43 protein-coding genes and 4 tRNA genes (2 of these 47 only partly in view) are annotated in these 57,671 nt (G+C 55.4%); 33 read left to right on the forward strand and 14 right to left on the reverse strand.

All coding sequences use genetic code 11. The features are described from left to right. The 3 genes in view from FD737_RS09485 to FD737_RS09495 are tightly spaced (at most 9 nt apart) and all read left to right on the forward strand, a layout consistent with a single transcriptional unit that may run on beyond the window. On the forward strand, positions 1–2,214 hold the 3' portion of the coding sequence (locus FD737_RS09485) for a cellulose biosynthesis protein BcsC (protein ID WP_160833355.1). The gene continues 1,590 nt to the left of window position 1, outside the view; 2,214 of the gene's 3,804 nt are visible here — the last part of the coding sequence; its start codon lies beyond the left edge, outside the window; its stop codon occupies positions 2,212–2,214. Further along, the gene (gene bcsD, locus FD737_RS09490; RefSeq protein WP_160833356.1) at positions 2,215–2,661 is read left to right on the forward strand and encodes a cellulose biosynthesis protein BcsD; all 447 of its coding nucleotides are present in this window, start codon (positions 2,215–2,217) and stop codon (positions 2,659–2,661) included. A gap of 9 nt (positions 2,662–2,670) precedes the next feature. Next, on the forward strand, positions 2,671–3,675 hold the full coding sequence (locus tag FD737_RS09495; RefSeq protein WP_160833357.1) for a glycosyl hydrolase family 8: 1,005 nt from the start codon (positions 2,671–2,673) through the stop codon (positions 3,673–3,675). Between the two features lie 107 nt (positions 3,676–3,782). Here the strand turns inward: FD737_RS09495 and bcsC are convergent, their stop codons facing one another. Genes bcsC through bcsR form a run of 5 tightly spaced genes read right to left on the reverse strand, consistent with a single transcriptional unit; the run spans position 3,783 to position 13,099 of the window. Then, positions 3,783–7,256 carry a cellulose synthase complex outer membrane protein BcsC gene (gene bcsC / locus FD737_RS09500; RefSeq protein ID WP_160833358.1) on the reverse strand — a complete coding sequence of 1,158 codons (3,474 nt, stop codon included), beginning with the start codon at positions 7,254–7,256 and terminating at the stop codon, positions 3,783–3,785. Further along, on the reverse strand, positions 7,249–9,552 hold the full coding sequence (bcsB, locus tag FD737_RS09505; protein WP_160833359.1) for a cellulose biosynthesis cyclic di-GMP-binding regulatory protein BcsB: 2,304 nt from the start codon (positions 9,550–9,552) through the stop codon (positions 7,249–7,251). Before bcsB ends, bcsC begins: the two co-directional genes overlap by 8 nt. 9 nt (positions 9,553–9,561) lie before the next feature. Next, complete coding sequence (gene bcsA / locus FD737_RS09510; RefSeq protein ID WP_160833360.1) at positions 9,562–12,177, reverse strand: UDP-forming cellulose synthase catalytic subunit; 2,616 nt, start codon at positions 12,175–12,177, stop codon at positions 9,562–9,564. Next, positions 12,174–12,905, reverse strand: a complete 732-nt coding sequence (gene bcsQ / locus FD737_RS09515; RefSeq protein ID WP_160833361.1) for a cellulose biosynthesis protein BcsQ — start codon at positions 12,903–12,905, stop codon at positions 12,174–12,176. Before bcsQ ends, bcsA begins: the two co-directional genes overlap by 4 nt. Beyond that, positions 12,905–13,099: a cellulose biosynthesis protein BcsR gene (bcsR, locus tag FD737_RS09520; RefSeq protein ID WP_160833362.1), complete on the reverse strand. Its 195-nt coding sequence runs from the start codon at positions 13,097–13,099 to the stop codon at positions 12,905–12,907. Before bcsR ends, bcsQ begins: the two co-directional genes overlap by 1 nt. A gap of 193 nt (positions 13,100–13,292) precedes the next feature. On the opposite strand from bcsR, the gene bcsE reads away from it, so the two are divergent. The 6 genes from bcsE to FD737_RS09550 all read left to right on the forward strand — a co-directional run bounded on the left by bcsE (position 13,293) and on the right by FD737_RS09550 (position 22,260). Then, positions 13,293–14,840 carry a cellulose biosynthesis protein BcsE gene (gene bcsE / locus FD737_RS09525; RefSeq protein ID WP_160833363.1) on the forward strand — a complete coding sequence of 516 codons (1,548 nt, stop codon included), beginning with the start codon at positions 13,293–13,295 and terminating at the stop codon, positions 14,838–14,840. Further along, positions 14,840–15,028, forward strand: coding sequence for a cellulose biosynthesis protein BcsF (bcsF, locus tag FD737_RS09530; protein WP_038643825.1), 189 nt, complete (start codon positions 14,840–14,842; stop codon positions 15,026–15,028). Before bcsE ends, bcsF begins: the two co-directional genes overlap by 1 nt. Next, positions 15,028–16,668, forward strand: coding sequence for a cellulose biosynthesis protein BcsG (gene bcsG, locus FD737_RS09535; RefSeq protein ID WP_097118499.1), 1,641 nt, complete (start codon positions 15,028–15,030; stop codon positions 16,666–16,668). The genes bcsF and bcsG overlap by 1 nt, the downstream gene beginning before the upstream one ends. A 308-nt stretch (positions 16,669–16,976) precedes the next feature. Next, positions 16,977–18,989, forward strand: coding sequence for a biofilm formation regulator HmsP (gene hmsP, locus FD737_RS09540; protein ID WP_182057602.1), 2,013 nt, complete (start codon positions 16,977–16,979; stop codon positions 18,987–18,989). 230 nt (positions 18,990–19,219) lie between these two features. Beyond that, the gene (locus tag FD737_RS09545) at positions 19,220–20,500 is read left to right on the forward strand and encodes a dicarboxylate/amino acid:cation symporter (RefSeq protein ID WP_034827821.1); all 1,281 of its coding nucleotides are present in this window, start codon (positions 19,220–19,222) and stop codon (positions 20,498–20,500) included. Between the two features lie 245 nt (positions 20,501–20,745). Further along, positions 20,746–22,260, forward strand: coding sequence for a pitrilysin family protein (locus FD737_RS09550; protein ID WP_160833364.1), 1,515 nt, complete (start codon positions 20,746–20,748; stop codon positions 22,258–22,260). A 279-nt stretch (positions 22,261–22,539) separates the two neighbouring features. Here FD737_RS09550 and FD737_RS09555 read toward each other — a convergent pair whose 3' ends face one another. Beyond that, positions 22,540–23,412 carry an alpha/beta hydrolase gene (locus FD737_RS09555; RefSeq protein ID WP_034827823.1) on the reverse strand — a complete coding sequence of 291 codons (873 nt, stop codon included), beginning with the start codon at positions 23,410–23,412 and terminating at the stop codon, positions 22,540–22,542. 434 nt (positions 23,413–23,846) lie between these two features. Next, a complete protein-coding gene (locus tag FD737_RS09560) occupies positions 23,847–24,779 on the reverse strand; it encodes a sugar kinase (RefSeq protein ID WP_097118503.1) in 933 nt (310 codons plus the stop codon). Between the two features lie 284 nt (positions 24,780–25,063). On the opposite strand from FD737_RS09560, the gene pdeH reads away from it, so the two are divergent. Continuing rightward, complete coding sequence (gene pdeH / locus FD737_RS09565; protein WP_038643818.1) at positions 25,064–25,837, forward strand: cyclic-guanylate-specific phosphodiesterase; 774 nt, start codon at positions 25,064–25,066, stop codon at positions 25,835–25,837. A gap of 61 nt (positions 25,838–25,898) precedes the next feature. Beyond that, a complete protein-coding gene (locus FD737_RS09570) occupies positions 25,899–27,959 on the forward strand; it encodes an AsmA family protein (protein WP_160833365.1) in 2,061 nt (686 codons plus the stop codon). Here the strand turns inward: FD737_RS09570 and ppiC are convergent, their stop codons facing one another. Beyond that, complete coding sequence (gene ppiC / locus FD737_RS09575; RefSeq protein ID WP_160833366.1) at positions 27,960–28,241, reverse strand: peptidylprolyl isomerase PpiC; 282 nt, start codon at positions 28,239–28,241, stop codon at positions 27,960–27,962. A gap of 196 nt (positions 28,242–28,437) precedes the next feature. Here ppiC and rep point away from each other — a divergent pair, with 196 nt between their 5' ends. Continuing rightward, the gene (rep, locus tag FD737_RS09580) at positions 28,438–30,459 is read left to right on the forward strand and encodes a DNA helicase Rep (protein WP_160833367.1); all 2,022 of its coding nucleotides are present in this window, start codon (positions 28,438–28,440) and stop codon (positions 30,457–30,459) included. 158 nt (positions 30,460–30,617) lie between these two features. On the opposite strand, the gene gppA is transcribed toward rep, so the two are convergent. Both gppA and rhlB read right to left on the reverse strand, forming a co-directional pair. Next, entirely contained in the window at positions 30,618–32,102 is a 1,485-nt protein-coding gene (gene gppA / locus FD737_RS09585; protein ID WP_097118507.1) for a guanosine-5'-triphosphate,3'-diphosphate diphosphatase, read from the reverse strand. A 7-nt stretch (positions 32,103–32,109) separates the two neighbouring features. Further along, on the reverse strand, positions 32,110–33,405 hold the full coding sequence (gene rhlB / locus FD737_RS09590) for an ATP-dependent RNA helicase RhlB (RefSeq protein ID WP_038643814.1): 1,296 nt from the start codon (positions 33,403–33,405) through the stop codon (positions 32,110–32,112). A gap of 116 nt (positions 33,406–33,521) precedes the next feature. Here rhlB and trxA point away from each other — a divergent pair, with 116 nt between their 5' ends. From trxA to FD737_RS09680, 18 genes are all read left to right on the forward strand, one after another. Continuing rightward, positions 33,522–33,854 (forward strand): thioredoxin TrxA, encoded by a 333-nt coding sequence (gene trxA, locus FD737_RS09595; protein ID WP_003851963.1) that lies wholly within the window; start codon positions 33,522–33,524, stop codon positions 33,852–33,854. Positions 33,855–34,197: 343 nt separating this feature from the next. After that, positions 34,198–35,457 (forward strand): transcription termination factor Rho, encoded by a 1,260-nt coding sequence (gene rho / locus FD737_RS09600; protein WP_034827837.1) that lies wholly within the window; start codon positions 34,198–34,200, stop codon positions 35,455–35,457. Positions 35,458–35,735: 278 nt separating this feature from the next. Continuing rightward, entirely contained in the window at positions 35,736–36,812 is a 1,077-nt protein-coding gene (gene wecA, locus FD737_RS09605; RefSeq protein WP_097118545.1) for a UDP-N-acetylglucosamine--undecaprenyl-phosphate N-acetylglucosaminephosphotransferase, read from the forward strand. A 36-nt stretch (positions 36,813–36,848) separates the two neighbouring features. Continuing rightward, positions 36,849–37,898, forward strand: coding sequence for an ECA polysaccharide chain length modulation protein (gene wzzE, locus FD737_RS09610; RefSeq protein ID WP_160833368.1), 1,050 nt, complete (start codon positions 36,849–36,851; stop codon positions 37,896–37,898). 10 nt (positions 37,899–37,908) lie between these two features. Beyond that, positions 37,909–39,033 (forward strand): non-hydrolyzing UDP-N-acetylglucosamine 2-epimerase, encoded by a 1,125-nt coding sequence (gene wecB / locus FD737_RS09615; protein WP_034827841.1) that lies wholly within the window; start codon positions 37,909–37,911, stop codon positions 39,031–39,033. A gap of 2 nt (positions 39,034–39,035) precedes the next feature. Further along, the gene (gene wecC, locus FD737_RS09620; RefSeq protein WP_097118509.1) at positions 39,036–40,295 is read left to right on the forward strand and encodes a UDP-N-acetyl-D-mannosamine dehydrogenase; all 1,260 of its coding nucleotides are present in this window, start codon (positions 39,036–39,038) and stop codon (positions 40,293–40,295) included. After that, on the forward strand, positions 40,292–41,368 hold the full coding sequence (gene rffG, locus FD737_RS09625) for a dTDP-glucose 4,6-dehydratase (protein ID WP_097118510.1): 1,077 nt from the start codon (positions 40,292–40,294) through the stop codon (positions 41,366–41,368). Before wecC ends, rffG begins: the two co-directional genes overlap by 4 nt. Positions 41,369–41,391: 23 nt before the next feature. After that, a complete protein-coding gene (rfbA, locus tag FD737_RS09630) occupies positions 41,392–42,273 on the forward strand; it encodes a glucose-1-phosphate thymidylyltransferase RfbA (protein ID WP_097118511.1) in 882 nt (293 codons plus the stop codon). Further along, a complete protein-coding gene (rffC, locus tag FD737_RS09635; RefSeq protein WP_160833369.1) occupies positions 42,251–42,949 on the forward strand; it encodes a dTDP-4-amino-4,6-dideoxy-D-galactose acyltransferase in 699 nt (232 codons plus the stop codon). Before rfbA ends, rffC begins: the two co-directional genes overlap by 23 nt. After that, on the forward strand, positions 42,946–44,076 hold the full coding sequence (gene rffA, locus FD737_RS09640) for a dTDP-4-amino-4,6-dideoxygalactose transaminase (RefSeq protein WP_160833370.1): 1,131 nt from the start codon (positions 42,946–42,948) through the stop codon (positions 44,074–44,076). Before rffC ends, rffA begins: the two co-directional genes overlap by 4 nt. Beyond that, positions 44,076–45,329, forward strand: coding sequence for a lipid III flippase WzxE (wzxE, locus tag FD737_RS09645; protein ID WP_160833371.1), 1,254 nt, complete (start codon positions 44,076–44,078; stop codon positions 45,327–45,329). The genes rffA and wzxE overlap by 1 nt, the downstream gene beginning before the upstream one ends. Continuing rightward, positions 45,326–46,396 carry a TDP-N-acetylfucosamine:lipid II N-acetylfucosaminyltransferase gene (locus FD737_RS09650; protein WP_160833372.1) on the forward strand — a complete coding sequence of 357 codons (1,071 nt, stop codon included), beginning with the start codon at positions 45,326–45,328 and terminating at the stop codon, positions 46,394–46,396. The genes wzxE and FD737_RS09650 overlap by 4 nt, the downstream gene beginning before the upstream one ends. After that, positions 46,393–47,736 (forward strand): ECA oligosaccharide polymerase, encoded by a 1,344-nt coding sequence (gene wzyE / locus FD737_RS09655; RefSeq protein WP_160833373.1) that lies wholly within the window; start codon positions 46,393–46,395, stop codon positions 47,734–47,736. Before FD737_RS09650 ends, wzyE begins: the two co-directional genes overlap by 4 nt. A gap of 18 nt (positions 47,737–47,754) precedes the next feature. Next, entirely contained in the window at positions 47,755–48,489 is a 735-nt protein-coding gene (wecG, locus tag FD737_RS09660) for a lipopolysaccharide N-acetylmannosaminouronosyltransferase (RefSeq protein ID WP_160833374.1), read from the forward strand. Positions 48,490–48,647: 158 nt separating this feature from the next. Beyond that, positions 48,648–48,724: transfer RNA gene (locus FD737_RS09665), tRNA-Arg, on the forward strand. A gap of 91 nt (positions 48,725–48,815) precedes the next feature. After that, positions 48,816–48,891: transfer RNA gene (locus FD737_RS09670), tRNA-His, on the forward strand. Between the two features lie 15 nt (positions 48,892–48,906). Next, a tRNA-Leu gene (locus tag FD737_RS09675) sits at positions 48,907–48,993 on the forward strand. Between the two features lie 45 nt (positions 48,994–49,038). Then, positions 49,039–49,115, forward strand: a tRNA-Pro gene (locus FD737_RS09680). A gap of 689 nt (positions 49,116–49,804) precedes the next feature. On the opposite strand, the gene hemY is transcribed toward FD737_RS09680, so the two are convergent. Genes hemY through hemC form a run of 4 tightly spaced genes read right to left on the reverse strand, consistent with a single transcriptional unit; the run spans position 49,805 to position 53,848 of the window. Next, a complete protein-coding gene (gene hemY, locus FD737_RS09685; protein WP_160833375.1) occupies positions 49,805–51,001 on the reverse strand; it encodes a protoheme IX biogenesis protein HemY in 1,197 nt (398 codons plus the stop codon). 2 nt (positions 51,002–51,003) lie between these two features. Further along, entirely contained in the window at positions 51,004–52,134 is a 1,131-nt protein-coding gene (hemX, locus tag FD737_RS09690) for a uroporphyrinogen-III C-methyltransferase (RefSeq protein ID WP_034827857.1), read from the reverse strand. Positions 52,135–52,157: 23 nt separating this feature from the next. Continuing rightward, positions 52,158–52,898 carry a uroporphyrinogen-III synthase gene (hemD, locus tag FD737_RS09695; protein ID WP_160833376.1) on the reverse strand — a complete coding sequence of 247 codons (741 nt, stop codon included), beginning with the start codon at positions 52,896–52,898 and terminating at the stop codon, positions 52,158–52,160. Then, a complete protein-coding gene (hemC, locus tag FD737_RS09700) occupies positions 52,895–53,848 on the reverse strand; it encodes a hydroxymethylbilane synthase (protein ID WP_160833377.1) in 954 nt (317 codons plus the stop codon). The genes hemD and hemC overlap by 4 nt, the downstream gene beginning before the upstream one ends. Positions 53,849–54,148: 300 nt before the next feature. Between hemC and FD737_RS09705 the strand changes: the two genes are divergently transcribed. The 3 genes from FD737_RS09705 to dapF all read left to right on the forward strand — a co-directional run. Then, a complete protein-coding gene (locus FD737_RS09705; RefSeq protein ID WP_160833378.1) occupies positions 54,149–56,710 on the forward strand; it encodes a class I adenylate cyclase in 2,562 nt (853 codons plus the stop codon). Between the two features lie 135 nt (positions 56,711–56,845). After that, positions 56,846–57,049, forward strand: a complete 204-nt coding sequence (locus FD737_RS09710; protein ID WP_097118519.1) for a lipoprotein — start codon at positions 56,846–56,848, stop codon at positions 57,047–57,049. Between the two features lie 29 nt (positions 57,050–57,078). After that, positions 57,079–57,671: the 5' portion of a diaminopimelate epimerase gene (gene dapF / locus FD737_RS09715; RefSeq protein WP_058960398.1), read on the forward strand. 232 nt of this gene lie beyond the right edge of the window; only the first 593 of its 825 coding nucleotides appear in the window; the start codon lies at positions 57,079–57,081; the stop codon falls past the right edge of the window.

Here is a 57,671-nt window from a genome sequence, read left to right on the forward strand (position 1 = left end):
AACGCCAGCGAGAGCGGTGCCTGGCAGCAGGCGAGTTTACTGCTGTCACGCATACCGAACGGCAGCAAGAGCAGCGATATGCGCGAGCTGGCGCAGCGTGTGAACTTCAACCTGCAGATGACCACCGCCGATCAGTATCTGGCGCAGGGCTCGAATGCTGCAGCGGCGAATACCCTGCGTGCGCTGGCCTCGTCACCTCCGTCCAACCCGGTGGATGCCGGTAACCTGGCACAGAAGCTGGCGAAAGCGGGCGATCTCACCACCGCTGTCTCTGTGGTGCGCAGCAATATGCAGCGCGGCATTCAGGGGAATGCCGGTGATTACGCTGCACAGGTCGCGGTGCTCAACCAGGCAGGTCTGAATACCGAAGCGCAGAGCTTCCTCAGCAGCCCGGAGTTGCAGGCGCGCAGTACACCAACGCAGCTGGCGGGTATTCGCAACGGTTACGTGATCAACGAAGTGGATCGTCTGCGTGAGCAGAAGCAGTACGCTGCGGCTTACGACAAGCTGGTGGGCGCACTGCAGCACGATCCACAGAACCGCGATCTGATGTTCGCCATGGCGCGACTGTATCAGTCCGGCAAGATGAACAAAGAAGCGGGTGTGGTGTATGACTACCTGATGACCCAGGATACGCCAACGCAAGATGCGCGTACCGGTGCCATCAACGTGGCACTGGCGAACAATGACGTCAATAAAGCCAATACCCTGACACGCGGCCTGAACAATGAGCAGTCACCGGATCGCCAGCTGTTACTGGCGCGCGTGGCTGAAGCCAACGGCAATCACAGCCAGGCCATGAGCTATCTGCGCAGCGCGCGCGGGCAGTTGATTGGTCTGCAGGGTGCCACCAACGGTGATACGCCAAGCGTGGGTGGTCTGGCATTGGCGGATAACCCGTTCATCAACCGGGGGACTTCGCCGGTGGGACGTTCTCCGTCTGCTTATGGCGCGGTGATGCCATGGCAATCGGCACCGGATGTCACCAGCAGCGCAACGGGGACCACGCTGGCCAGCAATACACCGGCAATCCAGCAGAGCCAGACGCTGCGCCAGATCGACAGTATGATGGACGATCTACAAGAGAAAACCGGCACCTGGATTCAGGGTGGCATGCAGGTACGTGGTCGTGACGGCGAATCGGGTCTGAGCAAACTGACCGAAGCCAAAGCGCCACTGACTTTCTCCACCGTCCCGTTTGGCGAATCGCGCTTTGACTTTACTATGACACCTGTCTCGCTCACGGCGGGCAGTGCGGCGGGCGACGCGTGGCGTCGTTTCGGCACCAATGCCCTGGTGCAGGGTAATGTGGTGGCGTCTGGCGATGCCAAAATTGACGATGTCCCGTCTTCATCCACTGATTCGCAGAAAGCCACCGGTGTTGAGCTGAACCTGGCATTGAAAGGCGACAGCTACAAGATCGACCTCGGCAGTACGCCACTGGGACAGGATTTGAGTACCTTGGTGGGGGGCGTGCAGTGGTCACCGAAACTCACTGACTTCCTGACGCTGATCCTCACCGGTGAACGTCGTGCGATGACCGACAGCCTGCTCTCCTATGTGGGCGTGGAAGATAAAACCAGCGGTAAGCGCTGGGGTCGCGTGACCAAAAACGGCGGTAATGCGTTGCTGAGCTACGATAACGGCGATGCCGGTTTCTACGTCGGCGGCGGCGCTTACAGCTACATTGGTGAAAACGTGGCGAGTAACAACAGCGTGCAGGCGACTGCCGGTGCGTATGTGCGTCCGTTCCACTACGACGATCGCGAGCTGAAGGTGGGCATGAGCCTGTCGTGGATGGATTACTCGAAAAACCTGAGTTACTTCAGCTACGGCCAGGGCGGTTACTTCAGCCCGCAGAACTATGCATCGGTCTCGTTCCCGATTGAGTTCTCCCGCAAGTTCGACGATCTGAAAGTGAACGTGGGCGGTTCGGTGGGTTATCAATCCTACAGCCAGGATAAGAGCGCTTACTTCCCGAACGATCCGACTTACCAGGCACAAATGCAGAGTCTGGCCGATCAGGGTTACGTGAAAAGCGCTTACTACAGCGGCGAGAGCAAGAACGGTATTGGCTACAACTTGCACGCCGGTGCGGATTACAAGATCAACAAAGATGTCACTGTGGGTGGGCAATTAGGCTACGACACCTTTGGCGATTACAACGAGAGCACAGCGAATCTGTACTTCCGTTATCTGTTCGGAGACAACTAAATGAGTGAGCAGGCAACCGCGCGCGTCAGCCATCCGCATCAGCCGGGTTGGTTTGATCTGGTCAGCGTGATGATTGAAGGGATGCTGGACAAAGCGGGCGAGGAAGCCGAAGGCTTCCTCAACAATGTGGGCGGATCGCTGGCAGCGCGCTATCCTTTAGCGGAAGCGCGCACCGTGCAGGATCTGGAACGCGAGATGAATCTGCAACTGGCGCGCTTTAGTTGGGGGTTCACCCAGCTTCAGCCGCTGGAAAATGCCATTCTGATTCAGCATCATGCGCTGCCGCAGGGCGACAGCAAGGTGGGTGCAGAGCGCTGGCAGCTGGCGATGAGCGCCGTGCTGGCCGGTGTTTATTCACAGTGGCTGCAGGCACAGGGCGGCAGCGCTGCGGTGCCGGTTACCTTCGAAAAGAATGACGGCAACACGCTGCATTACCGATATCAATAGGATTGTTTGATGAGAGTCATGCGCTTCTGGCGTCAATGGATGCTGTGTTTCATGGTGATGTTTTTCAGCGCCCAGGCTGCTGCAGATGGCTGGAGCACCTTCAAAGGCCGCTTTATGAGCGGCGATGGACGTATCAGTGATACGGCCAACAATAATGTCAGCCATACCGAAGGTCAGGGTTATGGCATGCTGCTGGCCGTCGCGAACGACGACCGCACCACGTTTGATCTGCTGTGGAAGTGGACGCGCACTCATCTGCGTAATCCGCAAAACGATCTGTTCTACTGGCGTTACACGCCGGGTGCTTCAGACCCGATTGCCGACAAGAACAATGCCTCTGATGGCGATGTGCTGATTGCGTGGGCACTGCAGCGCGCAGGCCAAAAGTGGGGCGGTGATTATCAGTCAACTTCTGACCGTATTCAGCGCGCCATCGTCAAACAAAACGTGATCACGTTTGGCGGCCACACGTTGATGTTGCCAGGCGCACAGGGCTTCAATAAAAACAGCTATGTGGTGCTGAATCCCTCGTATTTCCTGTTTGCCGCCTGGCAGGAGTTTGCTGACCGCAGTCACCTGCGCGTGTGGAATAACCTGATCGATGACGGCATGGAACTGCTCGGTGATATGCATTTTGGCAAAACCGGTCTGCCGCTCGATTGGGTGGCGCTGAATGCCGATGGTTCAGTGGCACCGGCAGTGGGTTACTCCAATCGCTTTAGCTACGATGCGATTCGTATTCCGCTCAATATCTGGTGGTATGATCCGCAAAGCCTGCGTCTGGTGCCGTTCCAGCGCGTCTGGCAGGGCTATGGTCGCCAGACGACACCGGCCTGGTTTGATGTGCTCGCCAACACCCCTGCGCCATACAATATGGACGGCGGCTTGCTGGCGATTCGCGATCTGACCCTGAATCAAACCGGTTATCTCAGCGATCGTTTAGCGCCGGATCAGAACTACTTCTCCGCCAGCTTGCAGTTACTGACCTGGCTGGCGTATCAGGAAAAGCGTTAGATATTTCGCGATACATCGCGTTGTCAGCTCATAGCGCAGTTTTTGTAGCAGTGCTACGTACTACGCAATTGAAAGGGCCGCACTTCATCAGCGAAGTGCGGCTTTTTTTATTTGAAGTCCGCATACGGCTCAAGCGGTTGTGGTGGCATATCCATATCGCCATTCCAGCCGCCCATTGAATAACGCATGTAGATCAAGCCGTGACTCGGGGTGTAATCCTTGGCTTGCTGAATATCCATCGCGAGACCGACTGACCAGTGCGGCGTGATGCGTCGTTCTACCACTGCTTGCAGGGTGTAACCAAAACCGTTGCCGGAACTGCTGTCGGAGGTCGGGTTGGAAGCCAGCGTAAAGCCAGGATTGACCGGATAACGCTGCTGACCGTCGGTTTGCGATTGTGACCAGGAGACCGAGCCGCTCAGATCAAACGACCAGTTATCGGTGCGTTGACGATAAGTGACCGGCACCGCCAGCGAGAAGTACTGCTGCGGACTGTAATAGCCGCCCTGGCCAAAGGTGTAATCGCTCAGGTCTTTCTGGTAATGCCACAGCATGCTGTTAAGGCCCACGGTGGCGCGGCGATTGTCTTCGTTGATCAGCTTGTAGTAGTAACCGGCCATCAGGCGTTCACGGCTGTTGTCCGCCACGTTCTCACCGGTGATTTGATGGGCGCTGATATCGGCCCATACGCCATTCGCGCCGCCCTGATCATAACTCAGTCCCACCGAACCACCGGTTGCCACCACGCCGCCCCAGGTTTTACCGCCGTTGGCCGACGGATCGCGTGCACCGGCATAGGCCAGCAGCGAGCTGGAGATCGGTCGGCGTGAAGCGGTGAACGTCACGCCAATATCTTCCACGTCGGTTTTCCAGCTCAGACCGCCCACCCAGTTAGTGACTTCAAAGCCGAGCGGTGTGGTGCCGATATCGCCAGACCAGCGATCGTTATGCCAGCCAACGCCTATCGCCGTGCCTTCATCACGCTGGGTAAAGTCGCGGCTACAGCCACCGGAGTTATCATCATTACAGCTACCAAAGCGTTCGCTGTGGCTGCCATTGCTGGTAGAGAAAGTGCCCGTTGATACCAGAACATGATCGACGCGTAAAAAGCTGCGCCCGTCGGCCAGCGGTGTCTCCGCCTGCATCATGGTGGTATGCGCGGTGAAATCGGAGATACCGCCGGTGCCTTTATCGCGCGAATAATCCTGTTCGAGCGTGAAGGTGGTGTCCTGCTGACGATAGAGATCAGCGGCATCGCTGCGAATACCGCGCTTCAACCAGTCATCACTGGCGTCATTACGCGTCAGGCGGGTATAGCTGTCGTTATCCTGCGGCACGTCGCGGGTGATGCCGCTGGCGGCCATCGCCAGGCGATAATCCTGCTGCGCTGCATCCGGCTGTTGCTGCTGAGTTTCCAGACGTGCCGCATCGCGATAGACCAATGCTTTGCTTTGCGACGGGGCTTCTTTGGCGGCGCGCATTTTTAAATCATTGAACAGCTGCTGCGCATGCGCCGTATCGCCGCTGTTTTGCCATGCCAGCGCCACGCGGCGTCCGCTGTTGATATTTTGCTGCGCCACGCTGGCGGGTAAAGCCTGCAGCGCTGTGCGTGCTTCGTCTTTGCGCTTCAGGGCGATAAGGGCTTCGATACGGCCCAGTGCTGCATCATTGTTGGTTGCATCCTGCTGCAGTACGTGTTGGTAACTCGCCAGCGCCGATTTCGCGTCGCCGCGTTCCAGAGCCCAATCCGCCAGGGTGATATCACGTCGCGTCGAGGCCGGTTGCTGCTGCAACAGTGCCAGCGCGGCAGATTCATTGCCGTTGGCGCGCAGCTCACTGGCGCGGGCGTAGACTTTATCCTGCGTTAAGCGGCCCGCCAGCTCGTGCATATTGCTGTCCCAACGCGTTTCCGGCAGGCGATGCAGTGCCGCCAGTGCCGCATCATCCTGATCGCCGGACGAGAGCCACAGCGCCCAGGCATAGAGCGCGGCGGGTTCCTGCGCGTGCTGACGCACCATGGCATCCATCACCTGGGCGCCTTGTGCTTCTTCGCCACTGCTGCGTAGCGCACCGGCTAAACGATATGAGAGCCAGATATCGTTGGGGTTATCCTGCGCGGCCTGGCGATATTTCACCACCGCCTGATGCCATTGACCTTGCTGCGCCAGCGCATCCGCTTCAGCCCGCAGGCTGTCGCTGCGCAGTGAACGCAACGTCTCCGCCAGCGACCGCTGTTGCGCGGTGGGCAGGGCATTGATAAACGCCATCGCGCGAGCCGGTGACTGCTGCTGATACAGCGCTGCCAGTCGGCGCACGGCGGTGGTATTGCTGCGATCCAGGCGCAGCGCCTGTTGCCAGTACTGTTCTGCCTGCGCGTCGTTTTTGCGCGCCTGCGCGACATCACCGAGGCCAATCAATGCCCAGCTGTCACGGTTATCAATGGCCTGCGCACTGCGATACTGGTGTTCCGCACCGGCCACATCGCCTTTTTTTAGCGCGTCGTCACCGTTGTTGATCGCCAGCCAGTAGCGGTTGGTTTGCAACAGTGATTGCCACTTGCCAATCTGGGTGCTGGCCTGTCCGGCCTGAATCGCTTTCTGCAGCCAGCCGATCGCCGCTGCGCGGTTATTGGCTCGCGCCTGCGCCTGACCCATCGCGCCCATCAGTTCGGCATCATTCGGGTTGGCTTTCAGCGCGGCGCTGAGTGACGCGATGGCACCTGCGCCTCCACCAGCATCGACCAGCGCCAGCCCGCGCATGCGTTGACGATAAGCGGGATCGGCCAGCAGCTTCTGCTGTCGGGCCAGTTCTTCCTCGCCGCGCTGTTGCGCATCACCGGAAGTGAATACCTGCAGATACTGCTTCAGACTGGCAACCGTGCTGTCTGACACCGGCTGATTTTGAATCTGTTGCAGCCAGAGTTCGGAGGCGGCATCACGCCCGCCGTCACGATTGGCCAGACGACGCAGCTGCACCAGCGCCTCGCCTGGCTGATTGTTATCAAACGCCATGCGCGCCAGTTGCAGTTCAACCCCAATATTGCCGGGATAACGCGCTTCCAGCGCCTGCAACTGGCGATAAGCGGTGGGCTGCTGACCGGGTAAACGTGCCACCAGTCGCCAGTATTCCAGTTCAGTATTCACATCCGGGAACACGCCGTGGAACAAGGCATCCCAGGCCGTTTTCGCTTCTTCAACGCGACCCGCGGTGGCCAGCAAACGCGCCTGCTGCAGTTGCTGGCGCCCTTCAGCGCTCATCAGACGCAGGCCGGTTTCCGATTCACGCGTCGCCACGTCATTGGGCGCGACCTTCTTCAGTTCATCCAGCAGCGTCTGTGCTTTTGCCTGATCGCCCTGACGCAGTGCCATGCGAATTTGCGCTGCCAGCACCTGCGGATTATCAGGGTCGATTTTTTCCAGGCGATAAAGCGACTGCTGCACCAAATCATACTTGTTGGTGGATTCACCGGTGCGAATCTGCATCAGCAGCCAGGCCACTGGTGACACCTGAGGGCCCTCGGCAGCCATGCCGGAGCCCGCCAGGATAGTGGCAATCAGCAGACCGAGTGGCAGTTTATTCATCGTTTTCCAGCTCGGCCAGGCGGCGACGGCTCACCATGCGCATCAGGCGCCATGCCATCAGTGCAAACAGTATCACCACCACCACGGCACAAATCGCCAGCCACACCGGATGCGTTGCCAGCAGATTCCACAGGCGCTCCCACCATGGAAGATGGCCGACGAAGTAGGTATCGCCGACGCGCACGCTGGTGACGCCCGATTCTCGCACAACGGTGGCAGAACCGAACACGGCAGCGCGCTTGCCGCTATCGAGCAGGGCATTATTCAGCAGATCCCAGCCGCGCGGGCTGTCGGCCAGCAGCGCAACCACGCTGCGCTGATCGTTAAACGGCGACTGGAAGCTGACGATGGCACCCATCGGGCCGCGTGAGCGGATACCGGTCTGGCTCTCTACCGCACGATCGCTGGCGGACACCGGTACGTTCTGCGCGGTAATCGGGCGTGATGGCATGTTGATCCAGCTACGCGCCGCATCCGCCAGCAGGTTGATCTTTTTGTCATCCTGCAGATCCTGCGGAATGCCGCCGATCATGAGCAGGTCTGCGTCTTTATCTTTTGCCTGGTTCCAGTCATCGCTCATCTGCACGCGCAACGCCGGATAGCCGGTCTGGGCACCGATGGCGCCCAGTGCGTTCAGCATCGTGCTCACTTCACCGTTCACGGGCTTCGGCTGTACTAACACCAGCGTCTGCGCCAAATCGGCATAACGGCTGTAAGGGAAACCGGCGTTGGCGTATGCACCCAGTGAAGGCATTTCGATGTAGTGGCGATAGCCGGAGAAGTCGATGCTGGAGTTGTCATCGATCACCACATGGTGGCCCACCGCGGTGACGGTTTCGCAACGGCCGTCGGCGGTGCCACCAATAAAGGTGTTGGCGTAATCAAAGCTGAAGCGCAGTTGGTTGACCACGCCGAGGCGCAGCGCCGGGATGGTCAACTGGCGGTTGCTGTCCTGCAGGCCTTGCATCAGCGGAATGCGCATGATCTGCTGGCCTGCCGTGTCTTTCGGCGTCAGCGGGTAATCCTGCATGAATTGATTGTTCAGATGCACCGCCAGGCGCGAGCCATCTTGCTGGATCGGCGAGGTGTAGCGGTAAATCAGATCCATGTCGATGCCGCGTGCGCGGACCAGGAACAGGTCCGGCGGCAGGTTCAGCGTCAGACTGATCGGGTTCGGTTGCAAACCATCGGCCTGCAGCTGGTTCTGATACTGCGTCAGCTCGGCAAACGTGGTGCGGCGATCGGTGCGCACCCAGTTTGGCGCATCATAGGCCTGACGCGGTGCCAGCATTTTCACACTGTCGATGGTTGAGGTATCCCCGCGCAGCAGCAGTTCGCCTTGCGCAATACCTTCGACGGCGGTCAGCAAATCGTTGTCATCGCGGCCGAGAATCAGCAGCATTTTTTCGTAGGGATTGTCCGGCTGGCTCACCATTTCCACCGTGGGTTTCTCCACCGGTGGCAGATCTTTCAGGAAGTCCGGGCGATGATCGTTGGTGGCAAACACCACCGCATGCTGTTCTTTTGGTAACTGGTTATACAGGACCGGGAAGGATTGACCACGCCACTGTGCTTTGCTGCCGAACCACGAAGCCAGAATCCCTGCGGCACGCTGCTGCAGCAGGTTAGGCTGATTGCTGAACACCATCGGCAATTGCAGTGGGCGGCTGTCGCGGGCATCAAAGAACGGTTCCGGGAAGTGCGACAGGTCGTTCTTCAACGGCAGTTTTTGCAGCGTCAGGTCGAGTTTGCTCTCTTTACCGATATCCATCCAGATGGTGCTGTTGGCCGGGTTTTCACACACGTTGGCGTAGTGGCCCACCAGTTCAAGGCGCACGCGGTTAAAATCGCCAATAAAACGCGGATCGATCGGCAACTGAGTTTGATTTTCTTTGCCCAACTGATCGGCGGTCACGGTGACCAGTCCCACCAGCTCATCGTTGAGATAGACCTTGAGCTGCGACAGCGTCGGAATCAGCGCCGGTGAAGGGCGATAGCTGAGCGTCAGCATGGCGCGTGTCACCACTTCATCACTGCGCACGCCGAACTCAATCTGGCTGGTGGGCTCGGTGCCGCGCAGCGTCATGCTGCCCGGCGGCGGCGCGACCTGATTAAACAGCAGTTGGCTGTCGCGCAGCGGGGCATTGGCATCCAGCGGCTGGCTGACGACCGGCAGCGGTATCTGTGCACTGGCGCGCGGTGCTTCAGGGGCAGAAGGCTGCGGTGCGGCCTGTGCCAGCGTTGCAGTGCCCAGCAGCAGGGCAGTAAACCAGCTCAGTTTTCTCGTCATGGTCATATCATCAACTTATGAAAAATCGGTTTTGATTGCCGCAGGTGCGCGGCTAATGCCCTGCGGCAGCAGTGTTGCCAGCCAGCTCACCAGGGAAGTCAGTGCACGGAAAAGACGGCGCAGCGGAGCAGGGCCATACTCCGCCAGACGCAGGTAACCTTTGAAACCCAGCACCATAATATCGGCCAGACTTTGCACCGGTTTATCTTCAGGGAAGCCGTCTTGCCACAGTGCCCAGGTATCGGCGCGGGCGAAGGTGCACTGAATAAATTCAATATGCTGTTGGGTAGTGAGCTGATGCAGGCGAATACCGGCGCGTCGGCCAAATACGCGTTGTACCTGGCACGGGAAGCTGAATTCCTGCTGGCCACGGCGCAGCAGCAGCCACACGGGCTCATCCTCTTTTAGCGCATCCGCTTCACGCAGTTCGACGCCGACACCGCCATCGGAATAGTCGCGCAGGGTGCACGGCACCATATGGCCATCCTCACGCGCAATGGCGGCGGGCATGGCGATCTCCACACGGTGCGCTTCACGAATCTGGCGCGCTTCCACCGAAACCGCCACGGCACCGCCGAGAATAATCATGTTGTACACCACCCACACCAGGCTGACCCAGATGGTGAGCATCTCGTTGGCCGGGCCATACGCCATGCGCCAGAACGCCATGCCGATACCCGCGATATTCAACAGCACCAGCATCATATACGGCTTGGTGATCACCCAATCGAGATGGCGCTCTTCGACCAGGCCACCTTTGGCTGTGACGTTGAACTTGCCTTTGTGCGGGTTAAACAGCGCAACGGTGGTGGGGCGCGCGATATACCACGCCAGCACGGTTTCATACACTTCACTCCAGAACGAGTGACGCCAGCGTCCCTGAATGCGCGAGTTAGTCAGGCTGGTGTGCAGCATGTGCGGTAGCACATAGATGGCGATCGCCAGCGCCGGCGCGTAGATGATGTAGGCGTGGCATAGCAGAAACGCCAGCGGTGCCAGCAGGAAGATCAGACGTGGAATCCCGGCGAGGAAGTGCAGCATAGCGTTGGCGTAGCACAGGCGTTGCACCAGCTTTAAGCCTTTACCCATCAACGGGTTATCGAGACGGAAAATCTGCACCATGCCGCGTGCCCAGCGAATACGCTGGCCAATGTGCGCCGACAAACTTTCGGTGGCGAGGCCCGCCGCCTGCGGAATACGAATATAGGCAGAGGTGTAACCCTGACGATGCAGACGCAGCGAGGTGTGCGCATCTTCGGTTACGGTTTCCACCGCTATGCCGCCAATCTCATCCAGCGCGGCGCGGCGCAATACGGCGCAAGAGCCGCAGAAGAACGCCGCATCCCAGGTATCGTTACCGTCCTGCACCAGGCCGTAGAACAGCGAGCCTTCATTGGGTGTCTGGCGGAAGCGACCGAGGTTACGCTCGAACGGATCGGGCGAGAAGAAGTGGTGCGGCGTTTGTAGCATCGCAAGGCGGTGATCCTTCAGGAACCAGCCCATGGTCATCTGCAGGAAAGAGCGCGTCGGTACGTGGTCACAGTCAAAAATCGCCACGTAATCGCTGCGGCAGGCCACTTTCAATGCGTGATTGATGTTGCCGGCTTTGGCATGTTCATGGGTAGGGCGCATCACGTAATTGATGCCCACGCTGGCGGCAAATTCGCGAAACTCCTCGCGGCTGCCGTCATCCAGAAGATAGATGTTGAGCTTGTCCTGCGGCCAGTCGATGCCCATCGCGGCATAAATGGTTGGTTTCACCACGCTCAGCGGTTCGTTGTAGGTGGGCACCAGGATATCGACGCTGGGCCAGGAAGTGATCTCGGGTGGCATGGAGACCGGCTGGCGATTGAGTGGCCACAGCGTCTGGAAATAGCCCAGTACCAGCACCGTCCATGAGTAGGTTTCAGCGCCAATCAGCAGCAGACCGAATGTCAGACTCAGCGGATCGTCCCAGTTCAGGGTTTCAGTGTAGCGCCACCACAAATAACGACAGGAAATGGTGAGTGACAGCACAATCAGCATGATAGTAGAAAGGCGGCCCGGCACGCGGCGCACCATCATCGCCAGGCCCCACAGCAGCAGTACAAAGACAAATTGCGTGGTGATGCCAAATGGCTGTGAAATACACAACAGCGCCAGCAGGCTGGCGACAATCGCCGCGACCATAAACAGCAGCTGGCGTACACGCGGTGGTAGTTTCTGCAACTGCTGTTCGGTACGCAGATGAATGCCCGTTTTCGCTAGGTGCGCGGGAAGCGCTCCCAGCCACTGATAAAACTGCTGACGCCAGCGGAACAGGGGGCCAAACGCGTTAAACCGTTTACGCTCGCTGCGTGCGCTGTTGTCGAGCGGTAACACCAGCATCAGCCACAGGCTCTGCATGGCGTAACGCACAACGTCTAACGGGCGTGGGCGTAGCGGCGAGATTTGCGGATAGTATCGCTGACGCTGTTGCAGCAAGCGCTGCCAGCCGGGCATTTCCAGCCGCAGCAGCGACCAGGCGAGCACGCACCATAGCAGATGCAACATCACGGTTAAGTGGCCCGCGCCGTGCTGGCGCGCCACGCGGGCACGGCTTTGCAGCGCCTGCCAGGCCTGAGGTACCAGCAGCCAGCGCAACGGATTCACGCCGCACCGCCCGCAACGTTGAGCAATAGCCAGTTCGCCAGCGTATTGATTTCTTCGCTCGCCAGCGCATGAGGACGATATTCGCCCACCGGTTGTTTCATCATCAAGGCTTCTGCCAGTGCTTCATCGCGGTGAATCACCTGCGGAATCAGATTCTTTAGCGTGCGCAGCCACAGCTGATGCAGATCCTGTTGCAGCTGACTGTTGGCGTTGAATTGATTGATCAGAAACAGCGTGTGCGGCAAAAAACGCGGATGGTGCAACCGCAACTGGCAGTTAGCATCCAGCGATAGCACCTGCAGCAGGCGATCGGCATGGAGGGCGAAGGATCGTTGCCACGGCAGCAGATCCGCTGGAAGGTCGAGGATCACCCAGCGATAGTGTGATTTCAGGGCCGGCAACGCCTTCAGCAACGGCGTGGCGAACGAGGTGTCGGCGTTTTGCAGACTTGAGCACTGCTGAGAGGTTAATGCGCCAAACGGCAGGAAATCGAGACCGGTTTGATAGCGCTGCGCGCACTGCTGCCACGGCTGCTGTTCCAGCAGTGCGGGAACCCAGCCCTGGGTGTGATTGAGCGGCAAGTTAAAATGGGCAGCCAGTTGATTCGAATCAGAAAAGTCGATGACCAGCACCGACTCCTGTAAAGCATTGAGCGCCCAGCCAAGTGCCGCACTGAGTGATGTTGCGCCACAACCGCCGCGCAAACCTTGTAAGGCAATGACCGGCATTAGCGTTCAGGCTCCTGGTCGGCGGATAATTCACGCAGCAGCGGCCAGCGCGTCAGCAGACTATTCAGTCGCTCTTCGCGGGCAATATCAATGTAACGAAATGCCCTAAGGGAAAAGGCTTCGCTCAGGGTATTAATGTCATCCTGATCTTCAGTGGTAGACGCGATCAGCGAAAAGGCATTCTCTGTTTTCATTTCTTTTTGCCACCAAAAAACAGCAATGGATGAATTGTGGTTCTATTTTTTGTAAAGTTTAAACCCGGAAAAATGCGCAGACTATGTAAAAATCGATATCATTTGAGATAGCGCAGGTTTTAATTATTTCAGCAGTTCCAATCGTTGCCGTCTATATTAAACTAGCCTGGATTGTTCTGATCGCGAAACAAATATGAAAAATCGCTATGCGCTTGGCCTACAACAGGTTCAGCAGGAATTAGTTAACCTGCAAAATCCGGGGTTTTATTGGATTACCAGTCAGCGTCAGGAAGACGCGCGGGTACTGCTGCGTCAGGTGGTGAGCCATCAACAGGCGGCAACCCTGGTCAGTTCAGATGAGAAGCCTCAGTCTTTACTTACGCCGGACCCACTGACGGGCCCAGCGCGCATTCCCTTATTTTCGCTGCCGGCCAATAAAACCGGCCTGCAGCATCTGGAGAATGATTTCGCGCGTGTACTGAATAGCCGCAGTGGTTTAGTGCTGTTTTACAGCAATGCAGCGCTGTGGAGTAAATTATCCGAGGATGAACTCACGTTCTGGGTGAAACGCATGCGACGATTGTTAATCAAAAAACAAATCACGCTGCTACTGATCACTTCGGGGGCGTCAATTATTCATCTGCGTAATCATCTACAGCGTTATTTTCGCCAACTTGATGGTGTCGCACATTTAGAATTTCAACAGGATAGCTGGCAATATCGAATTAACTGGTGGTACTCCGCAGACAAATTACTGGCTGACCGTGCAATTCGATTGAGTTGTAATGAGAATCAATTCATTGCCATTAATGAAGTGGAACAAACTACGCCGCTTAGCCTCAATGATGAAAATCAGTTTCTGGCACAGGAAGGGGTGCTGGAAGGTGCGCCGCCGCTCTCCAGCCAGTGGCAACTGTTTAGCGACAATGAGAGCGTATTCTCGCGTGCCCAGCAGGCCAACGCTGCCACGGTCATTTTTAGCCTGGCCCATAACCAGGATATCAATGCCCTGGCAAAAATGGTCCATAGCTTGCGCCGCTCACGCGGTAACGCATTAAAGATTGTGGTGCGCGAAATTAGTACCAGTCTTAGGTATAGCGATGAGCGGTTATTGCTGGCGTGTGGTGTCAATGCCATCGTGCCCGGTGCACAAACGCTGTCACGCTTTCTCACCACGCTGGAAGGGATTCAGGGCCAGCAGTTTACGCGTCATGTTCCGGCCAACTTGCCCGCGCTGATGCAGGCATTACAGCCGCTGCAGCAAAAAGGGTATTTGCAGCTGGAGCCGTTCTGCGCGGCGGTACAGCAGCTGATGAGCAATACGCTGCTGCCGGAAAACGACAAGGGGCTGATGGCGGCATTGCGCCCGGTGCCGCAGCTGAAACCTGAGCAGATTCTGACGCTGTGTAAACCGCGTCGTTTTGGTGATTTGGTGACGCTGATTAACGATCGCATCTATCTGTTTCTATCATCCTGCCGCTTCAACGATTTGGATATCGCGTTGAAATCGATTTTCTCACTGCCGCACGATGAGTTGTTCAGTAATCGCGTGGTGTGGTTCGAGGACAACCAGATTTTGTCGGAAGTGCACAAGATTCGCCAACTGACACCCGTGGCGCAGCGTGAAGTGCCGGTGGTGCCGATTGAGGCCCCGCGGACGAATAAGGTGTCCGCTTCGGAGATGCGTGGGGCGCAAACCCCGCAGCCTATTATTCTCAATCTCGATGGAGATCGCCGCTGATGACACTGATGGATTGGGTGCAGGTGGCGATCCTGCTGTTATTAATTTTACTGTTCCTGAAATCGTTGTTTGTGCGCTGGTTACCGCGCAGTAGCACCAGCCTGCTGATGCGTCTGCTGCCACCGCGTGCGCTGAAGTCGGAAGGGCAGTGGCAACGCAAATCTGCTAAAACGGATACCAAACCGTAATGAGTAATAACAAACCTTCGACGCTGCACGCTTCGTGGTGGCGCGGTCTCGGCGGCTGGAATTTCTACTTCCTGATCAAATTTGGTCTGTTGTGGTACGGCTACCTTAATTTTCATGCGCTGAGCAATCTGGTGTTCCTGGCGTGGCTGCTGTTCCCGCTGCCGTCACGTCGTTTGCATCGTGTGCGTCACTGGGTATCCTTGCCGATTGGCTTTGCGCTGTTCTGGCATGACACCTGGCTGCCGGGGCTGGAATCGATCATGAGCCAGGGTAGCCAGGTCGCGGGCTTCTCCTCAGCTTATCTGCTCGATCTGCTGGAGCGCTTTATCAACTGGCAAATGATTGGCGCAGGCTTTGTGCTGCTGGTGATCTATATGTTCGTGGCGCAGTGGATCCGCGTCACGGTGCTGGTTTCTCTGATGCTGATCTGGCTTAACGTGCTGACCATTGCCGGACCGGCGATGAATCTGCTGCCAACCAAAGCGGCGACACCGGAAGTGGCATTGAATAACCCTCCAGCCGCGACCAAAGCACCGGAGGGACTGGACCAGTCTGCACCACCGACCAGTGCCAATCTGACCTCCTGGCTCAATCGTTTCTACGACAGTGAGCGCCAGCGCGCCACCCATTTTCCGGATGCGCTGCCCGCGGATTCTCAGCCGTTTGATATTTTAGTGATTAACATCTGTTCGCTGTCATGGTCGGACATGGATGTAGCACAATTGCGTGACCATCCGCTATGGAAGCATTTTGATATCCTGCTGGACAACTACAACTCTGCCACCGGCTACAGCGGTCCGGCAGGGATTCGTTTGCTGCGCGCCAGCTGCGGCCAGACTTCACACTCCAATCTGTATAAGGCCACCGACCAGCGCTGCTATCTGTTTGATAACCTGGCGAAGCTGGGCTTTAAGCAGGAACTGATGATGGATCATACCGGCGTGTTTGGTAACTATCTCAAAGAGCTGCGTGAAGAGGGCAATTTGCAGGCACCGCTGATGTCACAAGCGGGAATTGCGCCAGAATTGACCTCCTTTGATGGTTCGCCAGTGTTCAATGACGGGCAATTGATGCAGCGCTGGCTCGACGATCGGACTAAAAGCAGCGATGCGCGCAGTGCCACCTTCTACAACCTGATTCCGTTGCATGACGGCACGCGCGAGTTGGGCAGCACGCGCACCGCTGACTGGCAGCCGCGCGCTAAAATGCTGTTTGATCAGCTGGATACATTCCTGACCAATCTGGAGAAATCAGGACGCCGCGTGATGGTGCTGGTGGTACCGGAGCACGGTGCTGCGCTGCAGGGCGATAAAATGCAGATGTCCGGTCTGCGTGATATTCCCAGCCCGAGCATTACGCATGTGCCGGTGGGCATTAAGTTTGTCGGGATGAAAGCGCCACACCAGGGACAGCCGTTGAGCATTGATACACCAACCAGTCTGCTGGCGATTTCCGAGATCATTTCCCGCGTGGTGGATGGTCAGGTGTTTAACGCGCCGAACGTCAATATGTCGGTGTTAGCGGATAATTTGCCGCAATCACCGGTGGTGTCCGAGAATGATAATGCGGTGGTGATGATGTATCAGGGCAAACCCTGGATTCGCCTGAACGGCGGCGATTGGGTGCCCTATCCGCAATAATCTCTCAATGGCGGTGCAGCAGGTTGCACCGCCAAATTCGGTGCACAATTCCTAATCACCGATTTATCTCGTGTTTCCCGCCTCTTTTCGACTTTATCCCGGCGCAAATCAAGGCTGACCTGCGATATACTCGCTGCGCATTTCATCTATACCCGTCATTCTTCAAGTTGCAGGTGCGTTGGCTGTGCTCATTTACCCCAGTCACTTACCTGAGTAAGCTCCTGGGGATTCATTCCCTTGCCGCCTGCCTGCACCTTGAATAATTTAGGGTATTCATAGTCGATTTAAGTGGTCGGGAGAGGGTTTTGTTGCGCGTCAGTCGCTCGTTAACGATAAAACAGATGGCAACGGTGTCCGCCGTGGCGATGGTGACCATCAGCATCTTTATCGTCATCCAGTTATTCCACTTTGTGCAGCAGCGCAGAATCGATTACGCCCAGCAGATGGAAAATATCGCCCATACGGTGCGCCAGCCGTTGTCGGAGGCGGTGCTGAAAGGGGATATTCCGCAAGCCGAACGCATCCTGAATACGCTGAAACCGGCGGGCATTCTGTCGCGCGCCGATGTGGTATTGCCGAATGCGTTTCAGGCGCTGCACGCCGATTTTGTGCCGGAAAAACCGGTACCGCGCTTCGTGGCACGTCTGTTTGAACTGCCGGTGCAAATCACGCTGCCGCTTTATTCGGTAGAGCGTACTGGGCTGCCGAAGCCTATCGCCTATCTGGTGCTGCAGGCCGACTCTTCTCGGGTATACCAGTTCCTGCTCAGCACGCTCTCGACCATGATCACCACCTATTTGCTGCTGGCGCTGATACTTTCGGTGTCGATTAGCTGGTGTATCAATCGCCTGATCGTCCATCCTTTGAGAAGTTTGTCGCGTGATTTGCAGGAGTTGCCACCGCAGGCCATTCTCACGCACAAGCTCGACCTGCCGCATAATCATCGCGACGATGAAATCGGCATGCTGATCCGCAGCTACAACCGCAATCAGCAGGTGCTGGAGTCGATTCATGATGAAATGAGTCGCATGACCACCCATTTTGCTGTCACCGATCTGCCTAACCGCGCCCTGTTCCTCGCGTTGCTGGATCAGCACGCCAGCCATCGCCATAGCCGTCAGCCATGGGGATTGATGGTGATCCGTATCGAAACACTGCAGGAAGCCAACGGCGTACTGAGTGATGAGCAGCGCGATACGCTGATGCTGACGCTGGTAGAGAAAATTCGCAGCACCGTTGACGATCACACGTTACTGGCACAAACCGGGCCGAGCGATTTCGCGCTGCTGATGAAGCGCGCGCACAACCCGTTCCGCGCCATGCGTCTGGCGCGCAACCTGATGATTCGCATTAACCAGCCGGTGAACCTGCATCAACTTCAGCTGCGTCCAAACGCCAGTATTGGCCTGGCGCTGCATGATGACAGTGTCGTCAGTGCCAGCGAGCAACTCGACCGCGCGACCTCGGCAATGATGTCGGCGCGTCATCAGGGCAAAAACCAGATTCTGTTCTTTGATCCGGCGCTGACTGAGCGGGCGCAAAAACGCCTGACGCAGGAGCACGATATCCTGCAGGGGTTGCAGGATGGTCAATTTGCACTTTATCTGCAGCCGCAAATCAATATGCAAACCGGTGAGCTGGCGGGCGCGGAAGCGCTATTGCGTATGCGTATGCCGGATGGCAGCTATGGTTTGTCAGAAGAGTTTATCGCCAGCGCGGAAGAGATTGGGGTGATTTCCGCGATTGGGCGCTGGGTGTTTGAAGAAGCCTGCCGCATCCTTGCCGCGTGGCAGAAGCTCGGCATCAATATTCCGCTGAGCGTCAATATATCGGCAGTTCAGTTGCGTGACCCCAGCATGGTGAGCCATTTGCAAGGCTTGCTGGAGCGCCATCGTATTGCACCCGGCAATTTCGTGCTGGAAATTACCGAAACCGCGCAGATTGGCGATGCCGAGCAAGCGATTTCGCTGCTGCGTTCACTGCAGCAAACCGGCGTGGCCGTGGCGCTGGATGATTTTGGCATGGGTTACTCCAATCTCAATTACCTGCATCAGTTTAAAGCGCTGCCGGTAAACAAGCTGAAGATGGATCGCAGTTTTGTCGCGGCGCTACCGGATGATGACACCATGGTGCGTATTGTCGCGGCGATTGCGGACATCATTCATCTGGATGTTATTGCTGAAGGCGTGGAAACCGATGAGCAGCGAGACTGGCTGCTGGCACGCGGAATTACTATAGGGCAAGGCTACTTATACGCTGAAGCGCTCCCTCTTAACGTCTTCAACCAACGCTGGCTTGACAGCTCGTCACATCCTGAATAATCACATTGTTTATTGATTTTCCTCACGAAATTGCAGTCATATAGTTTGCTGAAGCGTTTCAGTTCATAGTTAGAGTTTTGTAACTTTTGTAAGGAATGTAAGGGTATATTAATCCTGTTATCGGAGTGTTATTTTCCCGCAATCGGTAAGGTTTTTCGCTTCCAGGCGGCTTGCCGCATGCGTTCTCCATAATAACGGCGGTGAATTCCGTCTATACCTGGACACCTGTTATGAAACTGTTCAAAAGCCTCTACTTCCAGGTGCTGGTTGCCATCGGCATCGGCGTCCTGTTAGGCCACTACTATCCTGAGTTAGGCGCGCAAATGAAGCCGCTTGGCGATGGTTTCGTTAAGCTGATCAAGATGATCATCGCCCCCGTGATTTTCTGTACGGTGGTGACCGGTATTGCCGGCATGGAGAGCATGAAAGCAGTTGGACGGACTGGCGCAGTTGCGCTGCTCTACTTTGAAATTGTCAGCACCATCGCACTGATTATTGGCCTGGTCGTGGTTAATGTGGTGCAGCCGGGCGCGGGGATGAACGTTGATCCCGCGACTTTGGATGCCAAAGCCGTGGCGGTTTACGCCCAACAGGCGCAAGAACAGGGTGTTGTTGCCTTCTTGCTTGATATTATCCCGGGTAGCGTGATCGGTGCCTTTGCCAGCGGTAATATCCTGCAAGTGCTGCTGTTCGCCATTCTGTTTGGTTTTGCCCTGCATCGTCTGGGTAACGCCGGTACTGTGATGTTCAACGTCATTGAGAGCTTCTCCAAAGTGATCTTCGGCGTTATCAATATGATTATGCGCCTTGCGCCGATCGGTGCCTTCGGTGCCATGGCGTTTACCATTGGTAAATACGGCGTGGGCTCACTGGTGCAACTCGGTCAGCTGATCATCTGCTTCTACATCACCTGCGTGCTGTTTGTGGTGGTGGTGTTAGGTTTGATTGCACGCTGGGCCGGCTTCAACATCTTCAAATTTGTTGCCTACATCAAAGAAGAGCTGCTGATCGTGCTGGGTACCTCTTCATCTGAATCTGCGCTGCCGCGCATGCTGGATAAGATGGAGAAGCTGGGTTGTAAGAAATCGGTGGTGGGTCTCGTTATTCCAACGGGATACTCTTTTAACCTTGATGGCACCTCGATTTACCTGACCATGGCGGCGGTATTCATTGCCCAGGCCACCAATGCGCACATGGATATCTTCCACCAGATCACGTTGTTAGTGGTGCTGCTGCTCTCCTCAAAAGGCGCAGCGGGCGTGACCGGCAGTGGCTTTATCGTGCTGGCGGCCACCTTGTCTGCAGTCGGACATTTGCCGGTAGCGGGTCTGGCGCTGATTCTGGGTATCGACCGCTTTATGTCCGAAGCGCGTGCATTGACCAACCTGGTGGGTAACGGCGTGGCGACGGTTGTCGTGGCGAAGTGGGTCGGTCAGCTGGATGAGAAGCAGATGAAAGCGACGCTTTCTTCAGCGAAAAAGGTCAATAACGCCTCACAAACCAGCGTCTGATCGTCTATTTGCGTTAATTTCCCGAGAAATGCCCGCTGTCGCTTGCCCTGACAGCGGGCATTTGCATAATAAACCCCATTGATTTTTTTCCCGATTTTTTACCTCGTTGCGCGACATCCTGACCTTCCTGTGGTCAAAGAGTCTGTTCTTCATTAAACGTGGCGGCTATGGGCCGCGCCGGTCACCAAAGATGTGACCGTACATGTCGCGATAACGAGCGTTGATCTGTTTATGTAGGGGTTCACATGCAGGGCACCAGAATTCGACTTTTGGTTGGCGGATTAATCCTTGCGGCATCCGGCTTTGGCGCGCACGCCGAGACACTCCAGCCCGATCCCGCGTGGCAGGAAGGCAAACTGGACAATGGTTTTAGCTGGCAGTTACTCACCACGCCACAACGTCCAAGCGATCGTATTGAATTACGTCTGATTGTTAACACCGGTTCACTGGTGGAGAGCGCTCAGCAAACCGGTTTCAGCCATCTGATACCGCGTCTGGCAATGGTGCACAACACCGCGCTGGATACCAATCAACAGCGTTCACTGTGGCAGCAAGCCATGGATCCGCAACGCCCGTTGCCGCCAGCGATCTCATCGTACGATTACACCCAATATAACCTGAGCTTGCCCATCAACCGCCCGGAGCTGCTGAAAGAAGCGCTGAACTGGCTGGCGGCGACCGCAGGGAAAATGACCATCAATGAGCAGGTGGTATCAACCGCGCTGACCGCGACCGATCCGATTGCCACCTGGCCGCCAAATACCCAGGATGTCTGGTGGCGCTATCGCCTGAAGGGTTCAGCGATGCTGGCTCACGATCCGGGCGAGCAGCCGCGCGCGCCGGTGGATATTGCACAGCTCAACAGCTTCTATCAGCAGTGGTACACGCCGGATGGCATGACCCTGTATGTGGTGGGCAACGTTGACAGCCGCAGCATGGCAGAACAAATCAACAAAACCTTCTCCGCACTGAAGGGGAAACGGGTTGCGCCCGCAGCGCTGCCTACGCTCTCTCCTTTGCCACATCAGCCTGTCAACCTGGTGAATGGCGGGATGAGTCAGGATCGCCTGTCTCTGGTGTGGGATACGCCGTGGCAACCGATTCGTGACTCACAGAACTTACAGCACTATTGGCAGAGCGATTTGGCGCGTGAAGCGCTGTTCTGGCATGTGCAACGCGCGCTGGCGGACAGCAAAGCACAGAGCGTGCAGGTGGGCTTTGATTGCCGCGTGCTTTACCAGCGTGCGCAGTGTTCCATCAACATGGACAGCCCGAACGCATCGCTGGCGCAGAACATGAACCAGGTGGCGAAAGAACTGGCGGCAGTACGTGATAAAGGGTTACCGCAGGATGAGTTTGATGCGCTGATGGCGCAGAAGCTGCTGGAACTGAATAAGCTGTTCGCCACCTATGCGCGCACAGATACCGATATCTTGATGGGGCAGCGTCTGCGCTCGCAGCAAAATGCGGTGGTGGATATCGCGCCGGAGCAGTATCAAAAGCTGCGTCAGGCGTTTCTCAGTGGGTTGACGCGTGACCAGCTGAATCAGGAATTGCGCCAGCAGCTGACGCAGGAACTGACGATGGTGCTGATTCAACCCCAAGGTGAAGCTGAGACCAACGTGAAGATGCTGCAGGACGACTGGGATAAAGTGATGAAGGTACCGGATGCGCCTGCGGCACCGGCGGCTTCTGATGAAGCTAAACCGGAAAGTAACGGCAGCGCGAGCGCGGCCGACCCGGCTCAACCCTCGTCATGACGCAGGATTTATCATTCATGGCCGAGTCATAAAGTCTTATGATTCATGGCATATGAGATCGCCAAAAAAATTTGAGTAGCAGCACAAAAGTGCCTTGAGGCGCTTTTGAACATCACATCCATGCAGCCACGTCGCTGCGTTTCAGGGCATGAATTATCCCTGAAATAATTTGAGCCGCATTAAGGCGGCAAGTATGTTCATCGCCAGTCACTGACTTAAGCCGGTGACTGGGGTGACTGCGTGCAGCCAGCGCCGCTGCGGTTCGAATTATGAAGGGGATTATGTCTTAGCGCGTAGCCATTCGGTGACCAGCATCGGCCAACTGGCGAGGGGCAGATCCGCGACGCCGCGAATGCCAAATCCATGGCCGCCTTTCTGATAAAAGTGAATTTCCACCGGCACCTTGTGCTCACGCAGGGCGCTGAAAAACACCATGCTGTTGTTTACCGAAACCGCGTCATCATCGCTAGCGTGAATCAGCAGCGTGGGCGGTGTCTGCGCATGTACGCGCGTTTCCATGGAATACGCATCAATCAACCTCTGATCCGGCCATGCGCCGAGCAGGCGAGTGCGCGAGCTTTCGTGTGCCAGACCGTCGCGCATGCTGATCACCGGGTAGAGTAGCACCATGGCATCTGGACGTGGCGAGAAGCTGTCGGCCTGATCCTGCACTGGATAAATTTTCTCACCAAAGCGCGTCCCCAGGCTGGCAGCCACGTGCCCACCCGCTGAGAAGCCCATCATCACAATGTATTTGCCGTTCATGCCGCGCTGCGCACGATCGCGCAACACGCGCACCGCACGTTGTGCATCGGCCAGTGGGGCATCGGGACCTTCGTGATGGCCATCGTAAGGCAGGCGATAAGTCATCACTGCCAGCGTATACCCCATCGATGTGAAGAACGTGGCGAGGGCACTGCCTTCACGGTCAATCAGCACTCGCTGATAGCCGCCGCCGGGCGCCACCAGCAGCGTAATGCCGTTGGAGGTTTCCGGGTGCCAGATTGCCATTTCAGGGCAACGCACGCCGGTCGCGGCGCGGTCATAAGGTTCGTACTCTTTGGCGAGATCGACGATTTGCGGTTGAGCGCGCGAATCACTCGCGCCTGGCGCATCACCGTGTGGCCAGATATTAATGATTTCTGTGTGCATAAATCAGTCCTGAGCGAGTCGTGTTGTCATTATTTTGTTCGCGGCCGGATTAACAGCGTCCTGCTGTTGTTGATTAAAACATGGTCTGTTTTCGCGCTGGCGTCCAGCCGAAAACCCACCATTTCTGCAGTTTCGGACTATGCCTGGCGGCCCGATTTCTGTCCGTAATCTATTGAATTTAAATTGATATGGTAAGGGTTACTAAACTGGCGTAGGCGGATATGAGCCAAAGATGGATCGCTGGCGAGGTTAGTTAAAATTCACAGTGTAATCTCGGGATTTAAGGCAAATTATCCTGTGCATTGTGTAAGTCGTGATTATCAAATCAACAGCGGCAAAGTGAACGATTGGCGCCATGCATCGTGCCAACGGATATCCAGCGGCGCCACGCGTCGTGCCTGAAATAGCGCCGCTGGGAAATGTTGAGGGGAGGGTTATTGCGGCATAGCGCTTAAAGGGATAATGGCTCCGCGATGCTGGATCACCGTGCTGGCGGTGAGATGACCGCGCGCGGCCGCATCTACTGCCCTCCCTCCGGCTAAACGTACAGCCAGATAACCGGCGCTGAAAGAGTCGCCTGCGGCAGTGGTGTCGATCACCTTCTCTTTTGCCAGCTTGATGGCGGGCACTTCACGCAGCGGCTCATCGCCTATCGCCACTAAACAGGAATCGGCACCGCGTTTGATGGCAATTTCCTGCACACCGGCTTCGCGCGTGCGTGCAATCACTGCGTCCAGCGGCTGTTCACCCCACAGCAGGTGCTCATCATCCAGCGTCAGGAAGGCGATATCGGTGTGATGCAGCATCTCGGCATAAGCCTGTTGCGCGCTGGATTTGTCTGCCCACAGACGTGGACGATAATTGTTATCGAAAATGACCTTGCCACCGTTTTGGCGACAGGCGCTGAGCAGTGCCATCAGTTTCTCTCGGCTGGTGGCCGGCAGAATCGCCAGGCTTATACCGCTGAGATAGAGGTAATCGTAGTGGGCCAACTGGGCGCAAATCGCGTCAGACTCTGGGCCATCCAGCCAGAAGCGCGCAGCGGCATCATTGCGCCAATACCAGAAGGTGCGCTCGCCGTGTTCGTCGGTTTCAATGAAATAGAGGCCCGGCATTTTATTGTCGAGGCGCTGAATGAGCTGGGTGTGAACCTGCTCCTGCTGCCAGGCAGCGATCATCTGGTCACTGAAACTGTCGGTGCCCAGCGCGGTGACATAGTCCACCCGCAACTGCTGGCTATCTGACTGGCGTGCCAGATAAACCGCCGTGTTTAGCGTGTCGCCGCCAAAACCACGTTTGATGTTCTCACCTTTTTCGGACAGCTCAATCATGCATTCGCCAATGATGGCAATGTTCTTCTGCGTCATGGTCTTCGGCCTGTAGTGAATTCTGCCCTCGAGTCTCGCGTCTGGTATGGCAGCTGTCAATGGTTTTTAAAACGATGTTTTAATTTAACTTAAGGTGCCTGCACCCACTTTCCACGGCGATTTAACGGACAAAGCGCCGCTTGTTTTGCCGATTAAGCCTGAAACGCGCTGATACACTCAACTGCTCGTGAGGTGGCTGAGACCAATAAAGTTATCGTGTTACTCGCCGATACTTGCCGCTGAGAAACAATTTGCAGGCACCCACCACCTACCAGGAAAAAACCATGGTGATGAACAATTTAAGTCATCGGCTGCCTATTTCAATTGAACTGGAGCAACAACAGGAAACGCGTTTCTTCTGGCAGCAGTGCCAACGATTCTATACTTTCCAGCCGATTTACCAGGTCTCCGGCCGTTTACTGGCTATTGAATTACTGACTGCGGTGACACACCCCTCCGCACCAGAGAAAAGGTTGTCGCCCGAAACCTATTTTGATGCGCTGACTATCGCGCAGCGCCTTGATGTCGTCGAGGAACAGCTTGAGCTGTTATTACAGTGGTCACACTTTTTCAGTCAGCGTCAGCTGGTGGCCTCGGTGAATATTGATGGTCCGACGCTGTTAGCCATTGAGCAGCATGACGATATCCGCCAGTTGATTACGCAACTCCCCTGGGTGCGATTTGAACTCACGGAGCACCACGCATTGCCGCAGGAAGAGATGGTGGCGAAGATGCCTGAACTGGGCCCGCTGTGGCTTGATGACTTTGGATCCGGCATGGCAAACTTCTCTGCGCTGACTGAGCTGCGCTATGACTACATTAAACTGTCGCGCGAACTGTTCATGCTGCTGCGCTCTACCGATGAAGGCCGCTCGCTGTTCTCCATGCTACTGGCGTTGATCAATCGCTATTGCAACGGCGTTATTGTTGAAGGCGTGGAGACCGAAGAGGAGTGGCAGCAGGTACGCAATTCACCTGCAATGGCGGCACAAGGCTATTTCTTCTCGCGGCCTGTTCCCTTCAGCACGCTGGAATCCCTGGCGCTCGAGCTTCCCTGATCCCGATTCGCAACGTCTCGACTACAGTTATGTGAGACGTTGAGGGCAAGGAGGAAGCAGAATGTCACGTACGGGAAAAGTCCTGAGTTGGGTTTTCGGGATTTTATTGTTGTTGGTTGTGGTGGTGGTGGTGATTATCGCCACGTTTGACTGGAACCGCCTGAAGCCAACCATCAACCAAAAAGTCTCCACTGAGTTAAACCGGCCTTTCGCCATTCGGGGTGATCTGGGTGTTGCCTGGGTGCGCAATCGCGAAGAACCCGGTTGGCGCAGTTGGGTGCCGTGGCCGCAGGTGCATGCTGATGACATTATGCTGGGCAATCCGCCGAATATTCCCGATGTCACCATGGTGCATTTGCAGCGCGTTGAAGCTACGCTTGCGCCGCTGGCGCTCCTGCATAAACAGGTTTATTTGCCGTGGATTAAAATGCAGCAGCCCGATGCGCGGCTGGTGCAGACGGCGGATAAAAAGAATAACTGGACCTTCAACTTAGCCAGCAGCGAGAACAGCGATGCTAATGCGCCGCCTTCTGCCTGGTCTTTCCGCCTCGATAATATCCTGTTCGATAAAGGCCAGATTCGTTATCGCGATGCCATCAATAAAGCCGATGTGACCGTCACTCTTAATCCACTGGGCAAACCGGTGCCTTACACGCAGGTAGCGGGCGGTAACGACCAGCAGAAAGGCGCGGGCGATTTTGTCTTTGGCTGGCAGGCGGAGGGGACATACAACAATCAGAAACTGACTGGCGACGGCAAGATCGGCGGCATGCTCTCGTTGCGCAGCAAAACCACACCGTTCCCACTGCAAGTTGATTTGCGCAACGGCACCACGCGCGTGCGCGTTGACGGGACGTTGCAGGATCCTTTAAATCTCGGCGGGCTGGATGTGCGTCTGCGCTTTGCTGGCGATACGCTGGCGAATCTGTACGGTTTAACCGGCGTGCTGCTGCCTGATACGCCGCCGTACGAAACTGACGGCCATTTGATCGCGCGCTTCAATGAAGAGAAAGGGCCGCTGTTCCGTTACGAAAACTTCAATGGGCATATTGGCGATAGCGATATTCACGGCTCGCTGGCTTATCACCAGGTGAAACCGCGCCCAACGTTGACCGGAGAATTAACCTCGAACCAGTTGCGCATGGCGGATTTAGGCCCGCTGATTGGCGTAAATTCGGGCAAGGGCAGTGAGAAAACCCAGCAGGCTAAAGCCCAGCGTGGTGACGCTTCGACTCAACCGGCCGATCGCGTGCTGCCACATGACAAGTTTGATACCAAAAGCTGGGACGTGATGGATGCGGATGTGAAATTCAGCGGAAAACGCATCGAACACAGCAGCAAGCTGCCGCTTAGCGACCTTTATACCCATCTGCAGTTGAAAAACGGTGACCTGCTGCTCGATCCGCTGCGCTTCGGCATGGCAGGCGGCAGTATCAACTCCACCATTCATCTGGAAGGGGATAAAAGCCCGATGCGCGGTCGCGCGGACTTGCATGCGCGTAAGCTGCAACTGCGTCAGCTGTTCCCGAATGTCACGGCGATGCAGCGTAGCCTGGGTCAGTTAAACGGCGATGCCAGCCTGAGCGGTACCGGCAACTCGGTGGCGGATATTCTGGGGACCAGCAACGGCGAGCTGAAACTGCTGATGAATGACGGATTGATCAGCCGTAGTCTGATGGAAATTGCCGGCCTGAATGTCGGTAACTATGTGGTCGGCAAACTGTTTGGCGATGATGAGGTGCGCATCAACTGTGCCGCCACCGATCTCAATATCCGTCAGGGTCTCGCCACGCCGAAAGTGTTTGTGCTGGATACGGAGAATGCGGTGATTAATGTCACCGGCAACGTTAACTTTGCCAATGAAAGGCTGGACTTATCCATTAATCCAGAGAGCAAAGGCATTCGTATCATCACCTTGCGATCGCCACTGTATGTGCGTGGCACCTTCAAAAATCCGGATGCGGGAGTGAAAGCCGGGCCGCTGATCGCACGTGGCGCTGCTGCGGTGGCGCTGGGCGCAGTGGTGGCGCCGGCCGCCGCACTGCTGGCACTGATTTCACCCAGTGATACAGATGCCAACCAGTGCAGCAACGTGTTGCAGCAGATGAAAAGTAAAAAGTGATCAGTTGCGCCACAGCACTTTGATGATGTGATAACCAAAGGCGGTTTTCACCGGCCCGTAAGGTTGCAATAGCGGGCAGGAGAACACCGCCTTATCAAAGCCGGGCACCATCTGGCCTTTACGGAATTCACCCAGATCGCCGCCGTTACGTCCCGATGGACAGGTGGAGTGTTTTTTTGCCAGCTGCTGGAAGTTTGCGCCCTTTTCCAGCTGGGCCAGCAGGGATTTGGCCTGCGCTTCATCCTTGACGAGGATGTGCAAAGCTGCCGCGGTTTTCGCCATGTTGGTGTCTCTGTATGTATGTATAATGTTCGGCGCATTATATCCCCGTCCTACTTCAAATTGCAGGTGCGTTGGCTGCGTATGCTTGATACGGTGACTGATTGAGTCAGTTTCCGGGAGTCGCTCACCTGTCCATATTCCTGCCATGTGAAATCGTCAGGGGATCTCCTTTTCATTAGTTGAGTGATATTCCGTTATGCGTTTAAACCCCGGCCAACAACGTGCTGTCGAATTTGTCACCGGTCCCTGCCTGGTGCTGGCCGGTGCAGGCTCGGGTAAGACCCGCGTCATCACCAATAAAATCGCCCACCTGATCCGCGAGTGTGGCTATCAGGCGCGCCATATCGCGGCCGTCACCTTCACCAATAAAGCCTCGCGTGAGATGAAGGAGCGTGTCGCGCAAACCCTCGGGCGCAAAGAGGCGCGCGGCCTGATGATCTCCACCTTCCATACGTTGGGACTGGAGATCATCAAACGTGAATACAAAGCGTTAGGAATGAAAGCGAGCTTCTCGCTGTTCGACGATCAAGATCAGCTGGCGCTATTGAAAGACCTCACTAAACAGTGGCTGGAGGAAGACAAAACGCTGTTGCAGCAGCTGATCTCCACCATTTCCAACTGGAAGAATGATCTGGTCGATCCGCAGGGTGCGGCTGGCCTGGCCAAATCCCAGCGCGACCAGATTTTTGCCCACTGCTATCAGCTGTACGACCAGCATCTGAAATCCTGCAACGTACTGGATTTCGACGATTTGATTGCGCTGCCGACGCTGTTGCTGCAACGCAATCAGGAAGTGCGCGAGCGCTGGCAGCAGCGTATTCGCTATTTATTAGTTGATGAGTATCAGGATACCAACACCAGCCAGTATGAGCTGGTGAAACTGCTGGTGGGCGCGCGGGCGCGTTTCACCGTGGTCGGTGATGATGACCAGTCAATTTACTCCTGGCGTGGCGCACGACCGCAAAACCTGGTGTTGCTGAAAGAGGACTTTCCGACGCTGGAAGTGGTGAAACTGGAGCAGAACTATCGCTCAACCCAGCGCATTTTGAAGTCAGCTAACATCCTGATTGCCAATAATCCGCATGTTTTTGAGAAGCGCCTGTTCTCCGAGCTGGGTGAGGGCAGCGAGCTGAAGGTGCTGAGTGCCAACAATGAAGATCATGAGGCCGAAAGGGTCGCCGGTGAGTTGATTGCTCATCACTTCGTTAATAAAACCGCCTATAAAGATTATGCAATTCTCTATCGCGGCAACCATCAGTCACGCGTCTTTGAAAAGCAGCTGATGCAGAACCGTATTCCTTATCGCATCTCTGGTGGCACCTCGTTTTTCTCGCGCCCGGAAATCAAAGATTTGCTGGCCTATCTGCGCGTACTGACCAATCAGGAAGACGACAGTGCTTTCCTGCGTATCGTTAACACGCCGCGCCGTGAGATTGGGCCTGCCACGCTGCAGAAGCTGGGTGAATGGGCCAACTTGCGCAATAAAAGTCTGTTCAATGCCAGCTTCGATATGGGGCTGCAACAGACGCTGAGCGGGCGCGGACTGGAGCATCTGCAGCGTTTTACTCAATGGCTGAATGAGATTATCCAGCTGACGGAACGCGAACCGGTGAATGCGGTACGCGATCTGATTCGCGGTGTCGATTATGAAAGCTGGTTGTTTGAGACCTCGCCAAGCCCCAAAGCCGCCGAAATGCGCATGAAAAACGTCAACACGCTTTTCCAGTGGATGACCGAGATGCTGGAAGGTGACGAACTCAATGAGCCGATGACGTTGGCGCAGGTGGTGACGCGCTTTACGCTGCGCGACATGATGGAACGCGGCGAGAGCGATGAGGAGAGCGATCAGGTGCAATTGATGACCTTGCACGCCTCCAAAGGGTTGGAGTTCCCGTATGTTTATCTGGTCGGTATGGAAGAGGGGTTGTTACCGCATCAGAGCAGCATTGATGAGAACAACATCGAAGAGGAACGCCGTCTGGCCTATGTGGGCATTACCCGCGCGCAAAAAGAGCTGACCTTTACCCTGTGCCGTGAACGTCGTCAGTATGGCGAACTGGTGCGTCCGGAACCGAGCCGCTTCCTGATGGAGTTGCCGCAGGATGATGTGGTGTGGGAGCGCGAGAAAAAGGTGATCAGCGCCGAGGAGCGGGTGAAAACCGGGCAGACGCGCGTCGCGGGCTTACGTGCGATGCTGGAGAATGCGAAGAAGGGGTAAATCCCCCGCCGTTCGTTCAGGCCAGGCCTGTAGCGATAACCGTTGCGAGCGTAGCGGAGGCAAGACGAAAAGCTCCCGGCAAAGCGGAGTTCACATGCCGTCAATGAGCATTTGACGGGAGCTTTTCAACGCAGCATCAGCAAGCGCAGCAGGTTTGATTAAGAGATAGTCAGCAACCAGTGCACATAAGACTGGTAATGACTCTCTTGTTCCAGCAACTCGGCACGCAGCGGATGTGCATCCAGCCAGCCAGCAGGGAGTGTCAGGTGCAGCGCATCATCATCCGCCTGTAAACGAACCGCAGGCAGCGTGTCATCGCGACGACGGCTGGAGAAAATAATCGCCAGACGCAGTAAACGGCTTAAGCGTTCCGCCATACGTGGTGGCACAGCGTTCTGCTGCGTCAGTAAAGCGAGATCGATACTGCCACTCTGATTCTGCAGCAGGCAGGCGAGCATTTTTTTCTGTGCGGGCGTAAAACCAGGAAGATCGAGATGGCGAATCAGGTAAGCGGCGTGCTGGGGTGCCTGGCGGAAATCGACGCTCAGGCCTATTTCGTGAATTGAACAGGCGCTCAGCAGCAGATCGCGACATCGGTTATCCAGCTTCCAGACAGTGCTCACCTGGCGGAAAAAGCTTTCAGCCAGCTGACGCACGCGGCTTGCCTGCTCCACATCGATAGAGAAGCGGCGCTGGACGTTTTGCAACGTGCGGCTACGAATGTCGCGGTCAATCGGTAGATGCAGCATGCCGTACACCAACCCCTCACGCAATGCGCCACCGGCCAGCGTCATGCTGTCGATGCTTAGTTCATGGAAGATAGCGATTAGAATCGACAGGCCGCTGGGGAATACCAGCGCGCGCTCAAGTGTCAATCCTTCGATTTCCAGCTCTTCCAGCTTGCCGCACTGAATCGCACGCTGTTTTAGCTGCTGCAGCTTGCTCAGGGTGATGCGTTCATCCATACCCTGCGCAACCATAATTTCCTGCAGTGCCTGCACGGTGCCAGAAGCACCGACGCAGATCTGCCAGCCTTTTTCGCGCAGTGCCGCCGCGACCGGACGAATCATGTCACGGGCCGCTAATTCAGCCTGCTCGAAATTCTCTTTCGCCAGGTGACGATCGCCAAAGTAGCGTTCCAGCCAGGTGACGCAGCCCATCGACAAACTAAACAACGTGGTCGCGTGCGAACCCTCGCCGGTGACCAGCTCGGTGCTGCCGCCGCCGATATCCACCACCAGGCGCTGATCGGAGCCTCCGGTAGTGTGGGCAACACCTTGATAAATCAGGCGTGCTTCTTCCTCGCCGCTGATGACATTCACCGGGCAGCCAAGAATTTCTTCGGCGTGAGTCAGGAAGTCCTGGGCATTTTCAGCAATACGCAGCGTAGCCGTGGCGACTACGCGGATTTGCTCGGGGGGAATATCTTGCAGCTGTTCAGAGAAGAGTTTCAGACATTGCCAGCCACGCTGCATCGCCTCGGCGGAGAGGTGATTGGCTTTGTCCAGACCGGCAGCCAGACGTACCTTACGCTTTATACGCGCAATGGTCTGAATACTGCCGGACACTTCGCGCACCACCAACATATGAAAGCTGTTAGAGCCTAAATCAATCGCAGCATAAAGTGACGATGCGCTCAGCATGGTGTGCTTAACTCGAACGTTTACGGTTGTTATTGCGCGGCGCGCCGCTACGACGGTTGCTGTTGTTCCCGCCACGGCGTGGGCCGTTTCCAGAACGGCTGCGCTGCAGACGTTTCGGCGGAGGCAGCTCACTCATCAGTGCTTCACTGCTGTACTTACTCACCGGAATACCGTGACCAATGTACTCTTCAATCGCTGGCAGGTTCAGTGCGTACTCTTCGCACGCCAGGCTGATGGAGTGTCCGCTGGCACCCGCGCGGCCGGTACGACCGATGCGATGCACGTAGTCTTCACGGTCGTCAGGCAGATCGTAGTTGAACACGTGGGTCACTGCAGGAATGTGCAGACCTCGCGCCGCAACGTCAGTCGCGACCAGAATATCCACATCACCTTTGGTGAAGTCATCCAGAATACGCAGACGTTTTTTCTGTGCCACATCGCCCGTCAGCAGACCTACACGGTGACCGTCCGCGGCCAGATGGCCCCAGATATCTTCACAGCGGTGTTTGGTGTTGGCGAAGATGATGGCGCGGTCGGGCCACTCTTCTTCGATCAAGGTTTGCAGCAGACGCATCTTCTCTTCATTCGAAGGGTAGAAAAGTTCTTCTTTGATGCGGTGGCCGGTTTTCTGCTCCGGTTCCACTTCCACGTATTCAGCGTTGTTCATATGTTCGAACGCCAGTTCACGTACGCGGTAAGAGAGGGTCGCCGAGAACAACATGCTCAGACGCTGGGTGGCCGGCGGCATGCGGCGGAACAACCAACGGATATCTTTAATAAAGCCAAGATCGAACATGCGATCGGCTTCATCCAGAACCACGACCTGAATGGCGCCGAGGTTGATGTGATTTTGTTTCGCATAGTCGATGAGGCGACCGGTGGTGCCCACCAGGATATCGACGCCATCGGCCAACACTTTCAGCTGTTTGTCGTAGCCGTCACCGCCATAAGCCAGACCCAGTTTCAGACCCGTGACTTTCGACAGTGGCTCTGCATCGGCATGGATCTGCACAGCAAGTTCACGCGTCGGGGCCATGATCAGCGCACGTGGCTGATTAATCTGGCGGCCTTCAGCGGCTGGATGAGAAAGAAGATGATGAAACGTTGACGTCAGGAACGCCATCGTTTTGCCGGTACCGGTTTGCGCCTGACCCGCAACATCACGCCCTGAAAGCGCAAAAGGCAGTGCCAACGCCTGAATAGGCGTGCAGTTAGAAAAGCCTTTGGTATCAAGGGCTTCAACCACCTGTGGGTGCAGGGCGAAGTCGGAAAACTTCTGTTCAGTTAAGTGTGTTTTGCTCATAGTGTGGTAGAATATCAGCTTACTAGCGCTTTACGAAAGCGTATCCGATGAAATAAAGTCAACCTACGTTGGTATATTTTACGCCAATTCGCCAGGCACAATCTTTGGAGTTAAACATGAGCAGCGATAAAATCGTTCACTTGACCGATGACAGTTTCGACACTGACGTGCTGAAAGCCGACGGTGTCACTCTGGTAGATTTCTGGGCTGAATGGTGTGGTCCTTGCAAAATGATCGCCCCAATTCTCGACGAAGTCGCAGAAGAGTACGACGGTAAGCTTACCATCGCCAAGTTGAACATTGATGACAACCCGGGCACTGCGCCTAAATATGGCATTCGTGGTATCCCGACACTGCTGCTGTTCAAGAACGGTGAAGTGGCTGCGACCAAAGTAGGCGCCTTGTCTAAAGGCCAGCTGAAAGAGTTCCTGAACGCTAACCTGGCCTAAGCCCGGCGCGGTGTTGTTCCGCAGTGGTGAATTTTTTCGCCACTGCTGGACGTCTCCCTTCAGGCGTGTTAAGTTGACCTCACTGCATTACGCACTTACCTTGTAGTTTGCATCTAAAGTTTTCCCTTGTCAGACCCTGCTCGCATTGAACGTTATCGTGGTTTGGCAATCTGATGACTAGCACATTCGGCATCACCTTTCGACCATCTCTTCGTTTCCTATCGCCACATCAGACGATAATCGTCGAGCAGAGTTGAAAAAGAGCCATTAACGGCATGGAATTTTTGCCATACCACCCACGACAATCATTTCGAGAATTACCCCGAGTTTAAGAACCCTCACTATGAATCTTACCGAATTAAAGAACACGCCGGTTTCTGAGCTGATTACCCTCGGCGAAAATATGGGTCTGGAAAACCAGGCACGTATGCGTAAACAGGATATTATTTTCTCTATCCTTAAACAGCATGCGAAAAGTGGCGAAGACATCTTTGGTGATGGTGTGCTGGAGATATTGCAGGACGGATTTGGTTTCCTCCGCTCTGGAGACAGCTCCTACCTCGCCGGTCCCGATGATATCTACGTTTCTCCCAGCCAAATCCGCCGCTTCAACCTCCGCACTGGTGACACCATTTCTGGTAAAATTCGCCCGCCAAAAGAGGGTGAACGTTACTTTGCGCTGTTGAAAGTTAACGAAGTTAACTACGACAAGCCGGAAAACGCGCGTAATAAGATTCTGTTCGAAAACCTCACGCCACTGCACGCAAACAATCGTCTGCGTATGGAGCGCGGTAATGGCTCAACCGAAGATTTGACCGCTCGCGTACTGGATCTGGCATCGCCGATCGGTCGCGGTCAGCGTGGTCTGATCGTGGCACCACCGAAAGCCGGTAAAACCATGCTGCTGCAGAACATCGCACAGAGCATTGCGTACAACTATCCGGATTGCGTGCTGATGGTGCTGCTGATTGACGAGCGTCCGGAAGAAGTGACCGAGATGCAGCGTCTGGTGAAAGGCGAAGTCATCGCATCCACCTTCGACGAACCGGCTTCACGCCACGTTCAGGTCGCTGAGATGGTGATCGAGAAGGCTAAGCGCCTGGTCGAGCACAAGAAAGACGTTATTATCCTGCTTGACTCCATCACCCGTCTGGCGCGTGCTTACAACACCGTGGTACCGGCTTCCGGTAAAGTATTGACCGGTGGTGTGGACGCCAACGCCCTGCATCGTCCGAAGCGTTTCTTCGGTGCAGCACGTAACGTGGAAGAGGGCGGCAGCCTGACCATCATCGCGACTGCGCTGGTTGATACCGGTTCGAAGATGGACGAAGTGATTTACGAAGAATTTAAAGGTACAGGTAACATGGAACTGCACCTGTCGCGTAAAATTGCTGAAAAACGTGTCTTCCCGGCGATTGATTACAACCGCTCCGGTACCCGTAAAGAAGAACTCCTCACCACGCAGGAAGAGCTGCAGAAAATGTGGATCCTGCGCAAAATCATCCATCCAATGGGTGAAATTGATGCGATGGAGTTCCTCATCAATAAGCTGGCGATGACCAAAACCAACGACGAATTCTTCGATATGATGAAGCGTTCGTAAGTTGGCGATATTGAATCGCTAAGCGAAGCGATTCTTTCGCACAATTTGCCAGGATTTATTGCTAACGCCACGTCTTAACGTGGCGTTTTTCATTTATGGGCATTAGGATTAGCCCAGTCAGGAAGCAATATAATGATTGTGCCAGATGGGCGCTGCTTTTTTCAGCAGACAGTCTAATCTGAAGCAGAATTCGGACTAAGGATATACGGCAATGGCAAGAATCTTGCTTATTGTTGTCGATGATTTTAGCTGAGAGCGTTAACGTGAATTTACTCACTATGAGTACTGAGCTTGGTTTTGTTTTTCTGTTTACTTTAGTGTTCCTATTTTTTGCCCGTAAAGCCGCTAAAAAAATTGGGCTGGTAGACACACCTAATTCAAGAAAACGACACCATGGCGCCATTCCGTTAGTGGGTGGGATCTCCGTTTATGCGGGGATTTGCTTTGCTTTCTCTATTTCAGATTATTATTTACCCCATGCGGCACTCTATTTAAGTTGCGCAGGGGTGCTGGTGCTGGTGGGTGCACTGGACGATCGGTTCGATATCAGCGTTAAAATCCGCGCATTAGTACAAGCGGCGGTGGCCATCGTGATGATGGTCGGCTCAAAACTGTATCTGCTGAGCCTCGGATTTATCATTGGTCCGGTGGAATTGGTTGTTGGACCATTTGGCTATGTACTTACACTGTTCGCCGTTTGGGCGGCCATTAACGCCTTTAACATGGTGGATGGCATTGATGGCTTACTGGGTGGGCTGGCCAGTGTGACCTTTGCCGCCATGGGCATCATCCTCTTTTTCGACGGGCAAACCAGTCTTGCGATGTGGTGTTTCGCCATGATCGCCGCCACCATCCCCTATATTTTGCTCAATCTGGGTCTGATTGGCCGCCGCTATAAAGTGTTTATGGGCGATGCAGGCAGCACCATGATTGGCTTCACCATTATCTGGATCCTGCTGGAAACCACCCAGGGTTTGAGCCATCCGATTACGCCGGTCACGGCACTGTGGCTGATCGCCATTCCGCTGATGGACATGGTGGCAATTATGTATCGCCGCCTGCGTAAGGGGATGAGTCCGTTTTCAGCTGACCGCCAGCACATTCACCATTTGATCATGCGTGCCGGTTTCACTTCGCGTCAGGCCTTTGTGCTGATTACCGTGGCTGCAGCGCTGTTGGCCGGTATTGGTGTGCTGGGCGAATACCTTGCCTTCATCCCCGAGTGGGTGATGCTGGTGCTGTTCCTGATGGCCTTTTTCCTTTACGGCTATTGCCTTAAACATGCCTGGCGTGTGGCGCGCAAAATCCGTCGTATTAAACGCCGCTGGCAAAGCAGTGGCGAAGATAAAAAATAAATTACCCCGATTAGTACCCCGATAAGGACTTTTGTTATGACCTCTGTCGTTGTGGAGAACGAACTGGATGTGCGCGGCCTTGGCTGCACGCTGTGGCGCGGCAAGCGCTGGATCATCGGCTTTGCGCTGCTGTTTGCCTTATTGGCATGGCTCGCCTCGATGCTGATGAAACAAGCCTGGAGCACTACCGCCGTTACCGATCGTCCAACGGTTAACATGCTGGGTGACTTCTTCGTGCAGCAGCAATTCCTCAATAATCTCGATGTGCGTAACAACACGCTCAATCTCAACACGCCCGCCCCAACGGTGATGGATGAGGTCTATCAGGAGTTCACTATGCAGTTGGCCTCCTGGGACACGCGCCGTGATTTCTGGCAGCAGACCGATTACTTCAAAAGTCGCAAAAGTGGCAACGCGCACAACGATGCCGCGCTGCTGGATGATTTGATTACTAATATTCAGTTCACGCCTGCGGATACGGCGCATAACACGCTGGATAACATTAAGCTGATTGCTGAAACCGCCGGCGATGCAAATAACCTGCTGCGTCAATATATCGCCTATGCCAGCGAACGCGCGGCGCGCCATTTGAATGCGGAGTTGAAGGGTGCATGGCAGGCGCGCAGCGCGCAGCTGCAGGCACAGGTTCATCGCCAGCAGGAAGTGGCACAGGCGGTGTTTGATCGCCAGCGTCAACGTATTGAACAGGCCTTAAAGGTCGCTAGTCAGCAGGGCATCAAAGAAAACCGTGCACCGGCTATTGGCGAAGCGCTGCCTGACAGCGATCGCTTCCTGCTCGGGCAGCAAATGCTGCAGGCTCAGCTCGATACATTGCAAGCCAGCGGGCCCGCTTACGATTTGAGCTATGATCAGAACAGAGCGATGCTGGGCACGTTGCAGGCAGGCGCGCAGTTGGATAAGCCCTTCCAGACTTACCGCTATCTGCGCACGCCTGAAGAGCCGGTGTCGCGCGACAGTCCGCGCCGAATGTTTATGATGATCATGTGGGGCGTCATTGGCGCGCTGGTGGGTGCAGGTGTGGCGCTGGTGCGCCGTCCTCGTCCGACGTCACCAACGAGCCATTAAGAGAAGCCACGTGAAAGTTCTGACCGTATTTGGCACGCGTCCTGAGGCGATAAAAATGGCCCCGCTGGTGCAGGCACTGGCGCAGGACCCGGCGTTTGAATCGCGCTTGTGCGTGACCGCGCAGCATCGTGAAATGCTCGATCAGGTGCTGCGGCTGTTCAAGCTGCAGCCCGATTACGATCTCAATATCATGCGCCCGGAACAGGGGCTGACGGAGATCACCAGCCGCATTTTGCAGGGGATGAAAACGGTGCTCGCCGATTTTCAGCCCGATGTGGTGCTGGTGCACGGTGATACCACCACCACTTTTGCTGCTAGCTTAGCCGCTTTTTATCATCAGATTCCGGTGGGGCACGTCGAAGCAGGATTGCGCACCGGCAACCTGATGTCGCCCTGGCCGGAAGAGGCTAACCGCACCTTAACCGGTCATCTGGCGAGCTACCATTTCACCCCAACCGAGAGTTCGCGGCAGAATCTGCTGCGTGAAAATTTGCCGGATGACTGTATCGTTGTTACCGGCAATACGGTGATTGATGCGCTGCTATGGGTGCGCGATCGGGTGCTGGATGATGGCGATCTGAATGCACGTCTTGCAGCACGTTATCCGTTCCTTGATGCGGATAAAAAACTGATTCTGGTCACCGGCCATCGTCGTGAAAGCTTTGGCGGCGGTTTTGAACGCATTTGCAGCGCGCTGGCGCAGATTGCACGTCAGCATCCGCAGGCGCAAATCGTCTATCCGGTGCACCTCAATCCCAACGTCAGCGAGCCGGTAAATCGTATCCTGAGTGGTATCGACAATATCATTTTGATTGAGCCACAGGAGTATCTACCTTTTGTCTGGCTGATGAACCGTTCCTGGCTGATCCTCACCGATTCCGGTGGTATTCAGGAAGAAGCGCCATCGTTGGGCAAACCTGTTCTGGTCATGCGTGATACGACTGAGCGTCCGGAAGCGGTGGATGCGGGCACAGTAAAACTGGTCGGTACCGATATCAACCGGATTGTCGAAGAAGTCAGCCTGCTGCTGCAGGACGAGGAAGCCTGGCAGAGGATGAGTCGCGCGCACAATCCGTATGGCGATGGACAAGCCTGCTCGCGCATCCTGCAGGCACTGAAACAACACAGAGTATAATTATGCGTTTTGAAACCATTTCCGTTATCGGACTGGGCTACATTGGGCTGCCAACGGCGGCCGTTTTTGCCTCAAAGGGAAAAAAAGTGATCGGCGTGGATATCAATGTCCGCGCGGTCGAGACCATTAATCGCGGCGACATTCACATTGTCGAGCCGGAGTTAGGTGACGTGGTGCGTGAAGCCGTGCAGGCAGGTTTTCTGCGAGCTACCACGCAAGCCGAAGCTGCGGATGCCTTCTTAATCGCCGTACCTACGCCGTTTATCGGCGATCATCAGCCGGACCTGAGCTATGTACAGGCAGCCGCGTTGTCGATTGCACCGGTGCTGAAAACGGGTGATTTGGTGATCCTCGAATCGACCTCACCGGTTGGCGCGACCGAACAGATGGCCGCCTGGCTGGCGGAGGCACGTCCTGACCTGCGTTTCCCGCAGCACGGTGATAACTGTGACGTGTTTATCGCTTACTGCCCGGAGCGCGTGCTGCCCGGCAAAGTGATGGTAGAGCTGCTGGAAAATGACCGTGTGATTGGCGGCATGACGCCTGCGTGCTCAGCACGGGCCAGCGAACTGTATCGCATCTTCCTGCGCGGCGAATGTGTGGAAACCAACGCGCGTACTGCCGAGATGTGCAAACTCACGGAGAACAGCTTCCGCGATGTGAATATTGCGTTTGCCAATGAGCTATCGCTGATTTGTGCGGAACAGAAGATCAACGTGTGGGAGTTGATTGCGCTGGCGAACCGCCATCCACGCGTCAACATTCTGCAGCCCGGACCAGGTGTTGGTGGCCACTGTATCGCTGTCGATCCCTGGTTTATCGTGGCGCAAAATCCGGAACTGGCGCGTCTGATTCGTACCGCGCGTGAAGTGAATGATGCGAAACCGACGTGGGTGTTAGATCAGGTCAAACAGCAGTTGGCGGATTGCCTGACTGCCAGCGGCAAACGTGCTTCTGAGGTGACGATTGCCTGCTTCGGCCTGGCGTTTAAACCGAACATTGATGATTTGCGCGAGAGCCCGGCAATGACAGTGGCGCACCTGATTGCCGAGTGGCACAGCGGCAGCACGCTGGTGGTAGAACCGCATGTGGCAGACATTCCTGCGCGACTGGCCCATGAAGCGGCTCTGGTTTCCACCCAGGATGCATTGCAGCAAGCAGATATCATCGTGATGCTGGTTGATCACGCGCAGTTCCGCGCTATCGATGCCAGCGAGATCACGCAGCAGTGGATTATCGATACCAAAGGTGTCTGGCGATGAAACAGTTCCTGGTGACAGGTGGCGCAGGCTTTATTGGGTCCGCACTGGTGCGATTTCTGATTGAGCAAACCGACCATCAGGTGGTGGTGGTGGATAAACTCAGCTACGCAGGCAATTTAGCCTCTCTGGCTTCAATACAGAATGATGCGCGCTATGCCTTTGAGCAGGTGGATATTTGCGACCGAGCCGAACTGGATCGTGTCATGGCCCAATATCAACCGGATTGCATTATGCATCTGGCCGCAGAAAGCCATGTGGATCGCTCGATTGATGGCCCGATTGCCTTCATCGAAACCAATATCGTGGGCACCTATCAGTTACTGGAAGCCGCACGCCATTACTGGAATGGTATGGCGGATGAGCGTAAAAAAGGCTTTATCTTCCATCACATTTCCACTGACGAAGTGTTTGGCGATTTGCATGGCAGCGATGATTTCTTTACCGAAACCACGCCGTATGCGCCCAGCAGCCCTTATTCAGCGACGAAAGCCAGCAGCGATCATTTGGTTCGCGCTTGGTTACGCACTTACGGCTTGCCGATCATCGTCACCAACTGTTCGAACAATTATGGCCCTTATCACTTTCCTGAAAAATTGATTCCACTGACTATCATCAATGCGTTGGCGGGTAAGCCTTTGCCGGTGTATGGCAACGGCAGCCAGATTCGCGATTGGCTGTATGTGGAGGATCATGCGCGAGCACTCTACAGTGTGGTGAGCAGCGGCAAAGTGGGTGAAACCTATAATATTGGTGGTCACAACGAACGCCGTAATATTGAGGTGGTGGAAACCCTGTGCGATCTGCTGGACGAACTGGCACCGCAGCAGCGCGCCACGCATCTGACGCGCTATCGAGATCTGATCACTTTTGTCACCGATCGTCCCGGTCACGATCTGCGTTACGCCATTGATGCCAGCAAAATTGCGCGTGAATTAGGCTGGATGCCGCAGGAAACCTTCGAAAGTGGCATTCGCAAAACCGTGCAGTGGTATTTGGCAAACCCACAGTGGTGGCAGGCGATTCTCAACGGTAGCTATCGTGGTGAGCGGTTGGGTTTAACCACGCCGCGCTGAGGCGCAATACAGGAGCAGCAACGATGAAAGGTATCATCCTGGCGGGCGGTTCGGGCACGCGTTTGCACCCTATTACTCGCGCTATCTCAAAGCAGCTACTGCCAGTTTACGACAAGCCGATGATTTACTATCCGCTGTCGGTGCTGATGCTGGCGGGGATCCGCGAGGTCCTGATTATCACCACGCCGGAAGATCGCGCGCACTTCGAGCGTTTGCTCGGTGATGGCAGCGAGTTCGGCCTGCAGCTAGAGTATGCTGAGCAACCCAGCCCTGATGGTTTGGCGCAGGCGTTTATCATTGGTGAGTCCTTCATTGGCAATGACAGCTGCTGTCTGGTGCTGGGCGACAACCTCTATTTTGGCCAGGGCTTCAGTCCGAAACTGAAAAAAGTGGCTGCGCGCAGTAGCGGTGCGACGGTGTTTGCCTATCAGGTGATGGATCCCGAGCGGTTTGGTGTGGTGGAGTTTGATGACGACTTCAATGCGCTTTCCATTGAGGAGAAGCCGCAGCAACCTAAATCACGTTGGGCGGTAACCGGCCTCTACTTCTACGACAATCGCGTGGTGGAGTTTGCCAAACAGGTGCAGCCTTCTGCACGGGGCGAGCTGGAAATCACCGCGATTAACCAGATGTATCTTGAGCAGGGTGAACTCTCTGTCGAGTTGCTGGGACGAGGTTTTGCCTGGCTGGATACCGGTACACATGACAGTCTGATTGAAGCGAGTATGTTTGTTCAGACCGTGGAGAAACGTCAGGGCTTTAAAATTGCCTGCCTGGAAGAGATTGCGTGGCGCAACGGTTGGCTAAGTGACGAACAGTTGCTGGCGGCGGCGCAAGCGTTGACCAAAACCGGCTACGGCCAATACCTGATGGATGTTCTCCATGCCCGTCCGCGTCAGTATTAACCCCCTTGAGTGGGAAAGCGATTTCTTTGGCGTGAACAGCGCGCGTATCGACCTGGATGGCGACTTCACCCTTGCCGACGCGCTGCAACAGCCAGATACGTTGTGGCAGGCCAAAGTGCCCGCCGAGCGCACCGACGCCATTGATGCCTTAAGCCAGCACGGTTTTCAGTTGGTGGAAGGTGAGGCCGATCTGGCCATCAATATCAAACGCACCGAGCGCCAGGTTGGCGTGCGCATCGCGCGTGAAGCACAGATCCCGGCATTGCGTGAGGCGGCATCGCATGCCTTTCGCCAAAGCCGTTTTCGTGCGCCCTGGTTTAACGCCGATGACAGCGGTCGTTTCTATGCACAGTGGATTGAAAACGCGGTACGCGGCACCTTTGATCACCAATGTCTGGTGGCCAGCGACGAATCCGGCCAATTACAAGGCTTTGTCTCGATGCGTGAAGTCAACGGTGATGCGCGCATCGGCCTGCTTGCCGTACAGCCCGAAGCGCAGGGGCAGGGCATTGGCCAGCGTTTGCTGCTGGCGGCAGCAGATTGGGGTCGCGTGCGGCAGCTGGAACGCCTGCGCGTCGCGACCCAGCTTAGCAATCTCACGGCGATGCGCCTCTATTTACGCAGCGGTGCTCGCCTCGAAAGCACCGCTTACTGGTTTTACAGGAAAGCCTCATGATCCCATTTAATGCGCCGCCGATTGTCGGCAGCGAAGTTGAATACATGCAGTCGGCGATGGCCAGCGGCAAACTCTGCGGTGACGGTGGTTTTACCCGTCGCTGTCAGCAGTGGATGGAGCAGCATTTTGGCAGCAAAAAGGTGCTGCTGACGCCATCCTGCACCGCCTCACTGGAAATGGCCGCGCTATTAATCGATATCCAGCCCGGCGATGAAGTGATCATGCCGAGTTATACCTTTGTCTCTACCGCCAATGCTTTTGTGCTGCGCGGTGCGGTGATCGTGTTCGTCGATGTGCGCCCCGATACGCTAAATATCGATGAAACCTTGATTGAAGCAGCGATCACTGAGAAAACCCGTGCGATTGTGCCGGTGCACTACGCGGGCGTGGCCTGCGAAATGGATAGCATTATGGCGCTGGCGGCGAAGCATCAATTGTTTGTGATTGAAGATGCGGCGCAGGGGGTGATGTCGCAGTACAAAGGACGTGCACTCGGCACTATTGGTCATATTGGCTGCTTCAGCTTCCATGAAACCAAAAACTACACTGCCGGTGGCGAAGGTGGTGCGACGCTGATTAATGACGCGAAGCTGGTGGAGCGCGCGGAGATCATCCGTGAAAAAGGCACCAACCGCAGCCAGTTTTTCCGTGGTCAGGTGGATAAATACACCTGGCGCGATATCGGTTCGAGCTATTTGATGGCGGATCTGCAGGCTGCCTACCTGTGGGCGCAACTCGAAGCGGCTGAGCGTATTAACCAGCAGCGTCTGCGACTGTGGCAGCGCTATTATGATGCCCTGCAACCGCTGGCGGCGGCGGGACGCATCGAGCTACCGGTGGTGCCGGATAATTGCCTTCACAACGCGCACATGTTTTACATCAAACTGCGCGACAGCGACGACCGCCAGGCGCTGATCAACTGGATGAAAGAGGCGGAAATCCTCACGGTGTTCCACTACATCCCCTTGCACTCTTCGCCAGCCGGTGAACGTTTTGGTCGCTTGCACGGCGATGACCGTTTCACCACCAAAGAGAGTGAGCGCCTGCTGCGTCTGCCGCTGTTCTATAACCTGTCGGATAACAATCAGCGCACCGTTATCAGCTCGCTGTTGAGTTTCTTTGCCTGATGTCGTTAGCCAAAGCGTCAGTCTGGACAGCCTCATCGACGTTGGTAAAAATCATTGCCGGTCTGCTGGTGGTGAAACTGCTGGCGGTCAGCTTCGGGCCGGAAGGGGTTGGCCAGGCCGGTAACTTTCGCCAGCTGATTACCGTATTGGGTGTATTGGCCGGCGCGGGCATTTTCAACGGCGTGACCACTTACATCGCGCAATTTCAGCAGCAGCCCGAGCAACTGCGTGCCGTGACCGGTACGGCATCGAGCATGGTGATCGGCTTTTCCACGCTGGTGGCGCTGGTGTTCTTGCTGGCGGCGGGGCCGATTAGCCATGCGCTATTTGGTCATGACGGCTATGCCAACGTGGTTCGCATCGTGGCCTTTCTGCAGTTTGGGATTGCCTGGGCCAACCTGACGCTGGCCTTGCTCAAAGGCTTCCGCGATGCGCGCGGCAATGCGCTGGCGTTAATTATCGGCAGCCTGGTGGGCGTGCTGGGCTATGTGTTGTGCTGGTGGCTGGGTGGATATGCCGGAGCGTTAGTCGGCTTAGCGCTGGTGCCTGCACTGTTGGTGTTCCCGGCTTTACTGATGCTGCGACGTCATCGTCAGGTGCTGCCACTGCGCTGGTTAAAACCGGGCTGGCAGCCGGATTTGGCGCGAAATCTGGCAAAATTCACCCTGATGGCGCTGATCACCTCCGTTACCCTGCCAGTGGCGTGGGTGATGATGCGTAATCTGCTGGCCGAACAGCAGGGTTGGGCGCAGGTGGGCTTGTGGCAGGGCGTGACCAGTATATCCGATGCCTATTTGCAATTTATCACGGCGACTTTTAGTGTCTGGTTATTGCCGACGCTGGCGCGACTGGAAAGCAAACCGCAGATTGCGCGTGAAATTGGGCGTGCGCTGCGTTTTGTTCTGCCCGCGGTGGCTGCGGCCAGCTTTTGCGTGTGGTTACTGCGTGATGTCGCCATTTGGCTGCTGTTTTCTCCGCAGTTTGCCGCGATGCGCGACCTGTTTGTCTGGCAGTTGTGTGGGGACGTCTTTAAAGTCGGCGCCTATGTATTCGGATACCTGGTGATCGCCAAAGCTTCACTGCGCTTTTATATTTTGACGGAAATCAGCCAGTTTGTGCTGCTGACCGCGTTCTCACATTGGCTGATTCCCTTACATGGAACTGCCGGAGCCGCACAAGCCTATATGGCGACTTACGTGCTCTACTTCGCCCTTTGCTGTGGCGCCTTTATGATTTATTGCCGGAAAAAATGACTTTATTTCACGTGCTGGGATCGGATATCCCACATCATAACCATACGGTGTTACGCTTCTTTAATGAGGTGATGAACACCGAATTGCCGGCTGCTGGGCCGCGCCAGTTTATGGTGGTGACTTCAACGCCTGAAGCGCTGCAAGCTTATACCGCGCTGCAGATCGAAACCTATCCCAGCAAGCGCGCGCTGGCGCAGACGGTGATAACCCGTGCGGCTGACCGCACGCAACGCTTCTTCTTTCATGGACAGTTTAATCCGCAAATCTGGCTGGCTTTGCTCAGCGGTAAATTACGGCGTGAGCAGGCGTTCTGGCACATCTGGGGCGCTGATTTGTATGAAGAAGGGCGTGGCCTGAAGTATCAGTTGTTTTATCTGCTGCGCCGTATGGCACAGCGTCGCATTGCTCACGTGTTCGCAACGCGTGGGGATTTGCACGCTTTTCAGCAACGCCATCCGCGTGTGCCTACTTCACTGCTTTATTTCCCAACCCGCATGCCCGATGCCGCAGTGCCGGGCGGTAGCGCGACCGGTGATTTCACCGTGCTGCTGGGCAATTCCGGCGATCGCAGCAACAACCATATTGAAGGCTTACAGGCGATTCGAGCGCAGTTTGGCGATCGGGTGAAAGTTCTGGTCCCGCTGGGCTACCCGGAAAATAATCAGGCATACATCGAAGAGATCAACACGGCCGCGCAGCGTCTGTTCCCGCAAGGTCAGGTGACCTTATTGCGTGACAAGATAGATTTTGACACCTATCTGCAATTGCTCAGCGACTGCCAGCTCGGCTATTTTATGTTCGAGCGCCAGCAAGGCATTGGCACCTTATGTTTGCTGATTCAGGCCAATATTCCCTTTGTGCTGAACCGTAAAAATCCGTTCTGGCGCGACCTCAGCGAACAAGGGTTGCCGGTGTTGTTTAGCGAAGATGCGCTGGATACGTCGAGTGTGGCTGAAGCCCAGCGTCAGCTGGTGCAGTGTGATAAATCCGCGGTTGCCTTCTTTGCCCCTGGTTATCTGGCTGGCTGGCGCAACGCGTTGACCCTGAGTGAAAGGGAGAGAACATGAGCCTGATGCAGTTTAGTGGTCTGCTGGTGGTTTATTTGTTCTCGCTGGGTTTCATTTTGACGCTGACCTGGCGGGAATTTAAACGGGTGCGCTTTAACTTCCACCTGTTCTTCACCATTTTGTATTTGCTGACCTTTTACTTCGGTTTTCCCCTCACCAGCGTGCTGGTGTTCCGCTTTAATGTGGAGGTGGTGCCGCCGGAGTACCTGTTGCAGGCGTTGCTGGCCGCCACCAGTTTTTATGCGATTTATTATGTCAGCTATAAAGTCCGCTTGAGGCCGATCAATGCTACGCCTCGCAAGCCCTGGCTGCAGATGAACCGTGTTGAAACCCATCTCACTTGCCTGTTGTTAGCGCTGGTGGCGGTTGGCACGGTGACCGTGTTCTTTATGCACAACGGCCTGCTGTTGTTCCGCCTCTCTGCCTATAACCAGATCTTCTCCAGTGAAGTATCCGGCGTGGCGCTCAAGCGCTTCTTCTACTTCTTCATTCCGGCGATGCTGATCCGCTATTTCCTCAACCCAACGCAGCGTCAATGGCTGGGGTTTTTGCTGGTGTCGGTGGCGTTTGGTTTGCTGACCTATGCACTGGTGGGCGGGACGCGCGCCAATATCATCATCGCCTTCGCTCTGTTCCTGTTTATCGGCATAACGCGCGGCTGGATCACGTTGTGGATGCTGGTGGGCGCAGGCGTGATGGCGATTGCGGGTATGTTCTGGCTGGCGCTGCGCCGCTATAACCTCGATGTGGTGGGCGACGAGGCGTTTTACACCTTCCTGTATTTAACGCGTGATACTTTCTCACCCTGGGAAAACCTCGCGCTGTTGTTGCAGAACTACGACAAAATTGATTTCCAGGGCTTAGCACCGATCTGGCGTGACTTTTATGTCTTTATCCCGAGCTGGCTCTGGCCTGGCCGTCCATCGATTGTGCTCAACAGCGCCAATTACTTTACCTGGGAAGTGCTGAATAACCATTCAGGACTGGCGATTTCGCCGACGCTGCTGGGCTCGCTGCTGGTGATGGGCGGCGTGTGGTTTATTCCGCTGGGCGCGATTGCCGTCGGCTGGCTGATGAAAGGATTCGATAATCTCTATCTGCAAGGCCGTGATGCTTCAAACCGCTATAGCGGGGCGATTCTGCAGAGCTTCTGCTTCGGTGCGGTCTTCAATATGATCGTGCTGGCGCGTGAAGGGCTTGATGCTTTCGGTTCGCGCGTGGTGTTCTTTTGCATTATTTTTGCCGCCTGCATGGCGGTGGCTAAATTGCTGTACTGGCTGTTAGCGCGCGCAGGTTTAATTCGCCCGCGTAGCGAGCCGGTGGTTCACAGCTTGTCTTAACCTTTGGGAAAATGATTCATGAAAACCGATAAGCCGCGCTATAACCTGCGCGGTGTCGATCTTCACGCCTTTAACGACATGGACAGCTTCCTGCACTTCTTGCTGCCGGATGGCCAGCCGCGCTGTGGCACGCTGGTGGCGATGAATGCAGAAAAGATGCTGACGCTGGAAGAGGATGCGCAACTGCGTGCACTGATTGCTGAAGCGGAATTCAAATATCCGGATGGCATCAGCATCGTGCGCTCGTTACGCAAAAAGTATCCGCAGTTGCAGGTGAACCGCATCGCCGGTGCCGATCTGTGGGAAGCCTTGATGGAGCGTGCGGGCCGCAGCGGCATTCCGGTGTTTCTGATTGGCGGTCGTCAGGCTGTGCTGGATGAAACCTGTGACAAACTGCGTCGCCAGTGGAACGTAAACATTGTCGGCAGTCAGGATGGCTATTTTGCCCCAGCCGAGCGTGAGGCGTTGTTTGCGCGCATTACGGCCAGCGGTGCACAGATTGTTACGGTGGCGCAAGGTTCGCCGCGTCAGGAGTTGCTGATGCGTGACTGTCGTGCGCACTGGCCGCATGCGCTGTATATGGGCGTGGGCGGTACCTACGACGTTTTCACCGGCCACGTCGCGCGTGCACCACGAATCTGGCAGAAATTGGGGCTGGAATGGCTCTACCGTCTGATTCGTCAGCCATCGCGCTGGCGCCGGCAATTAAAATTGCTGAAATATTTGCGCTATCACTGGCGTGGCGATCTCTGATATCGCCGATTTTTTCAGCAATATCATCAGTGCAGGCAGCAAAACTGCATTAATTATCGACGGAATGCACAAAGCGTAATCAAACGCGTTTTTTTTATAAAAAAGCGCTGGACAGTATGAGGTCAAGCCCGTAGTATGCCCATCCGCAACGGCGCTACGCGCCCGTAGCTCAGCTGGATAGAGCGCTGCCCTCCGGAGGCAGAGGTCTCAGGTTCGAATCCTGTCGGGCGCGCCATTTAGTTTGTGCGCAAGAGCTTCGGTGGTTGGTTTTAACCGCGTTATGCAGTGAAAATAGTAAGCAGAGATGCTTACACACCAGAATTATGGTGGCTATAGCTCAGTTGGTAGAGCCCTGGATTGTGATTCCAGTTGTCGTGGGTTCGAGTCCCATTAGCCACCCCAAATTTTGCTGGGCACGCGATGGTGGCGGAATTGGTAGACGCGCTAGCTTCAGGTGTTAGTGTTCTTACGGACGTGAGGGTTCAAGTCCCTCCCTTCGCACCAGGCAAAATTACGCGGTAGCGTGAAGAAATAAGATACAGAAAAAATCGGCGAGTAGCGCAGCTTGGTAGCGCAACTGGTTTGGGACCAGTGGGTCGGAGGTTCGAATCCTCTCTCGCCGACCATATTCGAAAAGCCTGCTTGAAAAAGCAGGCTTTTTTCGTTTTATCTTTCCCAAAACTGATCTTATCCTTTTCAGCAACTCAGCAACTCAGCAACTCAGCAACTCAGCAACTCAGCAACTCAGCAACTCAGCAACTCAGCAACCCGGCTTCTCAACACCATCCGGCTTCTTAAATCACGCCAACGGCTGTTGTCGCCATAATGAGACTCATAACCCATTAATTTTAAATGGATTGACAGTTCCTTGCATTGGTTGTCGCTGAGAGGAGACAGTTATTGAGGGGAGTGTAGCGAAATCACGACGCGCCGTTCAGGCTGAGGTAGGCCCATGCGTTTATCTTGCTGATTTAAAATAACTTATCTCTGAATCTGCAATTCTGGCACGGCTTATGCAATAATAACCTTGTAGATGCTCATTCCACCTCTTATGTTTGCTAATGCTACATAAACCTGGGAATGATGCAGAGCCCCTTACGGTATCCGTTGTCCAGCCTGGCAGTTATTGCGCACGCTTTACTGCAGTAAGAAGGACATTACGTTGAGTCGGATACCATCAGTTGTCTGAACGACCTGATCTTACACCTGCTTATGGCAGGTGTTTTTTTATCTGCGATTTACCTTCATACCGCTACTCTTCAGGCAAAAAAAAGCCGGGACAAGCCCGGCGTGCACAAAAGTAACAATCGTTAAATCAAGCGTTTGGATTCGTCTTTAAGGTAAGAAGCAGACCTTCACGACGCATTTTGGCCGCGTCTTCAGGGCGATGCAGACGATCGTAAACATCGGCCAGCCAGGCATAATCAAAGGCATCCTGGCGTTGGGCCAGAGCCTGCTGGAAAGCCTCTGCGGCCTGTTGCCACTCACCGTGGCGCATCAGCATTTGACCTAAGGTACTGTGCAGCAGCGGCGTTGCGCCATGCTGTTTGATTTGCTGACGCAGCGCTTTCTCCAGTGATTGCGGGTCGCCACTTTTAATGCGCGGCATCAGCAGCACCAGGCGATCGTCATACTGACGCTTCAATCCTTCCAGCACGATGCTTTGCGCGGTATCCGGATCATCACACTCAATCAAATGTTCAGCCATCGCCACTTGCAGCGCCGTTTCCTGACGCGTTTTACGGCTCTGGTTTTGCCACCACTTCTTCAGGCCTTCGCTGCCTTGATCGGCCATGGCCTGATTCATCATGCCTAGCCAGGCTTGCTGTTGTAGCGCCTCACGATGGGCATCGTCATTGACCTGGGATTTCTGCATAGAGGGCAGAATATCCAGCAACGCGCCCCAGGCGCCGGTGCGAATATAAGCCTGTTCAGCCAGACGCAGCACTTCAGGATGACGCGGCGCGACTTCCAGTAAACGGTCAATACCATGGCGGGCAGCATGATCTTCATTACGTGCCAGCTGCAGGCGCACGCGAGTGATCTCAACCGGAATGGTGTCATTCTCAGACAGCTCAGACGCACGTTCCAGATGTTGATTGGCACGCACTTCGTCACCACGCTGCTGCGCCGCTTCGGCTGCCAGCAGATAGTTAGCCACCGGCTGATCGGCGTGATCGGCATTCTTCGACAGCAGTTTTTCAACCTGCTTGTAATCACCTTCCGCCAGTTTCATCAGCGCACTTTGCGTGTGACGCTGTGCGCTACGACGCTTACGACCAACAAACCAGCCACGCGTGCGTGCACCGGTGCGGAACACGCGGCGTAAAATCCATTCAATGAACAGAATCACCAGCAGACTGAGGATCAGGATGATTGCCAGTCCCGTGACGCTGGTTTCCACGTTCCAGTTATCGGTCTGGATCAGCACGTAGCCCTGGTGGCCAGCAATCATCGGCCCCAATACCACGCCTGCGATCAGCAGCAGGAAAAGCACCAATACTTTCAGCATGCTTAGCCTCCCTGTTGATCAGCCGGAACCGATGGCTGCGCCAGCAGATTGCGCACGCGCGTCTGCATCAGTTTTTCCAGCAGCGCCTGACTTTCCAGCGTATCCGGCACATCCATCGAAATGTTTTGCTGACTCAGTTCATCCAGCTGTGCGAGGAAAGCTTTGGTGGCAGCGTCATTGGTGTCGTACCAGGCACGCACCCAGGTCGAGACCGCATCAATCGACTGCTTGTAGATTTCATCCTGATGCCGTGGCACAGCCTGGGCGGCAATCAGCAGGCGCGAACGGATATTTTCACGCAGGTAAACATCCTGATTCGGCGCCAGCAGCGGCTGTGCGGTGTTATCACGGCGGCGGATGGTGATGAAATCATCCATAAAGTTATGCCAGCTCTTCACCAGGTTTTGACGCCATTCGTGCAGCGAGCTGGAAAGCTCTCCGCCATCGGCATCCATCGGTGAATCATCACTGTCATTGTCCGCCAGACGCAGATTATCGACGCCGTTCGACAGCTGATTGAGTTTGAGGATGATGCCATCGTAATCGACCTGACTCACCGTTGAGAGTGAACTGATATCCTGCGTCAGCGCACGACGCACATTCATTACGCTCGGATCATTCATATCGGCCAGGCTGGTATCGGCACTTTTCAACAGCGCTGCTGCCGTAGTGACATCCTGATCGCTCCACAGCTTACGGCCGGCCAGTTTCACGAGGTAATCCGCCTGCGCCAGCAGCCAGGTGCGGGTGTCATTGCCGGAAATCGTCGCGACTTTATCGCGCAGGGTTTCCAGCTCTTTGGCGCTGTTGTCCTGCTGGGTACGTGCTTCCTGCAACGCCGTGTTCGCGGTGTCCAGTTGTTGCGTCAGCTGTTGTTTGTCGCTGCCCAGTTGCTGCTGCAGGGCGCTCAGCTGTTCACTCAGGTTCTGGTTTGTCTGAGCCTGTAAATCGGCCTGATGTTTCCCATTGAGGTAAAGTCCCGCGCCAATCGCCAGCGCAATCACAATCGCCACCGCACTCAGTACTTTGCCATCGCTTTTTTTATCGCGAGGCTTTTTACCGTCTGGCGTGGGGGAAGTGTCCGCAGGGGTGGTTTCTTCAACCATGGCGGAGGAGGCTTTTTGTTCCGTCATTATGGCTCATCCCATTGTTAAGTTCAGCGTAACGCGCGCAGCAGCGCATCGTTATCAGCACCATCGGCTACCTCAATATCCTGCCAGCCTAATTCGGCGGCCTGAGTAGCCAAACGTTCACTGACGACCACCAGTCGACAGTGCAATAACCATTCCCGACGATCGATTGGCGGAAACAGTGCAAACAGTTGTTGTAACATCTCACCGCTGGTGACCACCAGCGTGGTAATTCCGCGATCGCGCCAGCGACGGCCTTCAATCGCGCCCTCATAATATTTTTCACACCGTTGATAGCACTCGCAGTATTCCACCTCGGCGCCGCGTTCCAGCAGGGTTTCTGCCAGTAACTCACGGCCTGGGCTGCCGCGCAAAATCAGCGCACGCCTGCCTTTTACCTGCTGCAGACGGTTGAGCCGCACTAACTCTTCGCTGGTCTCCCGCGCATGAGGATAGTCTACTTTCAGATGACTGACGGTATGCAGTGCCAGCGCGGTGCTGCGCCCTATAGCATAGTAGTCGAGTGTTTCGGGCCAGGTGAGGGCACTCTGCTGTAGCGCTGGATGGGCAAACAGCACTACCTGCTGCGACAGCAGAAACACCAGATCGCCCGGCCGTAAAGCCGCCAGTTTTTGCGGCAATTGTTGCAGATCGCGACCCGGCGTGAATTCAATCAGCGGTAGAGTCCACGCCAGTTTTCCCTGGGTTCGCAGACGCGAAACCAGTTCACTGGCAGCGGGTTCCGGGCGGGTCACGAGAATGGTCATGCGGGCGTTTGCCCCTGATAAACGTCGCGCAGAATGTCGCGGGCGCCGCCATCCAGCAGCTCTTCCGCCAGGGAAATCCCCATCTGCACCGCGTTTTCGCGCGGACCACGGCGTTCACCTACCACCATTTGCTGGCCATCCGGTGAGCCGACTAAACCACGCAGCCATAGCTGATTATCTTCCAGCACGGCAAAGCTGCCGATCGGTACCTGACAACCGCCTTCAAGGCGCGTGTTCATCGCGCGTTCAGCGCGCACGCAGACATCGGTGTCGGCGTGATTCAGCGCCTGCAACAAGGTAATCAGTTGGTGATCATCAAGACGACATTCAATGCCGACGGCGCCCTGGCCCACGGCGGGCAGCGAAATTTCAGCGGGCATCGCCTGACGAATGCGATCTTCAAGATTCAAGCGCTTCAGGCCTGCCGCGGCCAGAATAATGGCGTCATATTCTCCGGCATCCAGCTTACCCAAACGGGTGCCCACGTTGCCACGTAAAGAGCGGATGATCAGGTCAGGACGACGCGCACTGAGCTGACACTGACGACGCAGACTGGAAGTCCCCACAATCGCGCCCTGAGGCAGTTCATCAATGCTGTTATAAAGGTTGGAGACGAAGGCATCACGCGGGTCTTCACGCTCGCAGATAGTGACAAGACCCAGGCCTTCCGGGAAATCCACCGGCACATCCTTCATGGAGTGCACCGCAAGATCGGCACGGTTTTCCAGCATTGCCAGTTCAAGCTCTTTGACAAACAGGCCTTTTCCACCGACTTTAGCCAGCGGTGTATCGAGGATGATGTCGCCTTTGGTGACCATTGGCACCAGCTCAACCTGCACGCCCGGATGTGCTGCCATCAGGCGCTGTTGGACATATTGTGCCTGCCATAAAGCAAGGGGACTTTGTCTGGTAGCAATTCTGAAAATTTTGTTTAACGTGCTGTTAACCATTTTGATCGTTCATCGATTATCCTATCATTGATAGGGGAATGCTGTCAGTTTCAACGGATTGAAAAGGCCTCGATGTCAGTTGTTACGCATTATTGCGTCATTTTCTGACGTCTAAGTCCGAAAAAGCAGGGCTACATGGGGAACGTGCTAAACTGTCATGTAGCGCAACTTTCTTTACGGTCAATCCTCCAGGTGTTAGATTGATCACGTTTCCAGCAATAATTTGCCCAACATCTTTATTATTAAGCGGCAGGTTTTGGAAACAGGGTGCTTAACACTGGGACAATCAGGCGAAACGTCTTGTACCTCTACATTGAGACACTGAAACAGAGACTGGATGCAATTAACCAGCTGCGCGTCGATCGCGCACTGGCTGCTATGGGACCTGCCTTCCAGCAAGTCTACAGTCTGCTGCCAACATTACTGCACTATCATCACCCGCTGATGCCGGGCTACCTTGAAGGTAGCGTTCCCCACGGCGTCAGCTTCTTCACGCCTGATGAAAACCAACAGCATCTGTTGCAACAGTTGGCGGGCGATCAGCCTCTGGATCTCAGCACTGCCGTCAAAGGCGAGCGTCCGATCACCGGCATCTATTCGATGGGCAGTACCTCGTCTGTCGGTCAGAACAGCGTCTCCGATCTCGACATCTGGGTGTGTCACCAATCCTGGTTAGATAATGAAGAGCGCCTCAATCTGCAGCGCAAGTGTACCCTGTTGCAGAAATGGTGTGTGTCGATGGGTGTGGAAGTCAGTTTCTTCCTGATCGACGAGAATCGTTTCCGCCACAATGAGAGCGGCAGCCTCGGTGGTGAAGACTGCGGTTCGACCCAACATATTTTGCTGCTGGATGAGTTCTACCGTACCGCTGTACGTATGGCGGGTAAACGCATCCTGTGGAACATGGTGCCCGGCGAAGAAGAGCACCATTACGACGATTACGTGATGTCACTCTATTCTCAAGGCGTGTTGACGCCGAATGAGTGGCTGGATCTCGGCGGCCTCGGCACGCTGTCAGCCGAAGAGTACTTCGGGGCCAGCTTGTGGCAGCTGTATAAAAGCATCGATTCACCGTACAAAGCGGTGCTGAAAACCCTGTTGTTAGAAGCGTACAGCTGGGAATACCCGAACACGCAATTGCTGGCGATGGATATCAAACAGCGCCTGCACGATGGCGAAATTGTCTGCTTCGGTCTCGACCCTTATTGCATGATGCTGGAGCGCGTGACGCGCTATCTGACCAGCGTCGATGACATGGCGCGCCTTGATTTGGTGCGTCGATGTTTCTATTTAAAAGTGTGTGAGAAGCTCTCGAGTGACGATCACCACCATCACCGCTCAGGCTGGCGTCGCGAGATTCTTTCGCAGCTGGTGAAAGAGTGGGGTTGGGATGAAGAGAAAATTGCGGTATTGGATAACCGCGCCCAGTGGAAAATTGAGCGTGTGCGTGAAGCGCACAACGAGTTGCTGGATGCGATGATGCAGAGCTATCGCAACCTGATCCGTTTTGCCCGTCGTAACAATTTAAGCGTCAGTGCCAGCCCGCAGGATATCGGCGTGCTGACGCGTAAACTGTATGCCGCGTTTGAAGCGTTGCCGGGCAAAGTGACGCTGGTGAACCCACAGATTTCGCCTGACCTGTCGGAAGATAATCTGACCTTTATTCATGTGCCGGAAGGTCGCGCCAATCGCGCCGGTTGGTATCTTTACAACCAGTCGCCGGACATGAGTTCGATCATCAGCCATCAGCCGCTGGAATATAACCGCTACCTGAACAAGTTAGTGGCGTGGGCGTGGTTCAACGGTTTGCTGACCAGCAAAACGCGTTTACATATGAAGGGCAACGAATTCTGCGATCTGCCGCGTTTGCAGGAGTTGGTGAACGATGTGTCGAGCCACTTCCCGCTGCGTGTACCTGCGCCGACGCCAAAAGCGTTGTACAGCCCGTGCGAAATCCGTCATCTGGCGATTATCGTTAACCTCGAACACGATCCGACCTCCGCCTTCCGCAATCAGGTGGTGCACTTTGATTTCCGCAAGCTGGATGTGTTCAGCTTCGGCCAGCAGCAACAGTGCCTGATTGGTAGCATTGATCTGCTGTACCGCAACTCATGGAATGAAGTGCGTACGCTGCACTTCAGCGGTGAGCAGGCGATGATCGAAGCGCTGAAAACCATTCTCGGCAAAATGCATCAGGACGCCGCACCGCCGGATACGGTGGAAGTGTTCTGCTACAGCCAGCATCTGCGCGGTTTGATTCGTACCCGCGTACAGCAGCTGGTGTCTGAGTGTATTGAGCTGCGTCTGTCGAGTACCCGTCAGGAGCCAGGCCGCTTTAAAGCGCTGCGCATGGCGGGCCAGACGTGGGGCTTGTTCTTCGAACGCATGAGCGTCTCGGTGCAGAAACTGGAAAATGCGGTGGAGTTCTACGGCGCGATTTCCAACAACAAGCTGCACGGTTTGTCGATCAAAGTGGAATCGAATCAGACCCCATTACCGCCGGTGGTGAACGGCTATGCCAGCGAAGGCATCATTCAGTTCTTCTTTGAAGACACCAATGACGATCGCGGCTTCAACATCTATATCCTCGACGAAACCAATCGCGTTGAGGTTTATCACCATTGTGAAGGCAGCAAAGAAGAGTTGGTGCGTGACGTGAGCCGTTTTTACTCCTCGTCGCATGACCGCTTCACCTATGGCTCCAGCTTTATCAACTTCAACCTGCCGCAGTTCTACCAGATTGTGCACGCGGGCGATCGCTTCCAGGTGATTCCTTTCCGCAGCCAGACACTGACGCAGCTCTGCGCGACGCAACCCGATAACGACAACGGCGATTTCCAGCCGCGCTACCAAATGCACTGATCCCGCCTGCGTTCGCGTGGTGGGATTGGCTTTTCCTCTGACATGCGCCCGGAATTGCGGGTATTTCCTGTTGCTTTTACAACGTCAACTGCGATGATAAGCAGCCAAGGCTTAAGGACAGGAAGAGCAGACAGAATGAGACACATGATAAGTCAGCTGGGTATCGCGCTGGCACTGGTCAGCCTCGCAGGCTGTGGCCTGAAAGGACCGCTGTATTTCCCGCCCAAAGATCAGCCGACCAAACAAAACCAGCAGGTCACCCAACAGCAGCAAAAAGCGGCGCAGGATGCTGACGTTAACGGTTTGGTCACCAGCAAATCGGGTTCACAGGCGAACTAATCTCTATGAGTAATCCGGCGGAGCAGAAAATGCAGTTCTCGAAAATGCACGGTCTCGGCAACGATTTCATGGTTGTGGATGCTGTGACGCAAAACGTCTTTTTTTCGCCGGAACTGATTCGCCGTCTGGCGGATCGGCATCTGGGGATCGGTTTCGATCAGCTGCTGATCGTCGAACCGCCTTACGATCCGGATCTCGATTTTCATTACCGAATTTTCAACGCCGATGGCAGCGAAGTGGCTCAGTGCGGTAACGGTGCACGCTGTTTCGCTCGCTTTGTGCGCCTGAAAGGGCTGACCAACAAAAGCGACATCCGCGTGAGTACGCAAACCGGGCGTATGGTGCTGAGCGTGACCAGCGATGAGCTGGTACGTGTCAACATGGGTGAACCCAACTTCGATCCGCAACAGGTGCCGCTGCGCGCCAATAAAGCGGAAAGCCTGTATCTGCAACGTGTTGCGGAGCAGACCGTGATGTTTGGTGCGGTGTCGATGGGCAACCCACACTGTGTGATTCAGGTTGAGAGTGTGAAAACGGCCGCCGTGGAAACCCTCGGTCCGCTGCTGGAAAGCCACGAACGCTTCCCCGAGCGCGTCAACGTGGGCTTTATGGAAGTGGTTAA

The organism is Pantoea sp. Seng (assembly GCF_009829935.1).
In the GTDB taxonomy this organism is placed as follows: Bacteria; Pseudomonadota; Gammaproteobacteria; order Enterobacterales; family Enterobacteriaceae; genus Pantoea; species Pantoea communis.

Bases quoted from the DNA above. Each gene is read 5' to 3' on its own strand.
- bcsD (WP_160833356.1), top strand. From the start codon at position 2,215: ATGAGTGAGCAGGCAACCGCGCGCGTCAGCCATCCGCATCAGCCGGGT.
- FD737_RS09495 (WP_160833357.1), top strand. From the start codon at position 2,671: ATGAGAGTCATGCGCTTCTGGCGTCAATGGATGCTGTGTTTCATGGTG.
- bcsC (WP_160833358.1), bottom strand. From the start codon at position 7,256: ATGAATAAACTGCCACTCGGTCTGCTGATTGCCACTATCCTGGCGGGC.
- bcsB (WP_160833359.1), bottom strand. From the start codon at position 9,552: ATGACCATGACGAGAAAACTGAGCTGGTTTACTGCCCTGCTGCTGGGC.
- bcsQ (WP_160833361.1), bottom strand. From the start codon at position 12,905: ATGCCGGTCATTGCCTTACAAGGTTTGCGCGGCGGTTGTGGCGCAACA.
- bcsR (WP_160833362.1), bottom strand. From the start codon at position 13,099: ATGAAAACAGAGAATGCCTTTTCGCTGATCGCGTCTACCACTGAAGAT.
- bcsE (WP_160833363.1), top strand. From the start codon at position 13,293: ATGAAAAATCGCTATGCGCTTGGCCTACAACAGGTTCAGCAGGAATTA.
- bcsF (WP_038643825.1), top strand. From the start codon at position 14,840: ATGACACTGATGGATTGGGTGCAGGTGGCGATCCTGCTGTTATTAATT.
- bcsG (WP_097118499.1), top strand. From the start codon at position 15,028: ATGAGTAATAACAAACCTTCGACGCTGCACGCTTCGTGGTGGCGCGGT.
- FD737_RS09545 (WP_034827821.1), top strand. From the start codon at position 19,220: ATGAAACTGTTCAAAAGCCTCTACTTCCAGGTGCTGGTTGCCATCGGC.
- FD737_RS09550 (WP_160833364.1), top strand. From the start codon at position 20,746: ATGCAGGGCACCAGAATTCGACTTTTGGTTGGCGGATTAATCCTTGCG.
- FD737_RS09555 (WP_034827823.1), bottom strand. From the start codon at position 23,412: ATGCACACAGAAATCATTAATATCTGGCCACACGGTGATGCGCCAGGC.
- FD737_RS09560 (WP_097118503.1), bottom strand. From the start codon at position 24,779: ATGACGCAGAAGAACATTGCCATCATTGGCGAATGCATGATTGAGCTG.
- pdeH (WP_038643818.1), top strand. From the start codon at position 25,064: ATGGTGATGAACAATTTAAGTCATCGGCTGCCTATTTCAATTGAACTG.
- FD737_RS09570 (WP_160833365.1), top strand. From the start codon at position 25,899: ATGTCACGTACGGGAAAAGTCCTGAGTTGGGTTTTCGGGATTTTATTG.
- ppiC (WP_160833366.1), bottom strand. From the start codon at position 28,241: ATGGCGAAAACCGCGGCAGCTTTGCACATCCTCGTCAAGGATGAAGCG.
- rep (WP_160833367.1), top strand. From the start codon at position 28,438: ATGCGTTTAAACCCCGGCCAACAACGTGCTGTCGAATTTGTCACCGGT.
- gppA (WP_097118507.1), bottom strand. From the start codon at position 32,102: ATGCTGAGCGCATCGTCACTTTATGCTGCGATTGATTTAGGCTCTAAC.
- rhlB (WP_038643814.1), bottom strand. From the start codon at position 33,405: ATGAGCAAAACACACTTAACTGAACAGAAGTTTTCCGACTTCGCCCTG.
- trxA (WP_003851963.1), top strand. From the start codon at position 33,522: ATGAGCAGCGATAAAATCGTTCACTTGACCGATGACAGTTTCGACACT.
- rho (WP_034827837.1), top strand. From the start codon at position 34,198: ATGAATCTTACCGAATTAAAGAACACGCCGGTTTCTGAGCTGATTACC.
- wecA (WP_097118545.1), top strand. From the start codon at position 35,736: ATGAGTACTGAGCTTGGTTTTGTTTTTCTGTTTACTTTAGTGTTCCTA.
- wzzE (WP_160833368.1), top strand. From the start codon at position 36,849: ATGACCTCTGTCGTTGTGGAGAACGAACTGGATGTGCGCGGCCTTGGC.
- wecC (WP_097118509.1), top strand. From the start codon at position 39,036: ATGCGTTTTGAAACCATTTCCGTTATCGGACTGGGCTACATTGGGCTG.
- rffG (WP_097118510.1), top strand. From the start codon at position 40,292: ATGAAACAGTTCCTGGTGACAGGTGGCGCAGGCTTTATTGGGTCCGCA.
- rfbA (WP_097118511.1), top strand. From the start codon at position 41,392: ATGAAAGGTATCATCCTGGCGGGCGGTTCGGGCACGCGTTTGCACCCT.
- rffC (WP_160833369.1), top strand. From the start codon at position 42,251: ATGCCCGTCCGCGTCAGTATTAACCCCCTTGAGTGGGAAAGCGATTTC.
- rffA (WP_160833370.1), top strand. From the start codon at position 42,946: ATGATCCCATTTAATGCGCCGCCGATTGTCGGCAGCGAAGTTGAATAC.
- wzxE (WP_160833371.1), top strand. From the start codon at position 44,076: ATGTCGTTAGCCAAAGCGTCAGTCTGGACAGCCTCATCGACGTTGGTA.
- FD737_RS09650 (WP_160833372.1), top strand. From the start codon at position 45,326: ATGACTTTATTTCACGTGCTGGGATCGGATATCCCACATCATAACCAT.
- wzyE (WP_160833373.1), top strand. From the start codon at position 46,393: ATGAGCCTGATGCAGTTTAGTGGTCTGCTGGTGGTTTATTTGTTCTCG.
- wecG (WP_160833374.1), top strand. From the start codon at position 47,755: ATGAAAACCGATAAGCCGCGCTATAACCTGCGCGGTGTCGATCTTCAC.
- hemY (WP_160833375.1), bottom strand. From the start codon at position 51,001: ATGCTGAAAGTATTGGTGCTTTTCCTGCTGCTGATCGCAGGCGTGGTA.
- hemX (WP_034827857.1), bottom strand. From the start codon at position 52,134: ATGACGGAACAAAAAGCCTCCTCCGCCATGGTTGAAGAAACCACCCCT.
- hemD (WP_160833376.1), bottom strand. From the start codon at position 52,898: ATGACCATTCTCGTGACCCGCCCGGAACCCGCTGCCAGTGAACTGGTT.
- hemC (WP_160833377.1), bottom strand. From the start codon at position 53,848: ATGGTTAACAGCACGTTAAACAAAATTTTCAGAATTGCTACCAGACAA.
- FD737_RS09710 (WP_097118519.1), top strand. From the start codon at position 56,846: ATGAGACACATGATAAGTCAGCTGGGTATCGCGCTGGCACTGGTCAGC.